Genomic DNA, 56,324 nt, shown 5'->3' with positions numbered 1-56,324 from the left:
AGGTAGGCGTGCGCCGCGGTACCGGCCGTGGCGAGGCGGGCCTTGACCGCGCCGCCGCGCCGGCCCGGCACCGGCAGGTGTCCGACGACCAGCACGAGCGCACAGGCCAGGAGCGTTTCACCGATCCGGCTGACGGAGGCCTGCGGCTCCCCGCCGACCATGACGAGAGCGAGCACCAGGACGGTGATGACCGCGGTCAGGGCGGCGAAGTGCCGGACGGCGACCGGTACGAGCGCCCCGCACACCGCGACCAGCAGGAACAGTCCCGCCGGGCGGGGCAGCAACGCGGCGAGACCGGCGAAGACCAGGGCGCCCAGTACGGTCCCGGCGGCCCGGCACAGCACGCGCGAGGCGAGCGGTCCGAGATCGGGCTTGACGAGGAAGACGGCGGTGACGGGCAGCCAGTACCAGTGCTGGTGGTGCCCGTACCAACGGGCGTGGTGCAGCATCTGGGCGATGGCGGCGCTGCCGCCGAAGCAGAGGGCGACCCGCAGCCCGTACTCGCGGCCACCGGCGCCGAACACGGCCCGCGCCACGTCGCGGACGCTCCGGCGCCTGGCGATCAGCCGGTGGTGGGCGCCCTCGGCCCGGTCGAAGGCCTGGGCCGCACGCAGCAGGGCGTCGTCGAGGGCCCGCAGGGCGGGCGTGACGGGGGCCGCGGCCCGCAGGTGCAGCCCGGCACGGGGGACGCGGGGAGCGGGCAGCGGTCCGGCCGCCGTGTCGCCGCGGACGGCGGAGGCGAGCCGCCGGGGCCCTTCGGACGCCCTGGCCGCGACCGGCTCCCCCGCCCAGAAGAGCGCGGTCGCGGCCTCGGCGAGGGGCAGCGCCGCCGCGTACTGGGCGTGCAGCCGGCGCTCGGCTGCCGAGCTCGCGTGCCGGCGCAGCCGAGGTCCGTCGAGTGCGTCCTGCGCGTGGTCGAGGGCGGCGGTGAGCGCGGCCCGCCGGGCGGTGGCGTGGGGGCCGCCCGCGGCGTCGAGGAGCGCGGCGATCGCGTCGTACACGTCGGCGACCGCCGCCCGCTCCCCGTCGAAGCGGAAGTCGCCGGCGGGCGAGCCGGGCGAGGGCAGGGCCAGCCGCAGCAGCATCAGCCAGCCGGCCCCGGCGAGGAAGGCGAGGGCCCGTTGCCAGCCGCTCTCCGCGCCCGGCATCCCGGCTCCGAAGGCGACGGCGACGAGGAGCTGGGTGCCCGCGGCGCTGGCCACGGGTCCGACCGCGCTGACGCCGCCCGCGACCAGCCCGAGTCCGGTGAACGCCAGGGCCAGCGGTACGGCCGTCATTCCCTGCCCGGCGTACGTGCCCACGAGCAGCCCGAGGGCTCCGGCCAGGGCGGGCACTCCGAGGCGCTTGACGGAGGCGCGGCGGCTGCCGGGCCGGTCGTTGATCCCGGCGAGCATCGCGGCGACGGCGGCGAGCACCCCGAAGGACGTCCGTCCACCGAGGACACCGGCGAGCAGCAGCGGCCCGGCGGCGAGCGCGCCCCGGGTCACCGCGCTCCAGGGGACGGGACCGCGCTGGGCACGGAAGGCGTGGGCGAGCCATGGGGGTGCGGCGGGCCGGGACACGGGGCTCCTGTTCGTACGAGGGCAGGGGTGGGCCTTCGGACGACGGTGGCCGGACGGATCCCACGAGGGGCTCTCACGCGGCCGGCACCCGCTGGTGCCGGGCGTGGTGATCCCCACGGTAGGGCGCGTTCCCCGAGCGAACGGGACGATCACGTTTCAGGGAGGTGAAACCTGCCCGGAGGGGCCGGTTTCTTTATGAACGCAATTCCGCTGTACCGTCCATTTTGCCATGAACACAAAGCCGTCATGACCGCAGCGCCCCGGCGATGATCGCCTCGGCTTCGGTGACGGCGGGGACGAGCGTCCCGGGGTCGGGCCGCAGCGCGCCCAGCACCGCGTCGACCGCGCGCAGTCCGGCTCGCTCCAGGAGCCTCTTCTCGTTGGTCACCCACTCGCCGCGTGCCGCGAGTACGGCGTGGGCGGCCTGGGCCGCGGCCGTCGCGACGGCTCCCGCGGTCTCCGTGAGACGGCCGTGGGGAGCGTGGTTGGCCTTGGCGTAGGCGAGGGTGGCGCGGGCGGTGCCGCCCCAGCGCTCCGCGGCGGTGGCGCGCAGCCTGTCCGGGTAGCCCGCCGGGCGGGGCAGGGTCCCCCTGAGAACGTGGTTGACGGCGAGTTCGGCCACGATCAGGTAGGTGGGGATCCCGGCGAGGTGGAACAGCAGCGGCTGCACCCGGAACCGTCCCTGCGCCGCCTCCGCCAGTTCTCGCTCGACCACGTCCAGGTCCCGGTAGTGAACGTCGACCCGGCGTCCGTCGACGGTCAGCCAGGCCCCGCCGTTGAAGACGCCCCCTCCCCAGCCGCCGACCTCGGACACCTCGCCCTCCCACCCGACGGCCCGCAGATCGCCGGGATCGAAACGGCCGCGGTAGTACACGGCCAGATCCCAGTCACTGTCGTCCCGCCGGGTGCCCTGGGCCCGGGAACCGCCGAGGGCCACGGCTTCCACGGCCGGCAGCGAGGCCAGGCGGTCCGCGGTGGTGGAGAGGAAGACCCGGTCGGGAAGGGCGGGCATGCTCGACGGCCTCCTGTGGGGTGCGCGGGTGGGGAGCGTAGAGGGTGGGCGGGGTGCGGGGCGAGCGGATTCCGCGAGCGGATTCGGGCGGGTACCGCGCGTCCGCCGCCGGAAAAAGGGATGCGGGGGACGGTGCGCGCCGCCGATGATCGGGCGAGAGCCTCGGCCTGCCGGCCGCGATCCCTCGACTCCGGTCGCCCGCACCGAGGCCAGAAGACCGAACTCCGAGATCGGGCCGGCGCCTCGGCCCGGCCCACCTCCGGCACCCCGAGCCGGACTCCGCCCCCGACCCCAAAGGAGCCGCCGTGATCCGGCGAGTGACCGCGCCCGGACTCTTCCCGCCGCCCACCTACTCCCACGCCTCCGTCGTCGAGGCGGGCACGAAGCTCGCCTTCCTCGCCGGCGCCGTGCCCCTTGACGAGAAGGGGGAGGTGGTGGGCCCGGGTGACCCCGTCCGGCAGGCCGAGCGGGTGATCGCCAACCTCCGCGAGCAACTGCGTGCGGTCGGGAGCGACCTGGAGCACGTGGTCGTGACCGAGGTGTACGTCGTGAGCGGCGAGCCCTCGGTGCTGTCCGCGGTGTGGGAGGTCGTGGAGGCGTCGGGGCTGAGCAAGGGCCCGCACTCCTCCACGCTGCTCGGCGTCGCCTGCCTCGGGTACACCGGCCAGCTGGTCGAGATCACCGCGACGGCCGTCGTGCCCGAGCGGGAGGACGGCAGCCGGTGACGGCCGAGGCAGTGGTGCTGCGCCGCGCCACCGCGGCCGACGCCCGGGCGGCCGCCGACGTCTGGCTGCGGTCCTTCACCGCCGCGCTGCCGACGGTCGTGCGGCCGCGCACGGACGACGACGTACGGGACTACATCCGGGACGTCGTGGTGCCGCTGCGCGAGACCTGGGTGGCGGAGGCCGCCGGAACCGGGATCGTCGGCCTGATGGTGCTGGACGGGGAGACGCTGTCGCAGCTGTACCTGGACCCCGACTGGCGGGGGCGGGGCCTCGGGGACCGGTTCGTCACCCTGGCCAAGGAGCGCAGCCCCGACGGACTGGTCCTGTGGACCTTCCAGGTCAACGAACCGGCCCACCGCTTCTACGAGCGGCACGGATTCACCGCCGCCGAGTTCACCGACGGCAGCGGCAACGAGGAACGCGAGCCGGACGTGCGCTACGTCTGGCGGCCCTGAGGGGCGCGGCGGGGCCGGCCGCCCGGAGGCTGTCCTCGACCTGGCCGCGGGAGCGGTCGAGGGGGGTGACGACGCCGTGGCCCAGGTGAGCCCTGCCGTCTGTCCCTGGCCGAAGTCCTGCCGTCCGTCCCTGGCCAAGGAGGAGCCGTCACGGCAGTCGTCCCGGTAGTCCGGCCGCGTCCGCCGCCGTGCGCAGTACCTCGCGGAGCATCTCGGTGGTGAGGCGCCCGGTGAAGGTGTTGCGCTGGCTGACGTGGAAGCAGCCGAAGAGGTCAAGACCGTCGAGGGCGACCCTGGTGCCGTGGGCGAAGGACGGGCGGGGACGGGGAACGGTCCAGCCCGCCTCGGCGAACGCGGGCAGCGCGGCCTGCCAGCCGAAGGCACCGAGGACGACCGCCGCCCTCAGCGTGGGGCGCAGCAGCTTGAGCTCCTGGACCAGCCAGGGCCGGCAGGTGTCGCGTTCGCCGGGGGTCGGCTTGTTGGCGGGCGGCGCGCAGTGCACCGGCGCCGTGACCCGGACGCCGTACAGTTCCAGGCCGTCGTCGATGCTCACGGAGGTGGGCTGAGAGGCCAGGCCCACGTCGTAGAGGGCCTGGTAGAGGACGTCTCCGGAGCGGTCCCCGGTGAACATCCGGCCGGTGCGGTTTCCGCCGTGCGCGGCCGGCGCAAGCCCGATGATCACCAGCCGGGCGTCCTCGGGACCGAATCCCGGCACCGGCCGCCCCCAGTACGTCCAGTCGGCGAACGCGGCCCGTTTGGTCCGGGCCACCTCCTCGCGCCAGTCGACCAGCCGGGGGCAGGCCCCGCAGTCCGCGACACGGCGGTCGAGCCGGGCGAGGGCACTGCTGTCGTCCATACCGCCACCGTATGCCCCGGCCGGGCGACCCGACGCAGCCCCGACGGACGAGCCGATCACCCGCGCGACCCCTGGTTCGGGCGCGTGCTGCTTCGCGGGAAAACCCGTCCGGGTCCCCCGACTCCTGGAGTTAAGGTCGGGACATGGCTTCCGAGGATGCGGACGAGAACGTGAACGGTGGGTCCGGCACGCCGGACGGGACGAGCCCCGCCCAGGGTGACCAGCGCTCCGACGCCGATGCCGACGCCTCCGCCGACCAGCCGCTCGATCCGAAGACAGCCGCCGCGGTGGCCGCCGCCGAGGCCGCTGGGGCGGCCAACGGGGAAACGGTCCGGATCGACAGCTGGATCTGGGCCGTGCGGCTGATCAAGACGCGTTCCCTGGGGGCCGCCGCCTGCCGTGGCGGCCACGTGCACGTCAACGGCGAGCGGGTGAAGGCCGCCTACTCCGTGCGCATCGGTGACGAGGTGCGCCTGCGGAACGAGGGCCGGGAACGGATCGTGATCGTCAAGCGGCTGATCCGCAAGCGGGTCGGCGCACCCGTGGCCGCCCAGTGCTACGTCGACAACTCGCCTCCGCCCCCGCCGCGGGAGGCCATCGCCCCCGCCGGTCTCCGCGACCGCGGCGCGGGCCGCCCCACCAAGCGGGACCGCCGCGAGATGGAGCGCCTCCGCGGCCTCGCCGGCCCGCCCGGCCCCTCCGGTTCCCCGGACTTCGACGGCGTCACCGGACTCGGAGGGCATGGTGGACCCGGCGGCCCGGGCGGATCGGGTTCCTCCCGTAAATCCGGTGGACGAGGGAGTGGACGAGGCACGCCGCGAGGATCCGGTGGGCCGGGCGGTTCCCACGGATCGGGCGGACGCTCCCGCTGAGCCGGTCACTCACCGGCCCGCCCCGGAAGACGGCGGACGTGTGCGTACCACCGAGTGCCTGACCGACAAACTCCGACCATGACCCGAGGGACCGCCCGGGATCGCGGAGCAACGGACGCGCCGGCAACGGCACCGCCGACGCACCCGGGAGACACGGAACGCGTCACTGCCGTCGACCGGGCCCGGCCGACGGCGGTGATGCCGGTCAGTGCGGTCACCTTCGCCGCACCAGGCGCAGCACGCCGCACCCCCGTCACGCCTAAACCGTCGGCACCGCCCTCACCCACATGCCGTCGGGTGTCAGATAGGTGGCCACCTCCAGTCCCGCCTCCCCCAGTGCGGATTCGAACTGCTCCTTGGTCAGAGGCCGGGAGAGGAACGTCTGCGTCCAGACGGCGTCGGGGAACACGTACTCGGCGCGGACCGAGTGCACCCCGTCCCCGACGGGCTCCGCCGAGGCGATGCGCACGGTGAAGCCGCTCGGGTCGGCCCGTTCCCGGGGGATGTTCGTGTGGTAGTCCCCGCCCTCCCGCTGGATGAGCACGCAGCCGCCCTGTGCCACGTGTCGGGCGCAGGTGCGCAGGAGGCCTCTGCGGACCTCCTCGTCACCGGTGTGCACGAGGAACGACGCGAGCATCACCACGTCGAAGCGCTCATCGCCCAGGTCGAGGTCCTCTATGGGGCCGCATATGGTGCGCGCCCCGCGGATCCGGGCGAGCATGTCCGCGGACTCGTCCACCGCGGTGACCGTGAAGCCCCGGTCCAGCAGGGCGTGGGTCACCCGGCCCACTCCGCTGCCCAGTTCGAGAATGTGAGCCCCTGCCGGTATCGCGGCGGCGACGATGTCCGGTTCCTCGCCCACCGGCAGCCGCGCGTACAGCTCGACCGCGCAGCCGTCGGGAGTGATCGCACCGGGGCCCGTGCCCTCGTATCCCTCACGCATTTCGACTGTCATGCCTGAACAACGGGTCGTGATCGGGGGGCCGTTCCCGTCCTGGGTTGGTTCACTCGTTCGAGCTATTCGGTGTGGAGCGGGAACCATCCGTGCCCGATGTGCCAGTGGCCGCCCGTCCGCAGATGGTCGCCCACGGCACGTTCCACGGAGGTGCGGCGGGGCAGTTCGGCCACCGGCAGGTCCGGGTCCCCGAAGACGAACTGGACGGGTTCGGTGTCGGCGGGCTCGGTGTCCTCGCGAGCGGTCCGGAAGCGGGACTGGAACCGGACGATGTGGGAGTCCGCGGGCAGGTACCGCGTCAACTGCGGGTCGAGCAGCCAGGAATGGCATACGACGACCTTCGGCCGTTCCTCGGGGAAGTGGCGGGTGAAGAAGGTGCGGGCCAGGGCCAGCGAGCGGTCGCACGCGGACGGGGTCAGCGGGCCGAGGAAGTCGGGGATGTGCAGCAGCAGGCAGGCCTCGCCGGACGCCGCGTCCGTCCCGCGCGCGGCGAGCGCCTGTGCCGTGCGCCGGCCGAGTCGCGCCCGCTCGAACTGCAGCCGCCCCAGCTGGTACAGCTCGCCGCGGAAGTGACGGGCCGGCCAGCGCGGTGACTGGATCCCGGCTCTGCCGTGCCGTCGACGGTGCACCGCGATCTGGCGGCCGAGGTCGGCCAGGGTGCTCCGGGTGATCTCGGCCGGGATGCCGCGTTCACGCTGGTGGGCGAGGGTGCGGGGAAGCGCGGCGAGGAAGACGTACACGGGGAAGGAGTCGGTGAGCTCGGCCGGCGCGGAGGCGAGCAGGCCGCCGAGGTCGGGGGTGCGTCCCACGTCGTCCAGGTCCTGGAAGAGTTCCTCGACGCACGCCTCCAGCAGGCGCAGTGTGCCCGGGTCGCCACTCACTCGGCGTCCCAGCGCGACGAGTTCGTTGATGTCCTCGTGCGGTACGGCGAGGTCGAGCAGCAGGTCGGGAAGGTCGTCGGTGTCCGGCAGCACGGTGGGTCCCCCTTCGGTGAACGGTCACCTGCTCGGTGTGCGGCGAGCGCGCACGTCTGCCCTGTCCGGGGCGGGGCGGGGCGGGGGCGCCGGGTGCGGGTACCGGCGGGCGCTCTCGCCGGGCGTTGTCGCGCATCGGTGTCGAAGAGTACGTTGCAGGCAGGAGTGGTGATCCGATGCGTACGGGCAGTGAACCGGTGACCGCGCGCAGTGCCCTGCGGGCGCGGTTCTGGCTGAGCATGTGGGGACTGGTCTGGGCGATCTTCGGCACGGCGGCGTTCGCCCTCGCCGGGCGTCCCGGCTGGGCGGCCGCGTGCGGGGTGCTGTGGCTGGTGGTCACCGTCGACACGGCCATGATCCTCAGGCACCTCCGGCAGGGTCCGCACTACCAGCCGGGCCGTGACGTTCCGCCGTACCGGCCGCCGGATGCCGGACCGCCGGGGCCGTCGTCGTACCCGGGATCGCGGCCGTATCCGGGCCCGCCGAGGCACCGGCATCCGTGAGGCACCGGCGGCGGGTGACGGCGCCCGGTGACGACGGTCAGTCGTCGAAGTGGGCGGCCTTCAGGTACTGCGGGTTGGGGTCGAGCGCGGCCGCCAGCCGGAAGTGGCGTTTGGCCTGCTCGGGGCGGCCCTGGCGTTCGTAGGTGCGGGCGAGCGCGAAGTGCGCGAACGCGTTGTCCGGTTCGCGCTCCAGCACGATGGTGAATTCGAGTTCGGCGGGCCGCAGTTGCGCCGCGGCGAAGAAGGCACGCGCGCGGAGGAGTCGCGCGGCGGTGTTCTCCGGGTACGCGGCGATGACTCCGTCGAGCAGTTTCACCGCGCCCCGCGGGTCCCGTGCGTTGAGCAGATGCTCGGCGGCACGGAAGTCGATGACATGCGTCTCCGGTGTACGTCCGCTGGAACCGCTGGTCTCGGGCACGGCAGAGTCCTTCCCTCGCTCCGGCGGTTCAACGCCCGCGGACAGGGCCGTTATTCCGGACCGCCGTCCTGCGGACGCCCGTCGCCCGACCTCTCCGCGCCTTCGGGTACCCGGCGTACGAGATCGTCCCACACCTCGGCGACACGCTTGCGCAGCGCGTCGAGCGGTACGTCGTTGTCGATCACGATGTCGGCGATCTCCCGGCGCTGTTCGCGTGAGGCCTGTGCGGCCATACGCGCGCGTGCGTCGTCCTCGGTCATTCCCCTCAGCCGCACCAGCCGGTCGAGCTGGGTCTCGGGGGTCGCGTCGACGACGACCACGACGTCGTAGAGCGGCGCCAGGCCGTTCTCGGTGAGGAGCGGTACGTCGTGGATCACCACGGCGTCGTCGGCCGCGGCGGCTTCCAGTTCCTGGGAGCGGGCGCCCACCAGGGGGTGGACGATCGAGTTCAGAAGGGCGAGTTTCTCGGGGTCGGCGAAGACGATCGAGCCGAGGCGGGGCCGGTCGAGGCTGCCGTCGGCGGCCAGGACGTCCTCGCCGAAGGCCTCGGCGACGGCCGTGAGGCCGGGGGTGCCGGGTGCCACGACCTCGCGCGCGATGCGGTCCGCGTCGATCAGCACGGCGCCGTGCTCCACGAGCAGCCGCGACACCTCGCTCTTGCCGGCGCCGATGCCGCCGGTCAGGCCCACTTTCAGCATGGTCGGAAGCCTAGACGTTCCCCTCGGGGCCTGGGCCTAGGGCCCCGTGACGCGGGCATGATCCAGACGACAGGCCCTAGGGGTGGGGCCGGTGGCGGCCGGTCCCGCGCGGCGGGGCCGCATGCCACGAGGAGAGGCCGCGTCCCACGTGGAGGGTCCGCGTGCGGCTTGCCGAGGTCGCGTGCCACGTGGGCGGCGCGCCTGCGCCGGGGCGGCGCGTGCCGTCAGCCCTCGCCCTCCCGTTCCGCCAGGAACCGCTCGAACTCGCGTCCGATCTCGTCGGCCGAGGGGATGTCCGCGGGCTCGGCGAGCATGTTGCCCCTGGTCTCGGCGCCGGCGGCGGCGTCGTACTGGTGCTCGAGGCCCTGGACGAGCGCGGTCAGTTCCTCGTCGCCCTCCTGGACCTGGCGGTCGATCTCCGTCTGGGTGCGGTGCGCCTCGGTGCGCAGGGAGTGCGCGACGCCGGGCAGGACCAGTCCGGTGGCGGCGGTGATCGCCTCGAGGACGGTCAGCGCGGCGTCGGGGTAGGGGGACCTGGCGATGTAGTGCGGCACATGTGCGGCGACGCCCAGGACGTCGTGTCCGGCCTCCATCAGACGGTACTCGATCAGCGACTCGGCGCTGCCGGGCACCTGTGCCTCGTCGAAGGGGCTGCGGTGGCCGGGGACGAGGTCGGTGCGGTTGCCGTGCGGAGTGAGACCCACGGGCCGGGTGTGCGGGACGCCCATGGGGATGCCGTGGAAGTTCACGGACAGGCGGACGCCGAGCCGCTCCACGATCTGCTGCACGGCCGCCGCGAACCGCTCCCACTCCACGTCCGGCTCGGGGCCGGACAGCAGGAGGAAGGGGGCGCCCGTGGTGTCCTGGACGAGGCGTACCTCGATGGCCGGGACCTCGTAGTCCTCCCAGCGGTCCCGCTTGAAGGTCAGCAGGGGCCGGCGTGCCCGGTAGTCGACGAGCCGGTCGTGGTCGAAGCGTGCGACGACCTGGTGGGGCATCGAGTCGAGCAGCCGGTCGACGATCTGGTCGCCGGTCTCGCCCGCGTCGATGTATCCGTCGAAGTGGTAGAGCATGACAAGACCGGCCGACTCCTGGGCGAGCGCCATGTCGACGACGGCGACGCCCTTCGGCTCCCATGCGTACAAACCCTGCGGATCAAGCACTGTGACCGCTCCTCCTCGTGTCCAGTGGTGGTCAACGCGCGCCGGGGCGTGGGCATTCCCGCGTCGGCCCGCTGAGCAGGCATCTCGTGCGGGATCCCTTGACGCTCCGTCACATGGTCCGTACCTTCACGAGCAGTGGTGTTCATATGGACGTTCATCGTTCATGTATGAGATCGGCACGAGATTGGTCTCGAAAGGTCGTCGGAACGTCCGGAGTACGACGGCCACATCAGAACCCGACAGGAAGGCACCCCCATGCGCACGCGTACGCTGCTCACCTCCCTGCTCGCCGCGACCGCCGCCACCGGCGGGCTCCTCCTCTGCGCCGGCCCCGCCCCGGCCGCCTCGACCATCGAGGTCGGCACCTCCGCACAGCTCAAGGCCGCTCTGGCCGGCGCCGGACCCGGCGACACGATCCACCTGGCGGACGGCACGTACACCGGCAACTTCAAGGCGACCGCACCGGGCACCGCCACGGCCCGCGTCACCCTCACCGGCTCCCCCGGGGCCGTCCTCACCGCGAGCGGCGGCTACGGGCTGCATCTGAACGGCGCCTCCTACTGGACGGTCAGCGGGCTGACCGTGACCGGCGGCCAGAAGGGCATCATGATCGACGCGGCGAAGGGTGTGGTCGTCGACGGGGTGACGGTGCACGGCCTGGACACGGAGGGCGTGCACTTCCGCACCTCCAGCACCGACGGCCTGATCAGGAACTCGCGGATCTACGACACCGGAAACGACGGCCGCGGCATGGGCGAGGGGGTGTACGTGGGCACCGCGAACACCCTCTCCGACCGGAGCGACCGCATCCAGATCCTGGGCAACACGATCGGACCGGACGTGGGCGGCGAGAACGTCGACATCAAGGAGGGGACGACCGGGGCGCGGATCGTCGGGAACACCTTCGACGGCAGCGGGCTGACCGGCGCCAACTTCGACGACTCCTGGGTCGACGTGAAGGGCAACGACGTCCTGGTGCAGGACAACACCGGCAGGACCACCACGAACGACGGCTACCAGACCCACACCCAGCGGTCCGGCTGGGGCTGCGGCACCGTCTTCAAGGGCAACAAGTCGACATTGACGGGTGCCGGGGGCTCCACTCGGCTGGCGATCGACGTCACCAACGACGGCGCGAGCTGCCGGACGACGGTGTACGGCAGCAACACGGTGACCGGCGGCAAGGGCCTGACGAACATCCCGGTCACCCCCTGACGGGGAGCCTCCTGGCGAGGACATGGCGACCCCGGACCGCCCCACCCCGCCCCGGACGGGACGGGAACGCACCGAGGGGCCGTACCCCGAAAGGTACGGCCCCTCAGCCGACTATCGGCTAAGCCTCAGCGGCAGCGTTCAGCTCTGGCCGCCGGCCAGCTTCTCGCGCAGCGCGGCAAGCGCCTCGTCCGAGGCCAGGGCACCGGAGGTGTCCGCACCCTCGGAGGAGTACGAACCGCCACCCGACGCGGCCGGAGCGGCAGCCTCGCCACCCTCGGCGGCAGCGGCAGCGTCGGCCTCGCGGCTCTTGATGACCTGCTGCTGGTGCTGCTCGAAGCGCTGCTGCGCCTCGGCGTACTGGTGCTCCCACGCCTCGCGCTGGGTCTCGTAGCCCTCGAGCCAGTCGTTGGTCTCGGGGTCGAAGCCCTCGGGGTAGATGTAGTTGCCCTGGTCGTCGTACGACGCGGCCATGCCGTACAGGGTCGGGTCGAACTCGACCGTCGCCGGGTCGGCACCGAAGGCCTCGTTGGCCTGCTTCAGCGAGAGGCTGATGCGGCGGCGCTCGAGGTCGATGTCGATGACCTTGACGAAGATCTCGTCGTTGACCTGGACGACCTGCTCCGGGATCTCCACGTGGCGCTCGGCCAGCTCGGAGATGTGGACCAGACCCTCGATGCCCTCGTCCACACGGACGAACGCACCGAACGGAACCAGCTTCGTGACCTTACCGGGCACGACCTGGCCGATCTGGTGGGTGCGGGCGAACTGCTGCCACGGGTCTTCCTGGGTCGCCTTCAGCGACAGGGAGACGCGCTCGCGGTCCATGTCCACGTCGAGAACCTCGACGGTGACCTCCTGGCCGACCTCGACGACCTCGGACGGGTGGTCGATGTGCTTCCAGGACAGCTCGGAGACGTGGACCAGACCGTCGACGCCACCCAGGTCCACGAAGGCACCGAAGTTGACGATCGAGGAGACCACACCGGAGCGGACCTGACCCTTCTGGAGGGTCGTGAGGAACGTCTGGCGGACCTCGGACTGGGTCTGCTCCAGCCAGGCACGGCGGGACAGGACCACGTTGTTGCGGTTCTTGTCCAGCTCGATGATCTTGGCCTCGAGCTCCTTGCCCACGTAGGGCTGGAGGTCGCGGACACGGCGCATCTCGACGAGGGAGGCCGGCAGGAAGCCACGGAGGCCGATGTCGAGGATGAGACCACCCTTGACGACCTCGATGACGGTACCGGTGACGATGCCGTCCTCTTCCTTGATCTTCTCGATGGTGCCCCAGGCACGCTCGTACTGGGCGCGCTTCTTCGAGAGGATCAGGCGGCCTTCCTTGTCCTCCTTCTGGAGAACAAGGGCTTCGATCTCGTCACCGACGGCGACGACCTCGTTGGGGTCGACGTCGTGCTTGATCGAGAGCTCGCGGCTCGGGATGACACCTTCGGTCTTGTAACCGATGTCGAGCAGGACCTCGTCCCGGTCGACCTTCACGATGACGCCGTCGACGATGTCGCCGTCGTTGAAGTACTTGATCGTCTCGTCGATCGCGGCGAGGAAGGCTTCCTCGTTACCGATGTCGTTGACCGCAACCTGCGGGGTGGTGGCGGTGGTCTCGGTGCTGCTCGTCATGTGGGAAAGGGCTCCGGTACGGACATTGAAGTCGTAGGTACTGCTACGCCGGGAGCCCGTATCGCTCTGAAGAAGCCGGACAGCCAAGGAAGCGCCCCACCAGGAACTGGTGATGGCGCCTCGACAACCGAGGGGACATACAACAGATGCGAGCGCAGCCTGCTACGTCTGAGGTGCGCAGGCCCGCAGCGCAACTTGTAGCATACGGGGGCAGCGGGAAAGGGTCAATGCGCGAAGGCGCACACCCGGGGCGGTTCGCCGCATTTCCGGCAGAAGAATCGTCCCAGGAGGCCACGCGGGCCTCCGGGCCGCCTGCACGACCCCCGGCGGGTTGGACGGAAGATTACGACGAGGGAGCCGATCATCCAAGAGCCGGAAGCGCACGAATCCGGGGAATCCGAGGGGTTCGAACCGGAGGCCACCCGGCGTGACGCCGGGGTCGCGGAGAGCAGCCGGGCGAACCGGGGCTGGTGGGACCGCAACGCCGACGAGTACCAGGTCGAGCACGGCACGTTCCTCGGTGACGACCGCTTCGTCTGGTGCCCGGAGGGCCTGGACGAGGTGGAGGCCGAGCTGCTCGGCCCGCAGGAGGACCTCAAGGACAAGGAAGTGCTGGAGATCGGCGCGGGCGCGGCGCAGTGCTCGCGCTGGCTGGCCGCCCAGGGCGCCCGTCCGGTGGCCCTGGACCTCTCGCACCGCCAGTTGCAGCACGCCCTGCGGATCGGCGGATCGTTTCCCCTTGTCTGTGCCGACGCCGGCGCGCTGCCCTTCGCGGACGGCGCCTTCGACCTGGCGTGCTCCGCGTACGGGGCGCTGCCGTTCGTCGCCGACCCGCGGCTGGTGCTGCGGGAGGTGCGCCGGGTGCTGCGGCCGGGCGGCCGGTTCGTCTTCTCGGTGACGCACCCGGTCCGCTGGGCGTTCCCGGACGAGCCGGGGCCCGAGGGCCTGTCGGTGTCCGCCTCCTACTTCGACCGCACGCCCTATGTGGAGCAGGACGACGACGGCCGCGCGGTGTACGTCGAGCACCACAGGACGCTCGGCGACCGGGTGCGGGACGTCGTGGGCGCGGGCTTCCGGCTGGTGGACCTGGTGGAGCCGGAGTGGCCGGCCTGGAACAGCTCGGAGTGGGGCGGCTGGTCCCCGCTGCGCGGCAACCTGATCCCGGGGACGGCGATCTTCGTCTGCGAGCGGGACTGAGGCGGTTCCCGAGGGGGACCGCAGGCCCTTCGGTGAGGAAAGGCCCGCACGCGCGCGTGCGGGCCTTTCGCGTGCTCGTACGACACTGAGGGTGTGATCCGCTACGACGCCCTGGACGCGCTGCCCGTGCGCTCGGCCCTGCCCGCCCTGACCGACGCCCTGGAGGATGACGGCACCGCCGTGCTGGTGGCGCCGCCCGGCACCGGGAAGACGACGCTGGTGCCGCTCGTGCTGGCGGGGCTGGTCGGGGGCGGGCCCGCGCGGCGGGTCGTGGTGGCCGAGCCGCGGCGGATCGCGGCGCGGGCGGCGGCCCGGCGGATGGCGTGGCTGCTGGGCGAGCGGCCCGGTGAGAGCGTGGGCTTCACGGTGCGCGGCGAGCGGGCCGTGGGGCGGCACACGCGCGTGGAGGTCGTGACGACCGGCGTGCTGCTCCAGCGGTTGCAACGTGACCAGGAGCTGACGGGTGTGGACGTCGTCGTCCTCGACGAGTGCCACGAGCGGCATCTGGACGCCGACACGGCGGCCGCGTTCCTGTGGGACGTGCGGCAGGCGCTGCGGCCGGAGCTGCGGCTGCTGGCGGCGTCGGCGACCACGGACGCGGAGGGGTGGGCGCGGCTGCTGGGCGGTGCGCCGGTGGTCGAGGCGTCGGGTGTCGCGTATCCCGTGGAGCCGGTGTGGGCGCCCGCGGCGCGTCCGGTGCGGCCGCCGCACGGGATGCGGGTGGATCCGGCGCTGCTGGCGCACGTGGCGTCGGTGGTGCGGCGGGCGCTGGCGGAGCGGGAGGGGGACGTGCTGTGTTTCCTGCCCGGTGTGGGGGAGATCGCGCGGGTGGCGGGGCAGCTGGGGGATCTCGGTGACGTCGATGTGCTCCAGGTGCACGGGCGGGCGCCGGCGGCCGTGCAGGACGCGGTGCTGGCGCCGGGGCGGCGGCGCAGGGTGGTGCTGGCCACGTCGGTCGCCGAGTCGTCGCTGACCGTGCCGGGGGTGCGGGTGGTGGTGGACTCCGGGCTCGCGCGGGAGCCCCGGGTGGACCATGCGCGCGGGTTGAGCGGGCTGACGACGGTGCGGGCGTCGCGGGCGGCGGGGCGGCAGCGGGCGGGGCGGGCCGGGCGTGAGGCGCCGGGTGTGGTGTACCGGTGCTGGTCCGAGGCGGAGGACGGCCGTCTGCCGGCGTTTCCGGCTCCGGAGATCAAGGTGGCCGATCTGACGGCGTTCGCCCTTCAGGCGGCCTGCTGGGGCGATCCGGACGCGTCGGGGCTGGCGTTGCTCGATCCGCCGCCGGGCGGGGCGATGGCGGCGGCGCGCTCGGCGCTGACGGCGGTGGGGGCGGTGGACTCCGCGGGGCGGGCCACGGCGGTGGGCGGACGGCTGGCCCGGCTGGGTGTGCATCCTCGGCTGGGGCGGGCGCTGCTGGACACGGCCGGTGCGGGTGCGCCGGTGGTCGCGCTGCTCTCCGAGGAGGTGCCGCGGGAGTACGGGGACGATCTCGCCGCCGCGCTGCGGCGGGCGCGGCGCGGGGGTGACGCGTACGCGGGGCGGTGGACCGCGGAGGTACGGCGTCTGCGGGGTGTCTCCGGGGAGTCGGAGCGCCCGGCGGGGCGGCGCGGGCCGGAGGCGGCCGCCGGGGCGGGAGCGGCGACCGGCGGCACCGGCGCCGGTCCGGTCGCGGGGTCCGGCGGGGAGGACGGGCTGGCCGGGCTGGTGTCCGCGCTCGCGTTTCCCGAGCGGGTCGCGAAGGCGGACGGGGGGTCGTACCTGATGGCCTCCGGGACGCGGGCCGAGGTGTCGGACGGGTCGGGGCTGCGCGGGGCGCCGTGGATCGTCGTCGCCGTGGCCGACCGGCCCGCCGGGAAGGGGCACGCGCGCGTGCGGCTCGGCGCCGCCGTGCCGGAGGACGTGGCGCGGGCGGCCGCGCGGGCGCTTCTGGAGGAGCGCGAGGAGGTGCGCTGGGCGGACGGGGACGTCGTGGCCCGGCGGGTCGAGCGGCTGGGGGCGATCGAGCTGGCCGTGCGGCCGCTGAGGGACGCCGACCCCGCGCTCGTCCGCGCCGCCCTGCTCGAAGGTCTCCGGCAGGAGGGGCCGGAGCTGCTGCGCTGGTCGCCGGACGCGGTGGTGCTGCGGCAGCGGCTGGCGTTCCTGCGCGCGCACCTCGGGGAGCCGTGGCCGGACGTGTCGGACGCGGCGCTGTACGCGCGCGTGGACGAATGGCTTGAGCCGGAGCTGGGCCGGGCCCGGCGGCGGGCCGATCTCGGCCGGATCGACGCCGGCCAGGCGCTCGGGCGGCTGCTTCCCTGGGCGAGCGGCGAAGCGGCGCGGCTGGACGAGCTGGCGCCGGAGCGGATCACCGTGCCCAGCGGGTCCAGGATCCGGATCGACTACCGGGACGCCGAGCGGCCGGTCCTCGCCGTGAAGCTGCAGGAGATGTTCGGACTGCGGCGGACGCCGGCCGTGGCCGGGGTGCCGCTGCTGGTGCACCTGCTCTCCCCCGCGGGGCGGCCCGCCGCGGTCACGGCCGACCTCGCCTCCTTCTGGGCGGACGGCTACCGGGGTGTGCGGGCGGAGCTGCGGGGGCGCTACCCGAAGCATCCGTGGCCGGAGGACCCGGCGGCCGCCGAGCCGACCCGGCACACGAACGCGCGGCTCAGGCGCTGACCGGCTCGGGTGCGGCCGTCTCGCTCGCCTCCGGGTCGTCCGGGTCCTTCGGGCGGCGGGCGCGGGCCTCCAGGCAGAGGGAGAGGGCGAGGAGCAGCAGGCCGAGAATCAGGGATCCCCAGGGGAGGTAGGACGTGAGCATGAGGACCAGGGTGCGGTTGTGCTTCACCAGGGCGACCGTGTGCTCGATGTAGTCCTCGCGCATCTTCACGTGTCCGGCGAAGGCGGTGACCTTGGCGCGGTCGCCGAGCAGGGTGCCGCCGCGCAGTTCCTCCCGGTGGATCTCCTCACCGTAGACGGGTGCGCCGGTGACGGGTTCGACCCAGAACCGGCGGACGGTGGTGTACCAGCGGGTGGTGCCGGTCCTGGCGACGGACTCCGGGGTGATGCCCTTGACCGGCATGGTCTTGGGCATGGGCACCTTGGTCCAGGGGATGGTCTGCTCGAAGTAGTAGACGTCCAGGCCGCGGAAGCTGCGGGTGCCCTTGTAGTGGATGGGGTTGGTGGTGCGGGTCTGCGCGTCGAAGTACTCGTAGTCCCGTTTCTGGGTGAGGAAGGGCCACTTGAACTCGATGCCGTCGCGTCGAACCGGGTCGCCGTCGACGGTCTCTCCGGTGGCGTGCACCGGGTCCTGGCTGTGGGCGTCGAAGATGTAGCGCTCGGGGATGCGGGAGACCATCTTGCCGTCGGGGCCCTGGACGTAGGACAGGCTGTCCCAGACGACGACGGGCCGGTCCGCCGTCCGCTCGATCCTCTTCGCGGCTTCCACGTCGCCCTTGAGGGTCTGGACGATGGTGACCTTGGAGACCTTCTTCGCCCGCATGGTGCCGTAGTCGAGGAGGGTGGCGTCCTTGGCCTCCAGGACCATGTCCTGGTACTGGCCGGCGGGGATCCTGGCCAGACGCGGGAAGGCGTACCAGCGCAGCAGCGGGGACAGAGCCGCGCAGAACACGGCGCAGGCGAGCAGGACCAGGCCGGCCTTGCGGCGCATTCCGGCCTCCCTCCCGGACGGGCGCGGCTACGGGTGCGCGGGCACCGTCGTCAGCAGCGGTTTGGGGGACGTGCCGCCCGTCGGTGCGCCCGTCGCGCTGATCGTGAGGACCAGGGCGAGCGCGAGGACGAGACCGGTCGCGGCGGCTGCGAGGGCGCGCATGCGGGGCCTCCCGGTGGACGGTCGGTGACCTGACCGGTTCCTGATGGATCGTCAGGTGCGGTCAGGTTCGGCACCGTAGCAACGGCCGGGCGAGATGAGAACAGCGGTGCACGCACGAACGAGGGCGCCCTCCCCGCCGGAGCGGGGAGGGCGCCCTGTCGTCGCGTGCGGCCTCAGCCGGAGGCGGACGGGCTCGGGGTGGTGCTCGGGCTGGTGTCCGGGGTCGTGCCCGGGTCGCCGGTGGAGTCAGCGGCCGGCTCGACCTTCAGCTCCACGGTGAGCGTCGCACCGCCGGTGGTGGTGACGCGGAGCAGGAAGGTGCCGGTGGTGTCGTCCGCGTACAGCTTCGGCAGGGTGAGCAGGCCCTTGCCGTCCGTCCGGAGGTCGGTGAGGGTGCGTACCGGCTTGCCGTCGGCGTCCTTGAAGTACGGGCCCTTGTCGTTCTCGGTGGCGTCGGTGTCGGACTTGATCAGGGTGGCGGTGGCCGCGACCTTGTCCGCGACGGCACCCTTGTACGTCGCCTTCAGCTGGACCTGGTCGGCGAACTCGCCGCCCGGGGTGCAGGTGAGCGGGGTGTCGCCGGTGCGGGCGAGGGTGTCGGCGGTGCGCTCGGTGACGGTCGCGGTGTAGTCGACGCCCTTGACCGAGCGGCCCACGACGGTCGCGGTGACCTTGAAGGCGCCGGTCTTCTCGCCGGCCTGGAGCGCCGGGGCGTGCGCGGTGCCCTTGGCGTCCGTGGCGACGGTGGCGACCCGCTCGCCGCCCGTGAAGGTGGCGTCGGTGTCCCCGGTGATGGTGAACCGGACCCTGACCTTGCCGACGGTCTTGCCGGCCTTGGTCTCGGCGCGGGTGCCGATGCGCTCGGCGAAGGCGTCTCCGGCCCTCGCGGTGAGCTTGGCCGTGCCCGCGTCCTCCAGGTGGTCCACCGTGTCGGTGGGGGTCTGCGGAGGCGTCGGCGGCACGGGCGGCTTCGGCGGGGCGGGCGGCTTCGGGCTCTCGCCGCCGCCGGGCTTCTGCGGCTTCTCGTCGGGCTTTTGGTGCGGCGGCTTGCCGGACGGCGGGTCCGAGGGCTTCTTCGGGGACGTGCCGTGGTGCGGGGTGCTGTCGTCGCTGCGGTGCTCCGGCACCGGGCCGGTCCCGTCGGGCACGGTGTGGGTGCCCTTGCGGTAGTACTCCACCCAGTTCAGGACGAGGTTCAGGTAGTCCTGCGAGTTGTTGTAACTGAGGATCGCGCTGTGCAGGCCGGCCGTGGCCGACATGTCCCAGTCGTTGCGGCACAGGTAGTGCCCGGCGGCGAGGGCGGCGTCGTAGATGTTGTTGGGGTCCGCCTTGCCGTCGTCGTTGCCGTCGCGGCCGGCCCAGGCCCAGGTGGACGGGATGAACTGCATGGGGCCGACGGCCTGGTCGTACCGGCTGTTGCCGTCGTACGCGCCGTGGTCGGTGTCCGGGATGAGGGCGAAGCCGTTGCCGTCGAGCTGGGGGCCGAGGATCCGGCCCAGCGTGGTGCCGTTCGCGTCGACCCGGCCGCCGCGGGCCTGACCCGACTCGACCTTGCCGATCGCGGCGAGCAGCTGCCAGGGCAGGTTGCAGCCGGGCTTGGAGGCGCGCAGTTCGGCCTCGGCCCGCTTGTAGGCGTCGAGGACGGTCGCCGGGATGCCGTCCTCGGAGCCGCCCCTGGTGACCGGGGTGCCGATGCTCGACGAGGGGCTGGGCTCGGGGCTGTTCAGCGGCGGCAGGTCCGTGTAGTAGGGCGAGCTGCCGGTGGCGTCACCGCTGGAGTCGGTGGTCAGGTCGGGTGCGGCGGTGGCGGCGCCGGCCGCGGTCTGTCTGCCGTGGTCCTCGCCGGTCGCTCCCGGAGCCTGGGACGCGGACAGAGCCGCGACCGCCGCCGCGGCCACGGCGGTGGTCGCCGCCCCCTTGCGCAGCCGACTGCCGAAATGCGCCGCCATAGAGTGAACCCCTCCCGTGGACGCCGCTGCGTCCGTCTCCGTCTGTCTGCCTCGCTCTGGTGTGACGGTTGACCCGGTGCTGTGGTTGCCCCTGTGCCGCCTTTGCCTTCGTGCGATGTGTGTTCGACCGTGCGCGTGGCACGGCGGACCCAGGTGACCCTACGACAACTTGCTTGGAGGGGGCAGCGGTTCGCGCCCGATTTTCACCGGTTGGCCAACTGCCGTTGTCGTGACGGCGCCCCGGAGGGGGTCACGCATACTGGACGACACGTGATCACCGGTCGCGGTGCCACGGCCGACGACCGTTCGAGGGGGCCCCGTTGCCGTTCACGCTCAGCCACGCGGCGGCCGTGCTGCCCGCACTGCGCCGGGACGGCAGCGGGCGGGCCGGACTGGTGCCGGCGGTGCTCGTCGCGGGTTCCTTCGCGCCGGACCTGACCTACTACACGGCGGGCGTCCTGCCGGGAGCCATGGAATTCGGCGCGGTCACGCACGGGTTCGCCGGGGTCGTCACGGTCGATGTGCTCATCGCGTGGGCCCTGGTGGGGTTGTGGCTGCTCGTCCGGGAGCCGCTGGTCGCGTTGCTGCCCCGGGCACGGCAGGGCCGGCCGGCCGCCGTACTGCGCTGCGGGGCGCCCCGCGCGCGGGTGCGGGCCGCCACTGCGGGCAGGTGGTACGGCTCGGCGGTGCTGGGGGCGCTGACCCATGTGGTGTGGGACGCGTTCACGCATCACGACCGGTGGGGGACACGGCTGATTCCGGCCATCGGACGGGACCGTCCGGCGGGCCTGCCGCTGTTCTCGTGGCTGCAGTACGGCTCGTCCGTGGCCGGGGCCGTGGTGATCGCGGCCGTACTGGTACGGGCGCTGCGGCGGGCGCCGCGTTCCGGGCCCGCCGGGGTGCCGGTGCTGTCCGTGCGCGACCGGTGGTGGGCGCTGGCGGTGCTCGGCGGCTGCGCGCTGGCCGGGGCGGTGCAGCGGGTCGCGCGGTTCGAGGAGCTGCGGGGTGAGCCGGCGCGGGCGTGGGACCTGCTGCCCACCCTCTGTTTCGGGGTGGGCGCCGGATCGCTGCTCGGTGTGCTGCTGTACGCGGTCGGGGTCAGGGTGTGGCGTCCGTGCCGGGTTCCGGACGCCCCTGTGGAGGCCGGGAGCCCCGCTGGGACGGTCGGGTCCGGCCGGGGGCGGCCGGTCTCTCGGTGAGGGACGCGACGAAGACGGTGAGGGTGGGCCGGGGACGTGATCTCGGGAGCGCGGTGAGCGCGAGCGCGAGATAGCCGCGGGTCAGGTCGGCCCACTGGCGCCAGTCCGGGGCGTGGCCCGGGCGGGCGGTCAGGCCGGCGAGTCCGCGTCTGACGCGGTTCGCGGCCCTGCGTACGGTCGTGCCCGGGTCGGCCGGGATGCGGGCGGTGCTTGCGTCGGCCGCGAGGGCCGGGACCGGCGAGGCGGGCATGGCCTGCGCCGAGGCGGTGACCGCCCAGGCCCGGGTGACTGCCTCGGGCGTCCGGCGGTGAAGCATGCGTATACCCATGCCCGCAGTTTTGCGTCTGCGGAGGCCGGGGGGCGTTTTGGCGGGGGCCACGTGAGTGACGCCCCCTCCGGGGGTTCGGCCGACGGGTGGTATCGGCGCCGGGTCGTATGAGCGCTGGTGAGGGGTGGGTCCGACCGGTGCGCCCGGGCGAGGGCCCCGCGTACAGCACCCCTGGCGAGGGCGCCGCCGGCCAGGCCTTTGCGCGGCGGGGGGACCTGGGCGGGCGTTGCGGCGGGCTCGGTTCCGCTGCCGCCGGGAGCGCTCTACGAGCGCCGATGCCCGTGTCCGCGCCGCGGGCTCTACACCCGCTCGGCCCTTACGCGACCTCACGCGACCCGGCGAGGGGCCCCTCCAGTGCGCCGGTGAGGCATGCCTGTCGGTCAGGGGCGCCGGGCGTGGCGCCCCTGACCGACGGGCATCGCGAGGTGCCCGCCCGCTGGGCGCCTGCAGCGGGGCGCCCCGCGCGGCAGGGCTTCCGCAGAGGCGCCGCAGGCACACGCGCCGCAGGCTAGTGCGCTGCCGACTCCCAGTCCGGGCCCACGCCGACCGAGACGTCCAGAGGCGCGCGGAGCTGGACGGCGGCGGCCATCTCGCGGCGGACGATCTCCTCCGCGGCCGTACGCTCGCCCGGGGCGATCTCCAGGACGATTTCGTCGTGGACCTGGAGGAGCATGCGGGACTTGAGCTCCGCCGCCCGCAGCGCGCTGTCCACCTTGAGCATGGCGATCTTGACGATGTCCGCCGCCGTGCCCTGGATGGGCGCGTTGAGGGCCATCCGCTCGGCCGCCTCACGGCGCTGACGGTTGTCGCTGTTGAGGTCCGGCAGGTAGCGGCGGCGACCGAAGATCGTCGCCGTGTAGCCCGTCGCCCGGGCCTCGTCGACCGCCCGGCGCAGGTAGTCCCGGACCCCGCCGAAACGCTCGAAGTAGGCGTCCATCAGGGCGCGCGCCTCGGCCGCCTCGATGTTCAGCTGCTGGGACAGGCCGAACGCGGACAGGCCGTAGGCGAGCCCGTACGACATCGCCTTGATCTTCCGCCGCATCTCGGCGTCGACCGCGGCGGGCTCGACGCCGAACACCTGGGAGGCGGCCGTGGTGTGCAGGTCCTCACCGGAGGTGAACGCCCGGATCAGGCCCTCGTCCTCGGAGAGGTGGGCCATCACCCGCAGCTCGATCTGGCTGTAGTCGGCGGTCATCAGGGACTCGAAGCCCTCGCCGACGACGAAGCCACGGCGGATCGCCCGGCCCTCGTCCGTGCGGACCGGGATGTTCTGCAGGTTCGGGTCCGTGGAGGAGAGACGGCCGGTCGCGGCGACCGTCTGGTTGAAGGTGGTGTGGATACGGCCGTCGCCCGCGATGGTCTTGATCAGGCCCTCGACGGTGACGCGCAGCTTCGCCTGCTCCCGGTGCCGCAGCATGATCACCGGAAGCTCGTTGTCGGTCTGGGTGGCGAGCCAGGCCAGGGCGTCGGCGTCGGTGGTGTAGCCGGTCTTGGTCTTCTTCGTCTTCGGCAGGGCCAGCTCGCCGAAGAGGACCTCCTGGAGCTGCTTGGGCGAGCCCAGGTTGAACTCGTGGCCGGCGGCGGCGTGCGCCTCCTTCACGGCCTGCTGCACCGCGCCGGCGAACATCTGCTCCATCGCCTCGAGGTGCGTGCGGTCGGCCGCGATGCCGTGCCGTTCCATGCGGGCGAGCAGGGCGGAGGTGGGCAGCTCCATGTCCCGGAGCAGGTCGGCGGCGCCGACCTCCGGCAGCCGGGCCTCGAAGGCCTCGCCCAGGTCCAGGACCGCGCGGGCCTGGATCATCAGGGCCTCGGCCTCGGCGCCCTCGTCCGCCCCGAAGGCCAGCTGGCCGTCGGCCGCGGCGGCCGGGACCAGCTCGCGGTGCAGGTACTCCAGGGACAGCGCGTCCAGGTCGAAGGAGCGCCGGCCCGGCTTGACCAGGTAGGCGGCGAGCGCCGTGTCCATGCGGACGCCGTCGATGCTCCAGCCGTGCTCGGCGAAGACGCGCATGGCGCCCTTGGCGTCGTGGAACACCTTGGGGCGGCCGGCGTCGGCCAGCCAGGCCGTGAACGCGTTCTCGTCGGCCTCGTCCAGCTCGGCGGGGTCGAACCAGGCGGCCGCTCCCCCGGCCGCCGCGAGGGCGACCTCGGCGACCGAGCCGGTGCCCAGCGCCCAGGTGCCGACGGTGGCGACGCCCAGGGTCTCCCCGCCGTGCTCGGCCAGCCAGGGGGCCAGCTCGCCGGTGCGCAGGATCGTGCCGTCGAGTTCGACGCCCTCCGTGGTGACCGGGGTGGTCTCGGCCTCCTCGGCGCCGGGGTCGACGGCGAAGAGCCGCTCACGCAGGGACGGATTGCGGATCTCCAGGGTGTCCAGGATCATCGCGACGGCCTTGCGGTCGTACGGGGTCCGCTCCAGGTCCGGGACCGTCCTCGGCAGCTCGACCCGGCGCTCCAGCTCGGTGAGCAGGCGGTTGAGCTTGACGGCCTCCAGGTGGTCGCGGAGGTTCTGCCCGGCCTTGCCCTTGACCTCCTCGACCCGCTCGACGAGATCGGCGAAGGACCCGAACTGGTTGATCCACTTGGCGGCGGTCTTCTCGCCGACGCCGGGGATGCCGGGGAGGTTGTCGGACGGGTCGCCGCGCAGCGCCGCGAAGTCCGGGTACTGGGCGGGCGTCAAGCCGTACTTCTCGAGAACCTTCTCCGGGGTGAACCGCGTCAGCTCCGAGACGCCCTTCGTCGGGTAGAGCACGGTGGTGTGCTCGGTGACCAGCTGGAAGGAGTCGCGGTCGCCGGTGACGATCAGCACCTCGAAGCCCTCGGCCTCGGCCTGGGTGGCGAGGGTGGCGATGACGTCGTCCGCCTCGAAGCCGTCGACCGCGAAGCGCGGCGCGTGCATCGCGTCGAGCAGCTCGCCGATCAGCTCGACCTGGCCCTTGAACTCGTCCGGGGTCTTGGAGCGGTTCGCCTTGTACTCCGTGAACCGCTCGGAGCGCCACGTCTTGCGCGAGACGTCGAAGGCCACCGCGAAGTGCGTGGGCGCCTCGTCACGCAGGGTGTTGGCCAGCATCGACGCGAAGCCGTAGATGGCGTTCGTCGGCTGGCCGGTCGCGGTCGTGAAGTTCTCCGCAGGCAGCGCGAAGAACGCGCGGTAGGCCAGCGAGTGCCCGTCCATGAGCATCAGCCGCGGACGGGTGCCGCCGGGGGTCTTGTCGGTCTTCTTCGATGCTGTCTCTGCCACGTCCCCGATCCTGCCACGCCGCACTGACACTCCGGGCGGGGCGGTTCCGCGGGCCGCCGTCGGTCGCCGGGCCGGCACCGGCGGTGGTTCGGCGTCCGCACAGGGGGCGGACGCCTGGTCAGCGGCGCGTGGGAGGATCGTCGCCGTACTTCTCACACGCTGTCGAAGGGGGAGCGGGCGATGGCGACGAAGCCGCCCAAGGGTGATCCGGTCCAGGACGCGCCGCAGGTCGCGGAGCCGAAGCACGCCGCCGCGGGACTGCCCGCCATCGGGCACACGCTGCGCATCGCCCAGCAGCAGATGGGTGTGCGGCGCACCGCGCTGACGCTGCTGCGCGTGAACCAGAAGGACGGCTTCGACTGCCCGGGATGCGCCTGGCCCGAGCCGGACCACCGGCACAAGGCGGAGTTCTGCGAGAACGGCGCGAAGGCGGTCGCCGAGGAGGCCACGCTGCGCCGGGTCACCCCGGAGTTCTTCGCCGCCCACCCGGTGGCCGACCTGGCCGGCCGCAGCGGCTACTGGCTGGGGCAGCAGGGGCGGCTCACCCACCCGATGTACCTTCCCGAGGGCGGGGAGCACTACGAGCCGGTCGGCTGGGAGCGTGCCTTCGCCATCATCGCCGAGGAGATCGCGGCGCTGGACTCCCCCGACGAGGCCGTCTTCTACACCTCGGGCCGCACCAGCAACGAGGCGGCGTTCCTGTACCAGCTCTTCGCGCGCGAGCTGGGCACGAACAATCTGCCGGACTGCTCGAACATGTGCCACGAGTCGTCGGGTTCGGCGCTGTCCGAGACCATCGGCATCGGCAAGGGCAGCGTCCTGCTGGAGGACCTGCACCGGGCCGACCTGATCATCGTCGCCGGGCAGAACCCGGGCACGAACCACCCGCGCATGCTGTCCGCGCTGGAACGGGCCAAGGCCGGCGGCGCGCGGATCATCAGCGTGAACCCGCTGCCCGAGGCGGGTCTGGAGCGGTTCAAGAACCCGCAGACCCCCAGGGGCATGCTCAAGGGCGCCGCCCTGACCGACCTGTTCCTGCAGATCCGCATCGGCGGCGACCAGGCCCTCTTCCGCCTGCTCAACAAGCTGGTCCTGGAGACGGACGGCGCGGTCGACGAGGCGTTCGTACGCGAGCACACCCACGGGTTCGAGGAGTTCGCCGCGGCCGCCCGTGCCGCCGACTGGGAGGAGACGCTCGCGGCGACGGGTCTGTCCTGGGCGGAGATCGAGGAAGCCCTGCGCATGGTGCTCGCCTCGGAGCGGACCATCGTCTGCTGGGCGATGGGCCTCACCCAGCACAAGCACTCCGTGCCGACCATCCGCGAGGTCGTCAACTTCCTGCTGCTGCGGGGCAACATCGGCCGTCCGGGCGCGGGAGTGTGCCCGGTGCGCGGGCACAGCAACGTGCAGGGCGACCGGACGATGGGCATCTTCGAGCGGCCCGCGCCGGCCTTCCTGGACGCGCTGGAGAAGGAGTTCGGGTTCGCGCCGCCGCGCGAGCACGGCTTCGACGTCGTCCGGGCCATCCGCGCGCTGCGCGACGGGGAGGCGAAGGTGTTCTTCGCCATGGGCGGCAACTTCGTCTCCGCCTCCCCCGACACCGAGGTGACCGAGGCGGCGATGCGGCGCGCGCGGCTGACGGTGCACGTGTCGACCAAGCTGAACCGCTCGCACGTCGTCACGGGCGCGCGGGCGCTGATCCTGCCGACGCTGGGCCGTACGGAGCGCGATCTCCAGGGCAGCGGTGAGCAGTTCGTGACGGTCGAGGACTCCATGGGCATGGTGCACGCCTCGCGCGGGCGGCTCGCGCCGGCGGGTCCGGAGCTGCTGTCGGAGCCGGCGATCGTGTGCCGGATGGCGCGCCGGGTGCTCGGTGAGGGCAGCGTCGTGCCGTGGGAGGAGTTCGAGAAGGACTACGCGGCGATCCGTGACCGCATCGCGCGCGTGGTCCCCGGGTTCCAGGACTTCAACGCGCGCGTGGCCCGGCCGGGCGGCTTCACCCTGCCGCACGCCCCGCGCGACGAGCGCCGTTTCCCGACCGCCACGGGCAAGGCGAACTTCACGGCGGCGCCGGTGGAGTTCCCCGAACTGCCCGAGGGCCGGCTGCTGCTGCAGACCCTGCGGTCGCACGACCAGTACAACACCACGATCTACGGGCTCGACGACCGCTACCGGGGCATCACGGGCGGCCGCCGGGTGGTGCTGGTGAACCCCGAGGACGCGCGGCGGCTGGGGGTCGCCGAGGGGGCGTACGTGGATCTGGTGGGCGAGTGGCGGGACGGCGTGGAGCGGCGGGCGCCCGGGTTCCGCGTCGTCCTGTATCCGACGGCCCGGGGCTGTGCGGCGGCCTACTACCCCGAGACCAACGTGCTGGTGCCGCTGGACGCCACGGCCGACACCAGCAACACCCCGGCCAGCAAGTCCGTCGTCGTACGGCTGGAGCACCGGACACCGGACCTCGGGGACCGCGCGGAGAGCCGTCTGGAACAATCGGCGACCGACTGAGCGTTTGCTCAGCCAGAGACAGGTGTACGACGAACGGAGCCGGGCCGATGGGCGAGCAGCAGCGAGTCAAGTTCCCGCAGGAGATCATCGACGAGTACGCGGCGCTCGGCGTGGACCTGCCCGCCCTGTTCTCGGCCGGTCACCTCGGCACGCGGATGGGTGTGCAGATCCTGGAGGCCGGCCCGGAGAAGGTCGTCGGGACGATGCCGGTGGAGGGCAACACCCAGCCGTACGGACTGCTGCACGGTGGCGCCTCGGCGGTGCTGGCGGAGACCCTGGGCTCGGTCGGCTCGATGCTGCACGGCGGCAGCTCGAAGATCGCGGTGGGCGTGGACCTGAACTGCACCCACCACCGCGGTGTCCGTTCGGGCCTGGTGACCGGCGTGGCCACGCCCGTGCACCGGGGGCGTTCGACGGCGACGTACGAGATCGTGATCAGCGACGAGGAGGGCCGCCGGGTCTGCACGGCCCGCCTGACCTGCCTCCTGCGGGACGTGCGGCAGGGCGACGCGCCCAGCCCCCGCCCCACCACCGACTGACCGCCCTCGCCCGAGTCGCCCCCCTGCCCCACAGCCGCCCCGACAACCTCGCGGCCGTGGGGCCAGCCCCCCTCCGCCTCCCGATCCCGGGCACCGGCACCGGCACCGGCACCGGCACCGGCACCGGCCAAGTGACCGGCCCCCTGGGCCTCTCCCCCCTTCCGTGGCCCCCCGTCTCGGCAGGGCCGTTGCCCCTCGCCGCCCCTCGCCCTTAGCTTCGGCACATGGGACGGCGAGGAGGCCTCCGTACGGGGGCGAGGTTCCTGGTGCTCGGGCCGGCGCTCTCGGCGCTGCTCGTGGTGACCGGCTGCGACCGGTCCGGCGGGGCGCCGCGCACCGCGCCCGCCCCCGCACCCGCCCCGGCGACACCCGGCTCGGCACCGGGCTCGGCGTCGGCGGCCTCCGACGCGGAGCTGTGCACCCGGCTCGTCGCGCACTGGTCGCGCCAGGTGCTCGACAGCGGCACCTACGGCGATTACCAGTCGATGGGCCTGTCCAACGGGCAGTACGAGCTTCTCCGGGACGTCGTGGACGCGGCGCGGGTCGCGAAGCGGCACCAAGCCACCGCGCTTGTCGACAAGTTGATTGACCGTCAGGCGCGCCGGGCGTGCACCGAGCGCTACCGCGACGGGACCCCGAGCGGAGGCCCCTGGCAGTGAGCGGCATCGGCCCCCTGGAACCCGGCGAAGGCACCACCGCCCAGGACAACTCACCTACCGCGCAGGCGCGTGCGGCCGGCCGGTCGCGTGCCGCGCTCGCCGGCCGGTACGCCCGCCACCGGCGGCTGACCCTCTGCCTCGCCGCGCTGGCCGTCCTCCTGGCGGGCGGCGGATACCTCTACGGCAACCGGCCGCGGCAGGCGCCGCCGGCCCCAACTCCCCAGCCGTCGGGGGCGCCTTACCCCGCACAGGTGGTGGACGTGACGTACCTGGAGGACCTGCCGACCGCGACCGGCGCCCCGCCGCACAGCTTCCGCTTCGGGGTGCTGGTGGGCGTGGACTCCGGGCCGCCGGTCACCGTGACCCGGGTGACCCAGCCGTACGCGGGGCTGACGCTGACGACGGACCCCGCGGCACCCTTCCGGACAAGAGCGGGTTCGGCCCGCATGATCACCATAACGATGCACGTGACCGAATGCGGAAAAGTTCCCATGGACGCCGGGATGCCTTTCCTGGACGTAACTCTGCGTAATACGCGTGCAATACAAAACCACAGTTTCATCCTCGGTCCGCGCTACGCGCAGCACCTCTCCCAGGCCCTGAAAGTCGCCTGCAGCAACAGTGTTGGGTAATCACCAAAACCCCCGAGACACCTGAACGGATCTCGATCGGTCCTGCGGGTTCTCACAATGCGGACGGGGCGAAACGGCCGGAATTCCGCCGTTCCCCCCACCGGGTACCGCTCTGCATTACCTCGTGTCATAACAAGAGCGTCACAGCCTTGGTCAGACTCTCCTCCACGTTGTCCACACACGCTTAGAGTCACGGCCAGTCACCGCGCCGCCGGATTCTCCACTCCGGCCCGTCACTCTTCGGCCAGGCGCGCGGCTCGACCGCCTCCACGGGGATGCGGTCGTTCAGCGGAAAGGACTGATCGTGCGTCAACGTTCGCTCATCGCCATCACCGCCGCCCTGGCGGCGGGAGCACTCACCCTCACCGCCTGCGGCTCGCGCGACAGCGGCGACAAGGGCTCGGACTCCAACGGCGGCGGCACCACCGTCGTCATCGGCGTCGACGCCCCGCTGACCGGCGACCTGTCCGCTCTCGGCCTGGGCATCAGGAACTCGGTGGACCTCGCGGCCAAGCAGGCCAACAAGAAGAACTACGTCAAGGGCGTCACCTTCAAGATCGAGGCCGCGGACGACCAGGCGCAGCCCTCTTCCGGCCAGTCGAACGCCACCAAGTTCGTCGGCGAGAAGGACGTCCTCGGTGTCGTCGGCCCGCTGAACTCCTCCGTCGCCCAGTCGATGCAGAAGGTCTTCGACGACGCGAAGCTGGTCGAGGTCTCCCCGGCCAACACCAACCCGGCGCTGACCCAGGGTGACGACTGGCAGAAGTCGAAGACCCGGGCGTACAAGTCGTACTTCCGCACCGCGACCACGGACGCCATCCAGGGACCGTTCGCCGCGCAGTACGTCTACAACAAGGCCAAGAAGAAGAAGGCCTTCATCATCGACGACAAGAAGACGTACGGCGCCGGCCTCGCCGCTACGTTCAGCGACGAGTTCAAGAAGCTCGGCGGCAAGATCGTCGGCACCGAGCACATCAACCCCGACACCAAGGACTTCTCCGCGGTCGCCACCAAGGTGAAGAACTCCGGTGCCCAGGTGGTCTACTACGGCGGCGAGTACCCGCAGGCCGGCCCGCTCAGCAAGCAGATCAAGGCCGCCGGTGCCAAGATCCCGCTGGTCGGCGGCGACGGCATCTACGCCGACGACTTCATCAAGCTGGCCGGTGCCTCCGGCACCGGTGACCTCGCCACCTCGGTCGGCGCGCCGGTCGAGACCCTGCCGTCCGCCAAGGAGTTCGTCGCCAACTACAAGGCGGGTGGCTACAAGGAGGCCTACGCGGCCTACGGCGGTTACTCCTACGACTCCGCCTGGTCGATCATCGAGGCCGTCAAGAAGGTCGTCGACGACAACGGCGGCAAGCTGCCGGACGACGCCCGCGCGAAGGTCACCGAGGCCATGCAGAACGTCTCCTTCGACGGTGTGACCGGCAAGGTCTCCTTCGACGAGTACGGTGACGCGACCAACAAGCAGCTCACCGTCTACTCCGTCACGGGTGGCGCCTGGAAGGCCGTGGAGTCCGGCACCTACAACGGCAGCTGACCCACAACCCGCATCACCTGAGCCGCGCGGGGCGCTGTTCCACTGGCGCCCCGCGCGGACTCGCATCCGGCCTCATCCGTCGAACTTTCCGAACGTCTCGGAGGACTTGCGGTGAACGAACTGCCGCAGCAGCTGGTCAACGGCCTGCTACTAGGATCCATGTACGGGCTCGTCGCCATCGGCTACACAATGGTCTACGGCATCGTCCAGCTCATCAACTTCGCCCACGGCGAGATATTCATGACCGGCGCGTTCGGCGCGCTCACGGTCTACGCGTACATCCTGCCCGACGGCACCTCGATGTGGGTGGCCCTGCCACTGATGCTCATCGGAGCCATCCTGGTGGCAGTCACCGTCGCCGTCGGAGCGGAACGATTCGCCTACCGCCCCCTGCGCACCGCCCCGCGTCTCGCGCCCCTCATCACCGCCATCGGCCTCTCCCTGGCCCTCCAGCAGGCGGTGTGGGCCTGGTACCCGGGCGCCAAGAGCGCCCGCACCTTCCCGAGCATCCCGGGCGGTCCCTTCGAGATCGGTAATGTCACCATCCAGACGGGTGATGTCTTCCTGGTCGCCGCCGCCCCCCTCAGCATGGCCTTCCTCGCCTACTTCGTGATGCGCACCCGCACCGGACGCGGCATGCAGGCCACCGCCCAGGACCCGGACACCGCGAAGCTGATGGGCGTCAACACCGACCGCATCATCGTGATCGCGTTCGCCCTCGGCGCCGCCTTCGCCGCCGTCGGATCGGTCGCCTACGGCCTGAAGTACGGTCAGATCGACTTCCGTATGGGCTTCATCCTCGGCCTGAAGGCCTTCACCGCGGCCGTCCTCGGCGGCATCGGCAACATCTACGGCGCCATGCTCGGCGGCCTCGTCCTCGGTGTCGCCGAGGCTCTGTCCACCGCCTACATCGCGGACATCCCCGGCATGGACAAGTTCGGCAGCCAGTCCTGGGCAGACGTCTGGGCGTTCGTACTCCTCATCCTCGTGCTCCTGTTCAGGCCACAGGGCCTGCTCGGTGAGCGCGTCGCGGACAGGGCGTGACACCGATGACCACACAGACCACCGCAGCAGAGACGCCCAGCACCCCCACGGCCGCCCAGGCCGGCCTGATCGGTCTGCCCGCCCCGCTCGGCCGTGCCCTCGCCACCGGCGGCGGCGTCCTGACGATCGTCTCCACCTTCCTCGCCTGGACCTGGACCGCCGCCTTCCCCGGCGACCTCACGGTCTACGGCTACCCGGGCGGCCTGCAGGTCCTCGTCCTGATCGGCGGCATCCTCACCACCCTCTTCGGCGTCGCCTCCTACGGCGTCAGGGGACTGGGCTGGCTCACCCCCGGCAGCGCCGACAGCGCACTGAAGACGGCCGCGCTCGGCACGTTCGCCACCGCCTGGTACACCGTCCTCGCCATCAGCGCCAAGCTGGGCGGCCTGGTGAACCTGGAGCCCGGCGGCTACGTCGTCGCCGTCGCCACGCTCGCCGCCCTGCTCGGCGCGCTGGCCCTGCCGTTCGAGCGCCCGGAGCCCGAGCCCTTCGACCCGGACGACACCGGCCGCGAGCGGTTCCGCCACCAGAGCCGCCAGAAGTGGAACAACGTCAAGGCGGCCTTCGCCTCCGAGGCCCCGGCCCCGGCCCGCAAGCTGCCGGCCTACGCCGAGATCCTCGTCATCGTGGCCGCCATGGCCCTCGGTCTGATCGTCTTCACCTACGGCATCGGCACCGAGTACGACCAGCTGTTCATCGGCTTCCTCCTCACCGCCGGCTTCGGCTTCGGCGCGCTCGCCAAGGCCGGGCTCGTGGCCCGGGTCTCGGCGATCACCGCCCGCCACCGCAACATCACCATGGCCGGCGCCTTCGCCGCCGCGGCCGCCTTCCCGCTCACCCAGTCCGACGACCAGTACGCGACGATCGGCGTCTACATCCTGATCTTCGCCACCGTCGCCCTCGGCCTGAACATCGTCGTCGGCCTCGCCGGCCTCCTCGACCTCGGTTACGTCGCCTTCCTCGGTGTCGGCGCCTACACCGCGGCCCTGGTCTCCGGCTCCCCCTCCTCGCCCCTGCACGTGCAGTGGCCCTTCTGGGCCTCCGCCCTGCTCGGCGCGGCCGTCGCCATGGTCTTCGGTGTCCTCATCGGCGCCCCGACCCTGCGACTGCGCGGCGACTACCTCGCCATCGTGACCCTCGGCTTCGGTGAGATCTTCCGCATCACCGTCCTCAACATGGACGGCACCTCCGGCCCGGACGTCACCAACGGCTCCAACGGCATCTCCTCGATCCCGAACCTGGACATCCTGGGCTTCGACTTCGGCCAGGAGCACCAGTTCCTGGGCGCCACCGTCGGCCGGTTCGCGAACTACTTCCTGCTGATGCTGCTCATCACGTTCATCGTGGTCGTGGTCTTCCGGCGCAGCAGCGACTCCCGCATCGGCCGCGCCTGGATCGCCATCCGCGAGGACGAGACCGCCGCGCTCGCCATGGGCATCAACGGCTTCCGGGTCAAGCTCATCGCCTTCGCCCTGGGTGCCGCCCTCGCCGGTCTCGCCGGCTCCGTCCAGGCCCACGTCACCTACACCGTGACCCCGGAGCAGTACCAGTTCGCGCACGTCGTGCCGCCCAACTCGGCCTTCCTGCTGGCCGCGGTGGTCCTCGGCGGCATGGGCACCATCGCCGGTCCGCTGGTCGGCGCCGCGCTGCTGTACCTGATCCCCGCCAAGCTCCAGTTCCTGGGCGACTACCAGCTCTTCGCCTTCGGCGTCGCGCTCGTACTGCTGATGCGCTTCCGTCCGGAGGGCCTCATCCCCAACCGGCGCCGGCAGCTCGAGTTCCACGAGGACACCGAAGCGCCCGCCGTCCTCAGCAAGGCAGGGGCCTGACCACGATGACTACCGACACCACCACCAAGGACGCCGCCCCCGGCGCCTCCACCCCCGGCGAGGTCGTCCTCGACGCACGCGGCGTCACCATGCGGTTCGGCGGCCTGACGGCCGTACGGAACGTCGACCTCACCGTCAACAGCGGCGAGATCGTCGGTCTGATCGGCCCCAACGGCGCCGGCAAGACGACCTTCTTCAACTGCCTGACCGGCCTGTACATCCCCACCGAGGGCGAGGTCCGCTACAAGGGCGGGGTGCTGCCGCCGAAGTCCTTCAAGGTCACCGCGGCCGGCATCGCCCGCACGTTCCAGAACATCCGTCTGTTCGCCAACATGACGGTCCTGGAGAACGTACTCGTCGGCCGGCACACCCGCACCAAGGAGGGCCTGTGGTCCGCGCTCCTGCGCGGACCGGGCTTCCACCGCGCGGAGAAGGCCTCCCGCGACCGGGCCATGGAGCTGCTGGCGTTCGTGGGCCTGGACAAGAAGGCCGAGCACCTGGCCCGCAACCTCCCCTACGGAGAGCAGCGCAAGCTGGAGATCGCCCGCGCCCTCGCCAGCGAGCCCGGTCTGCTGCTCCTCGACGAGCCGACGGCCGGCATGAACCCGCAGGAGACCCGGGCCACCGAGGAACTGGTCTTCGCCATCCGGGACATGGGCATCGCCGTCCTCGTCATCGAGCACGACATGCGCTTCATCATGAACCTGTGCGACCGGGTGGCCGTGCTCGTGCAGGGCGAGAAGCTGATCGAGGGCGACAGCGCGACCGTCCAGGGCGACGAGCGGGTGATCGCCGCCTACCTGGGCGAGCCCTTCGAGAACGCGCCCGGCGACGACGAGGTCGCCGAGGTCGAGGCTGCCGAGGCGCAGGCCGAGACCACGACGGACGCCGCGCCCGGCAAGGAGAACGACCGATGACCGCACTGCTCGAAGTCGAGGACCTGCGGGTCGCCTACGGCAAGATCGAAGCCGTCAAGGGCATTTCGTTCAAGGTCGAGGCCGGCCAGGTGGTCACCCTGATCGGCACCAACGGCGCCGGCAAGACCACCACCCTGCGCACGCTGTCCGGTCTGCTCAAGCCGGTCGGCGGCCAGATCAAGTTCAACGGCAAGTCGCTGAAGAAGGTCCCCGCCCACCAGGTGGTCTCGCTGGGCCTCGCCCACTCCCCCGAGGGGCGGCACATCTTCCCGCGCATGACCATCGAGGACAACCTGCGCCTCGGGGCGTTCCTGCGCAACGACAAGCCGGGCATCGAGAAGGACATCCAGCGCGCCTACGACCTGTTCCCCATCCTCGGGGAGCGCAGGAAGCAGGCGGCCGGCACCCTCTCGGGCGGTGAGCAGCAGATGCTGGCGATGGGCAGGGCGCTGATGTCCCAGCCGAAGCTGCTGATGCTGGACGAGCCGTCCATGGGTCTGTCGCCGATCATGATGCAGAAGATCATGGCGACGATCGCCGAGCTGAAGTCCCAGGGCACCACGATCCTGCTGGTCGAGCAGAACGCCCAGGCGGCGCTCTCGCTCGCCGACCGGGGTCACGTCATGGAGGTCGGCAGCATCGTCCTGTCCGGCACGGGCCGGGACCTGCTCCACGACGAGTCGGTGCGCAAGGCCTACCTCGGCGAGGACTAGGCGCTCGGCCGGCCCGTCGTGACCGGTAACGCGCAATTGCCCGCGCCCCTTCCTCGGGGGCGCGGGCAATGTCGTGTGCGCGGGGGCGGGCGTCAGCCGTTCTTCGCGGCCTTCTTCTCCTCGTTGTCCGCGATGACGGCCTCGGCGACCTGCTGCATCGACATCCGGCGGTCCATGGACGTCTTCTGGATCCAGCGGAAGGCGGCCGGCTCGGTCAGGCCGTACTCGCTCTGCAGGACGGACTTCGCCCGGTCGACCAGCTTGCGGGTCTCCAGCCGCAGCGTGAGGTCGGCGACCTCCTGCTCCAGCTGCTTCAGCTCGGTGAAGCGGGAGACGGCCATCTCGATGGCCGGCACGACATCGCTCTTGCTGAACGGCTTGACCAGGTACGCCATCGCGCCGGCGTCGCGGGCGCGCTCGACGAGGTCGCGCTGCGAGAAGGCGGTGAGCATCAGGACCGGCGCGATGGACTCCTCGGCGATCTTCTCGGCCGCGGAGATGCCGTCCAGCTTGGGCATCTTCACGTCGAGGATGACCAGGTCCGGCTTGTGCTCGCGGGCCAGCTCCACGGCCTGCTCACCGTCGCCCGCCTCCCCGACGACGGTGTACCCCTCCTCCTCCAGCATCTCTTTCAGATCGAGCCGGATCAGGGCCTCGTCCTCGGCGATGACGACTCGGGTCGTCAGCGGAGGCACGTGCGACTTGTCGTCGTCGGGCGCGTCCACGGGCTGGGGCGACTCGGGGGTCACGGGGGCTCCTCGTTCAGGGCAGGGGCACTGCTGACAAGAGCCTACCTAGCTGCGGTAAGGTGGGGGCACGGCGGGGTTACCGTCGGCCTTTGTTTTACAGGAAGCCCCGGTAGCCCAGCGGTAGAGGCACGGTGCTCAAACCACCGACAGCGTGGGTTCGAATCCCACCCGGGGCACTTTTCCTAAGATTCCAAGGTCGCGCCACAATGCGGATGTACACGTTCTCGTGAACATCCGCTTTTTGCTGCACCCGGCGAAATTCTGTGCCGCGGATTGATCACCGCCCTGCGTGCGATGCCAAGACACACCGGGTGTCCCGGAAGACCGCCCGGCCTACGCCTACCTGCTGGGCCTCTGTCTTGGCGACGGCCATGTCGTCTCCAAGCCCAGGCAGCACTACCTCGCGCTGACCTGCACCGCCTCGTGGCCCGGTCTGGTCGATGCCGCCGAGGACGAGGACGCCATGCGCCGGGTCCTGCCCGGGCCGAGTGTCAGCCGCACCGGGCGTGCGGGCTGCCTCGTGGTCAAGTCCTTCACCAAGCACTGGTGCTGTCTACTGCCCCAGCACCGCCCCGGTAAGAAGCACGAGCGAGCGATCGTGCTCGGGCCTTGGCAGCGGGTCGTCGTCGACGCCCACCCGTGGGAGTTCGTCCGCAAGGCCTCCGTGGCGCTCATGGACGCCCACGTCGGCCCCAAGTACTGAGAAGGGCGCTACTTCGGGCTGTCGTCCTCGCCGATGTGGTGGACTCGGACCATGTTGGTCGCGCCGGGGACGCCGGGCGGGGAGCCGGCCGTGATGACCACGATGTCGCCCTTCCGGCAGCGGCCGTACCTGAGGAGCAGGTCGTCCACCTGGTCGACCATCGCGTCCGTGGAGTCCGCGTGCGGGCCGAGGAAGGTCTCGGCGCCCCAGGTGAGGCTGAGCTGGGAGCGGGTGGCCGGCTCGGGGGTGAAGGCGAGCAGCGGGATCGGCGAGCGGTACCGGGAGAGCCGGCGGGCCGTGTCGCCCGACTGGGTGAACGCCACCAGGAACTTCGCGCCGAGGAAGTCGCCCATCTCGGCGGCGGCCCGGGCGACCGCACCGCCCTGGGTGCGCGGCTTGTTCCGTTCGGTCAGCGGCGGCAGGCCCTTGGCCAGCATGTCCTCCTCGGCCGCGGCGACGATCTTCGCCATGGTGCGCACGGTCTCGACGGGGTACTTTCCGACGCTGGTCTCGCCGGAGAGCATCACCGCGTCGGTGCCGTCGAGGACCGCGTTGGCCACGTCGGACGCCTCGGCGCGGGTCGGCCGGGAGTTGTCGATCATCGAGTCGAGCATCTGGGTGGCGACGATGACCGGCTTGGCGTTGCGCTTGGCGAGTTTGACGGCGCGCTTCTGGACGATCGGCACCTGTTCCAGGGGCATCTCCACGCCGAGGTCGCCGCGCGCGACCATGAGGCCGTCGAAGGCGGCGACGATGCCGTCGAGGTTGTCGACGGCCTGGGGCTTCTCGATCTTGGCGATCACCGGGAGGCGCCGGCCCTGCTCGGCCATGATGCGGTGCACGGCCCTGACGTCGTCGCCGCTGCGGACGAAGGAGAGGGCGACGACGTCGAAGCCGGTGCGCAGCGCCCAGCGCAGGTCGTCCTCGTCCTTCTCGGAGAGGGCGGGGACGGAGACGGCGACGCCGGGGAGGTTGAGGCCCTTGTGGTCGGAGATCACTCCGCCCTCGATCACGCGGGTGTGCACGCGGGGGCCGTCGACCGAGGTGACCTCCAGGCAGACCTTGCCGTCGTCCACGAGGACGCGTTCGCCGGGGGTGACGTCGGCGGCGAGGCCGGCGTAGGTGGTGCCGCACCGGTGGCGGTCGCCCTGGACGCCGTCCTCCACGGTGATGGTGAAGGTGTCGCCGCGTTCAAGGAGTACGGGGCCTTCGGCGAAGCGGCCGAGCCGGATCTTCGGGCCTTGAAGGTCGGCGAGAAGTCCGACGCTGCGGCCGGTCTCGTCGGCCGCCTTGCGCACCCGCTGGTAGCGCTCCTCGTGGTCGGCGTGCGTGCCGTGGCTGAGGTTGAAGCGGGCGACGTCCATTCCGGCCTCGACCAGTGCCTTGATCTGGTCGTACGAGTCGGTGGCGGGCCCCAGAGTACAGACGATCTTTGCTCGGCGCATGGTTCGAGCCTAGGCCTTACCCGCGGGTAGAGAATCTGGGCCGCATGACGACTCAACCACCTTTGCGTGAAGCCTTCTTGACAAGTGTTGAATTGTGCGACGGCCCGCTCCTATGAGCGAATTCCCTGGGTGCCGGCCAGGAGTTCGGGGAAGAGGTCACCAGATCGCAACCTCCCGGACCTGTTGCCGCACGTCATGCCCAGGTCAGAATCTACGCGCGTTGTCGACCGTTCGCCGAGGAGCCGAGAGATGCCGTTGAACCGCCGGAAGTTCCTGAAGAAGTCCGCCGCCACCGGAGCGGGAGTGGCGATCGCCGGTGCGGCGGCGGCTCCTGCGGCCGAGGCGACCGAGCGGACGAAGCCCGGTCACCCGGCGAAGCGGTACTCCCTGACCGTGATGGGCACGACCGACCTGCACGGCCACGTCTTCAACTGGGACTACTTCAAGAACGCGGAGTACTCCGACAAGGCCGGCAACGCCACGGGCCTGTCCCGGATCTCCACCCTGGTCGACCAGGTGCGCGCCGAGAAGGGCCACTGCAACACGCTGCTGCTGGACGCCGGTGACACCATCCAGGGCACCCCGCTGACGTACTACTACGCCAAGGTCGACCCGATCACCGCCAAGGGCGGCCCCGTGCACCCGATGGCGCAGGCCATGAACGCGATCGGGTACGACGCCGCCGCGCTCGGCAACCACGAGTTCAACTACGGCATCGAGACCCTGCGCCGGTTCGAGGAGCAGCTCGACTTCCCGCTGCTCGGCGCCAACGCGGTCGACGCCAAGACGCTCAAGCCGGCCTTCCCGCCGTACTTCGTCAAGACGTTCCACGTGCCGGGCGCCAAGCCGGTCAAGGTCGCCGTCCTCGGCCTGACCAACCCGGGCATCGCCATCTGGGACAAGGCCTACGTCCAGGGCAAGCTGAAGTTCGAGGGCCTGGAGGAGCAGGCCGCGAAGTGGGTGCCGAAGCTGAAGGCGCTCGGCGCGGACGTGGTCGTGGTCTCCGCGCACTCGGGCACCTCGGGCACGTCGTCGTACGGCGACCAGGTGCCGTACGTGGAGAACGCGGCCGCCAACGTGGCCAAGCAGGTGCCGGGCATCGACGCGATCCTGGTCGGCCACGCGCACCTGGAGATCCCCGAGCTGAAGGTCGTCAACGAGAAGACCGGCCGGACCGTCGTGCTGTCCGAGCCGCTGTGCTACGCCGAGCGGCTCACCCTCTTCGACATCGAGCTGGTGTTCAGCAAGGGCCGGTGGGAGGTCGAGTCGGTCTCCGCGTCGCTGCGCAACTCCAACTCGGTCGCCGACGACCCGAAGATCACCAAGCTGCTCACCGACGAGCACGCCAAGGTCGTCGCGTACGTGAACCAGGTCGTGGGCCGGGCGACCGAGACGCTGACCACGGTCGACGCCCGCTACAAGGACGCCCCGATCATCGACCTGATCACCAAGGTCCAGGAGGATGTGGTCAAGGCCGCGCTCAAGGGCACCGAGTACGCCTCGCTGCCGGTGATCGCCCAGGCCTCGCCGTTCTCCCGTACCTCGGAGATCCCCGCGGGCGACGTGACCATCCGGGACCTGTCGAGCCTGTACGTGTACGACAACACGCTGGTGGCGAAGCTGATGACGGGCGCCCAGGTGCGCGCGTACCTGGAGTACTCCGCGGAGTACTACGTCCAGACCGCCGCCGACGCCGCCGTCGACGTGGAGAAGCTGACCAACGCCGGGGGCCGTCCGGACTACAACTACGACTACGTCTCGGGACTGGCGTACGACATCGACGTCGCCCGGCCGGCCGGTTCGCGGATCAAGAACCTGACCTTCGGCGGGGCGGCGCTGGACGACGCCCAGCAGTTCGTGCTCGCGGTGAACAACTACCGGGCCAACGGCGGCGGCGCCTTCCCGCATGTCGCCACGGCCAAGGAGCTGTGGTCGGAGTCGACGGAGATCCGTACCCGGATCGCGGAGTGGGTCACCGCCAAGGGTGTGCTGGACCCGAAGGACTTCGCCTCGGTGGACTGGAAGCTGACGCGCGACGGCACGCCGATGTTCTAGCGTCTCCTCGCTGACGGGCCGACGGCGTCGGCGCTCGCCTGCGCGAGCGCCGGCGCCGTTTGCGTGCCGCGCACCGCCCGCACGGGCGGTCAGCCGTCGACGAGCGGGGTCAGCTGCCGTACCGGGCGGGCCTTCGGCACGCGGGCGCGGGCGTCGTCGAGGCCGAAGCTGGTGAAGGCCGTCCGGGTGGGCAGCGGGTACGTCTCCTTGCCGGTGAGCGTGTTGAGGATGGTGGCACTGCGCCAGGCGGCGAGGCCGAGGTCGGGGGCGCCGACGCCGTGGGTGTGCAGCTCGGCGTTCTGCACGTGGATCGATCCGGTCACCGAGGGGTCGAGGACGAGCCGGAACTCCTCGTCGATGCGCGGGCGTTCGCTGCCGTCCCGGCGCATGTAGGGGTCGAGTCCGGCGAGGATGCGGTCGAGGGAGCGCTCGCGGTAGCCGGTGGCGAGGACGACCGCGTCGGTGGTGAGCCGGGAGCGGCTGCCCTGCTGGAGGTGCTCCAGGTGGAGTTCGACCTTCGTGGTCGCGATCCGGCCAGCCGTGCGGACCTGGACGCCGGGGGTGAGGACGGTGTCGGGCCAGCCCCCGTCGAGGGTGCGCCGGTACAGCTCGTCGTGGATGGCGGCGAGGGTGCCCGCGTCGATGCCCTTGTGCAGCTGCCACTGGGCGGCCACCAGACGGTCGCGGACCGGCTCGGCGAGGGCGTGGAAGTAGCGGGTGTAGTCGGGTGTGAAGTGCTCCAGGCCGAGTTTGGAGTACTCCATCGGCGCGAACGCCTCGCTGCGGCCGATCCAGTGCAGTTTCTCGCGGCCGGGCGCGCGGTGCCGCAGCAGGTCGAGGAAGATCTCGGCGCCGGACTGTCCGGAGCCGACGACGGTGACGTGGCCGGCGGCGAGGACGGTGTCGCGGTGGGCGAGGTAGTCGGCCGCGTGGACGACGGGCACGCCGGGCGCGTCCACCAGGGGCTTGAGCGGGTCGGGCACGTGCGGGACGGTGCCGACGCCGAGGACGATGTTGCGGGTGTGGGTGCGGCCGAGGGCCTCGGCCTCGCCGTCGGCGTCGAGCTGGGTGAAGTCGACCTCGAACACGTCCCGTTCGGGGTTCCAGCGGACGGCGTCGACCTGGTGGCCGAAGCGCAGCCCGGGGAGGCTCTGTGCGACCCAGCGACAGTAGGCGTCGTACTCGGCGCGCTGGATGTGGAAGTGCTCGGCGAAGTAGAAGGGGAAGAGCCGCTCGCGGTTCCTGAGGTAGTTCAGGAAGCTCCAGGGGCTGGTGGGGTCGGCGAGCGTCACCAGGTCGGCGAGGAAGGGCACCTGGATGGTGGCGCCGTCGATGAGCAGGCCGGGGTGCCAGTCGAAGCCGGGGCGCTGTTCGTAGAAGACGGCGTCGAGTTCGGCGAGCGGGTGGGCGAGGGCGGCGAGGGAGAGGTTGCACGGGCCGATGCCGATGCCGACCAGGTCGCGGGGGGATGTGGGTTCGTGGCGCGCGGGGGTGGTCATCCGGTGGTCGTTCTTTCTGCGAGTTCGAGGAGCTGGGCCAGTTCGTCCGGCCCGGTGTGGGGGTTGAGGAGGGTGGCCTTGAGCCAGAGGCGGCCGCCGAGGCGGGCACGGCCGAGGACCGCCCGGCCCTCCTCCAGCAGCCCGCGGCGTACGGCGGCCACGGTGTCGTCGTCGGCGCCGGCGGGCCGGAACAGGACGGTGCTGATCACGGGCCGGCCGTACAGCTCGAAGCCGGGGTGCGTGTGGACGAGGGCCGCGAACTCGCGGGCGCGGGCGCACACCTGGTCGACCAGGGCGCCCAGTCCGCTGCGGCCCAGGGTCTTCAGGGTGACGGCGATCTTGAGGATGTCGGGGCGGCGGGTGGTGCGCAGTGAGCGGTCGAGCAGGTCGGGGTATCCGGCCTCGGTGTCGTCGTCGGCGTTGAGGTAGTCGGCGCGCTGGTGGAGGGCGGCGAGTTCGCGGGGGCGGGCGACGGCGAGGAGGCCGGCGGCGACCGGCTGCCAGCCGAGTTTGTGCAGGTCGAGGGTGACGGTGTGGGCGGCTTCGAGTCCGGCGAGCTTGTCACGGTGCCGGTCGCTGAAGAGGAGGCCTCCGCCGTAGGCGGCGTCGACGTGCAGGCGGGCACCGTGGGCGGTGCACAGCCCGGCGATCTCGGGGAGCGGGTCGATGAGGCCGGCGTCGGTGGTGCCGGCGGTGGCGGCGACCAGGAGGGGCCCGGTGAGCCCGGTGAGGACGTGGTGCAGCGCGGCCGGGTCGAGGATGCCGTCCGGCGCCGGGACGACGACCGGGTCGGGCAGGCCGAGCAGCCAGGCGGCGCGCGGCAGCGAGTGGTGGGCGCCCGCTCCGCAGACCAGTCGCAGGCCGCTGCCGTGCGCCTCGCGGGCGAGGAGCAGGGCGAGCTGGTTGGACTCGGTGCCGCCGGTGGTGACGAGGGCGTCGGCGAGGCCGGCGGTGTGGGCGAGGGCGCGGGTGACCGCGGCTTCCAGGGCGGAGGCGGCCGGGGCCTGGTCCCAGGAGTCCAGGGAGGGGTTCAGGGCGCTCACGGCGAGGTCTGCGGCGGTGGCCACGGCCAGCGGCGGGCAGTGCAGATGGGCGGCGCACAGCGGGTCGGCGGGGTCGGCGGCGCCCGCGGCGAGCGCGTGCACGAGGGCGCGCAGGGCGTCGGGGTCGCCGTCGTCCGGGAGGACGTCCCCGAGGGTGTCGGCGAGGCGGGCGGCGACGGCCTCCGGTCCGCCGGCGGGCAGTGGTCCGCCGCGCGCCCGGCCGCCGGCCGCGAGCGCGTCGAGGACGGTGTCGAGGAGCGGCCGCAGGGCGTCGGGGCCGTCGGGTCCCGAGGCGAGGGGCGGCGCCGTGCTCATGGGTTTCCTCCGGGGCGCGGGAACGGGGTGCGGAGGCTTCGGCACGGACGTTTCCGTACGCGGTTTCCAGCTTGTACGGGAAGGGTGCCCCGCGTCCCGAAAGCCCGGGGATCAGTACCCGAAAGTGGGTACTGCCGTGCGAGGAAAACGTGTGGGGGAGGTGGCACCGCGCGCTAACGTCGGTCGGATGGTTGACGCGTGGATGATCGACGTGCCCGGTGAGCGGGTGCTGGTGCGCGAACTCGGCCCGGCGGACGAGGGGCCGCTGCTCACCCTGTTCGAGGAGTGCGAGGACTGGTTCGTGGCGGCGACGGGGCTGCCGTCGGGGCCGGGTGACGTGCAGAGCCTGTTCTACGCGCTGCCGGAGGGCGCGGACCCCGAGGACAAGGTGCTGCTGGTGCTGGAGCGGGACGGGGTGGTCGCGGGCGTGGTGGACGCCGTGCGGAACCATCCGGAGCCGGGTGCCGTGGCGGTGGGCCTGTTCCTGCTGGCGCCGTGGGCGCGGGGGCGCGGCCTCGGCCGGGCGCTGGCCGCTTCCCTGCTGGCCCTGGCGGGGGGCGGCACGGTGGTGACGGCCACGGTGCCGCCCGGCTGGGCCCCCGGTGAACGCTTCCTGCGGCGGCTCGGGTTCACCCTGGACGCCGTTCCGGCGGCACGGCCGGATCCGGCCGGCCGGCGCCCGGGCCCGCGCGGGGCGGGCGTACGGCGGGCGGTTCTGCGGCCCGCCGGGGCCGAGGCCGCGGGCGGGCCGGGTGAGGGGGCGCGGCTGTGAGCCGCGGGCGGGCCGGGAGCGGCCGCGCCCGCCGCCTCGCCGTTACGCCTCCTGGTCCGTCTTCCCCTCGCCCTTCCCCTTCTTGGCCTTCTCGCTCTTGTCGCTCTTGTCGCTCTTCTTGGCCTTGTCGCGCTTCTCGGGGGTGCCGGCCGTCGCCGGGGTCTCGGCCCCCTCGTCGCCCGGGCCCCGTCCGTCGCGCACCCGGAGGGCGCGGGACAGGTCGTCGAGGCGGTCGGCGAGGGTGCGGCGCAGGGCCGGGGTGAGGCCGGCGTCGAGCAGGCAGGCCTCACCCAGGCGGACATGGTCGGCGTCGACGGCGTGGGCCGGGAAGGCGAAGCGGCCGGCGGCGACGGCGATGGCGGGGCCGCGGCGGGCGGCGACGGGGACCGCGGCCTCGTAGAAGCGCGGCACGTACTCCCGTACCAGCTCGGCCTGTTCGGGCTTCCAGAAGCCCTGGGCGGTGGCCGTGAACAGGTAGTTGGACAGGTCGTCGCCGGTGAACATCGCCTCCCAGGCGGCGCGCTTGGCCTCCGGGTCGGGCAGGGCGGCGCGGCAGCGGGCGGCGCCCTCCTGGCCGGTGGCGCTCGGGTCGCGGTCCAGCTCGGCGGCGATGGCCGCCTCGTCGGTGGCGCCGAGCACGGCGAGCCGGGCGAGGACGCGCCAGCGCAGGTCGGGGTCGAGTTCCGGTCCGCCGGGCACCGTGCCGTCGGCGAGCCAGGCGGCGATGGTGTCGGGGTGGGCGGCCACGTCGATCAGGTGCCGTACGGCGATCAGGCGCAGACCGGGGTTGTCGCCGTCCTCGGTGCGCCGCAGCAGGTCGCGGCAGAGGGAGGTGAGCGTGGCCAGCGCGGCCGGGCGGTCCTCGGGTGCCAGGTACTGGTCGGCGATCTGCCCGGAGGCGAAGCCGAGGACGCCCTGGACGAGGGCCAGGTCGGTCTCGTGCGGGAGATGGGCGCGGGCCGTCTCCAGGTAGGCGGCGGGCGGGAGTTCGCCGTCGCGTACGGCGTCGCGCAGGGCGTTCCAGGCGATCGCGCGGGTGAGCGGGTCGGGCAGGCCGGACAGCCCGGTGCGCAGCGCGTCGAAGGAATGGTCGTCGAAGCGGACCTTGGCGTAGGTGAGGTCGCCGTCGTTGAGCAGGAGCAGCGCGGGACGCTTACCGATGGGCTGCGGGGCGGCCTGGGGGACGTCGAGGTCCAGGCGTTCGCGGAGCACGAGGCGGCCCTCGTCGGCGAGGTCGTGGTCGTAGAGGCCGGCGGTGAGGCGGTGCGGGCGGCTGCCGGCGCGGTCGACGGCCAGCGTGCAGGTGCCGTCGGCGGCGGCGATGACGGGCGTGAGCGTGTCGACGCCGGTGGTGCGCAGCCAGCTGTCGGCCCAGGCGTGGACGTCGCGGTCGGTGGCCGAGGCGAGGGAGTCGATGAAGTCGGCGAGGGTGGCGTTGCCGAACTTGTGCCGGGCGAAGTGGGTGTTGATGCCGGCGAGGAAGTCCTTCTCGCCGAGCCAGGCGGCGAGCTGGCGCAGCGCGGAGGCGCCCTTGGCGTAGGAGATGCCGTCGAAGTTGAGGAGCGCGGAGGCGGTGTCGTCGACGGCCTCGGGGGCCACCGGGTGGGTGGTGGGCCGCTGGTCGGCGTCGTAGCCCCAGGGCTTGCGGGTGACGCCGAACTCGGTCCAGGGGCCGGTGAACCGGGTGGCCTCGGCGGTGGTCTGGTAGCCCATGTACTCGGCGAAGGACTCGTTCAGCCAGATGTCGTCCCACCACTTGAGGGTGACGAGGTCGCCGAACCACATGTGGGCCATCTCGTGGGCGATGACCATGGCGCGGGTCTGCCGCTCGGTGTCGGTGACGGCCGAGCGGTAGACGAAGTCGTCGCGGAAGGTGACCAGTCCCGGGTTCTCCATGGCGCCGGCGTTGAACTCGGGGACGAACGCCTGGTCGTAGGAGTCGAAGGGGTAGGGCTCCTCGAACTTCTCGTGGTAGCGGTCGAAGCACGCGCGCGTGACGTCGAGGATTTCGTCGGCGTCGGCGTCGAGGTGCGGTGCGAGGGAGCGGCGGCAGTGGAGGCCGAAGGGCAGTCCGCGGTGCTCGGAGTGGACCGAGTGCCAGGGGCCGGCGGCGACGGCGACGAGGTAGGTGGAGATCGTCGGGGTGGGCGCGGCCTGCCAGACGCCGTCGGCGCGCTGCTCGGTGACGCCGTTGGCGAGCACGGTCCAGCCCTCGGGTGCCTGCACGGCGACCTCGAAGACGGCCTTCAGGTCGGGCTGGTCGAAGGCGGCGAAGACCCGCTGGACGTCGTCCATGAACATCTGTGTGTAGACGTACGTCTCACCGTCGCTGGGGTCGGTGAAGCGGTGCATGCCCTCGCCGGTGCGGGAGTAGCGCATGACCGCGTCGACGCGCAGTTCGTGCGCGCCCGCGGTGAGGCCGGTCAGCGGAAGCCGTCCGTCGTGCAGCGAGTCCGGGTCGAGGGGCTGCCCGTCCAGCGTGACGTCGCGCAGCTCGGCGGGCTTGAGCTCGACGAACGTGTCCCCGTCGGACCGCGTGGTGAAGCGGATCACGGTGCGGGAGCCGAAGGTGTCCTCACCGGTGGTGAGATCCAGTTCGACGGTGTAGCGGTGGACGTCGAGGAACTGTGCTCGGAGCTGCGCCTCATCGCGCGTGAGTACGGACATGCAGGCCATGCTGCCTGATGGGACCGGCAACGCACAGGGGCGGGCCGGTACACGGCTTTTGTCCGACCCGTGCCCCTCGCGGATCAGCGGCCGTGGGTGTCCTCGGCGATGCGCTCGTGGTGCCGGATCACCTCGGCGATGATGAAGTTCAGGAACTTCTCGGCGAACGCGGGGTCGAGTTTGGCGTTCTCGGCGAGGCGGCGCAGCCGCTCGATCTGCCGGGCCTCGCGCGCCGGGTCGGCGGGCGGCAGCTGGTGCACGGCCTTGAGCCTGCCGACCTGCTGGGTGGCCTTGAAACGCTCGGCGAGCATGTGGACGACGGCCGCGTCGATGTTGTCGATGCTGTCGCGCAGCCGTGCCAGTTCCTGGCGGACCTCGGGGTCCACGTCACCGGTGCCGGTGTTGCTGGTGGTCATGGGCGTCCACCCTATGCGTTCGCCGGATCATCCCCGGGGAGTGTCCGGAGAGTGGATCATCGGGGGATCGCCGGGGTCGGGGACGCGGTCGCTCCAGCCGCCGGGGACGCTGCGGCCCTGCTGGGCGCGGAAGCGGACGGGGGCGAGGCCGACGCGGCGGGTGAACAGCCGGGAGAAGTAGGCGGGGTCGTCGTAGCCCACGCGGCGGGCGACGGCGGCGACGGAGAGTTCGGTGGCGGCGAGGAGTTCCTTGGCGCGTCCGAGGCGGATGCCGAGGAGGTAGTCCTTGGGGCTGCATCCGGCGGCCCGGCGGACCGCGCCGCGCAGTTCGGCGGTGGTCATGCCGTGCCGGGCGGCGTGGCCGGCGACGGTGAGGGGCATGCAGGCGTCGCGGGCCAGCGCCTCCAGTACCTGGTCGCCGTCGGGGGCGAGGTCCGCGCGGGCGCGGCGCAGGGCGACGAGCAGCTCGTGCACGGCCGCGCCGGTCTCCACCTCCAGCAGGGGGTTGCCGCGCCGGGCGGCGCGGGCGATGCGGGCGACGACCCGGCGGGGTCCGGAGGCGTCGGAGAGCGGGACGACGGGCCGCTCGGGCTCGATGTAGCCCAGTTCGGTGTACGTGGGGGTGGCGGGTCCGGCGAAGTCGACGAAGCCCTCGTCCCAGCCGGTGTCCGGATCGGGGGCGTAGTGGTGGGGCACGCCCGGGGTGAGCCAGAGCAGGGCGGGCGCGGTGACGGTGGTGCGGCGGCCGTCGGCGCCCCGGTACCAGCCGCCGCCGGAGCTGATCACGACGGCCACGTGGTGGTCGAGGGTGCGCGGGCCGACGGTGGGCAGCGGGCCGTGCTGGAGGCCGACGCCGAGGCAGACCAGTCCGAGCCGGTGGTGGGCGGGGCCGGGGCTGAAGAACCGCATCCAGGTCTGGTACATCGATGCTCCTCCCGGCGTCGGCGGCGGTGGATCTCCGTCCCGGCGGATTTTTGTCCAAGCAGCGCCGATCTTCGTCCATGGCGCCGAGCGCCGCCAGGGCCGAGGCTGGGGCGCGTGGGCGAGGTGGGGGCGGGAGCGGACGCATGAGCGCATTCACGGTGGGGGAATCGGACTTCCTGCTGGACGGGCGGCCGGTGCGGCTGCTGTCGGGGGCGCTGCACTACTTCCGGGTGCACGAGGGGCAGTGGCGGCACCGGCTGGCGATGCTGCGGGCGATGGGCCTGAACTGCGTGGAGACGTACGTGCCGTGGAACCTGCACGAGCCAGCTCCGGGGCGTCACCGGGACGTGGGGGCGGTCGGCCGGTTCCTGGACGCGGTGCGGGAGGCGGGCCTGTGGGCGATCGTGCGGCCGGGGCCGTACATCTGCGCCGAGTGGGAGAACGGCGGGCTGCCGGCGTGGGTGACGGGTGAGCTCGGCGCACGCGCGCGTACCCGTGACGAACGTTTCCTCCGGCACGTCCGGAGCTGGTTCCAGCGGCTGCTGCCCGAGATCGTCCCCCGGCAGGTGGACCGTGGCGGCCCGGTGCTGATGGTGCAGGTGGAGAACGAGTACGGCAGCTACGGCAGCGACGCCGGCTACCTGGCGGAGCTGGCCGCGCTGCTGCGCGCCGAGGGTGTCACGGCCCCGCTGTTCACCTCGGACGGCCCGGAGGACCACATGCTGACCGGCGGCTCGCTGCCCGGTGTGCTCGCCACGGTGAACTTCGGCTCCCACGCGCGCGAGGCCTTCGCGACGCTGCGCCGTCACCGGCCGGCGGGCCCGCTGATGTGCATGGAGTTCTGGTGCGGCTGGTTCGACCACTGGGCCGGCGAGCAGGTGGTGCGGGACCCCGGGGAGGCCGCGGGGGCCCTGCGGGAGATCCTGGAGTGCGGGGCGTCGGTGAACCTCTACATGGCGCACGGCGGGACGAGCTTCGGCGGCTGGGCGGGGGCCAACCGCGGCGGGGACCTGCACGAGGGCCCGCTGGAGCCGGACGTGACGTCGTACGACTACGACGCCCCCGTGGACGAGTACGGCCGGCCCACGGAGAAGTTCCGGCGCTTCAGGGAGGTGCTGGCCGCGTACGCCGACGCCCCGCTGCCCGGACCTCCGCCGCGGCCGGCTCCCCTGGGCGCACCGGCCGAGGCCGCGCTCACCGGCTGGGCGGGTCTGGACGGCGTACTGGAGGCGCTGGGCGGCGCGGAGACCGTGACGCCGGTGCCGCCCTCCTTCGAGGATCTCGGGATCACCCGGGGGCTCGTCCGGTACGCGGTGGACGTGCCGGGGCCGCGGCAGCCGTACCCGCTGACCGTGCGGGGCCTGCGGGACCTCGCCACGGTGTACGTCGACGGCGAGTGGGCCGGGGTGCTCACGGAGGAGGAGCCGCGGCTTCAGGAGCCGGTGGCGGGCCCCGCGCGCGTGGAGCTGTGGGTGGAGTCCCTGGGCCGGGTGAACTACGGGCCGCGCTCGGGTGAGCCCAAGGGCATCACCGGGGGTGTCCTGCACGAGCGGCAGTACCTGCACGGGACACGCGCGCGCGGGCTGGATCTCGACGCCTTCGCCGACGGGGTCGGACGGGTGGCCTTCGGTCCCGTGCCCGAGGCGGGTGCCGGCGCGGCGGGGCTGTACCGGGGCACGGTCACCGTCCGCGGGGCGGGGGACGCCCGGCTCGAACTGCCGGGCTGGACGCGCGGCTTCGCCTGGATCAACGGCTTCGGCCTGGGCCGCTACTGGTCGGTCGGTCCGCAGCGGTCCCTGTACGTCCCCGGGCCGGTGCTGCGCGAGGGCGAGAACGAGGTGTGGCTGCTGGAGCTCCAGCGGACCGGCCAGGAACGGCCGGCGCCCCACCTGCTGCCCGTGTGACCGGCCGGGCGCCGCCCTTACAGTGGAGTCCGGGCGTCTTTGGGGGTGCGGACGTGGCGAACGGCGGACCGGTCCAGCACGGCTACCCGCACCTGGAGACGGTGCGGGCCGCGATCACGGCGCTCTACCGGCGGCTGTCCCGGGACAGCGTCCAGACGTTCTCGACCAGCGTGGCCCCCGCCGACGTGGCCTTCTGCGACACCGACGACCTGCACCTGGGGGCGCAGCGCGTCGCCCACGAGATGGTGCGGCACTTCCGGCTGCCGGACGCCCGGCTGGTCGTCTGCTTCCGGGAGATGACCCATGCGGCGAACGTCGAACTGACGGCGGGGCCCGAGTACTTCGTCGAGCTGAACGACCGCTTCCGCACCCATCGCAGGGACATCGGCGCGGCGCTCGCCCACGAGGTGGCCCACGTCTACCTGCACCGCCTGGACCTGTCGTTCCCCACCACGGCCGAGAACGAGATCCTCACGGACACGGTGACGGCCTACCTCGGCGCGGGCTGGCTGCTGCTGGACGCCTTCCGGGAGGACGGGGTCTCCTCGCAGAAGCTGGGCTACCTCACCCCGGAGGAGTTCGGTTACGTCCTGGCCAAGCGGGCGCTGCTCTTCGACGAGGACCCCTCGGTGTGGTTCACCAGCCCGCAGGCCTACACCGCCTACGGCGAGGGCATGGCCCTGGCCCGCCGGGACGAGCAGCAGCCGCCGCTGACCGCGGCGGGCTGGGCGGGCCGACGCCGCTACGCCCACGACCGCCGGCACACCTCGGGGGTCCGGCCGACGGCGCCCTACGCCTTCGCCCCCGACCCCGCCGGACAGCTCCGTGTGTCGTTCCCGTGCCCGACCTGCCACCAGCGGATCAGGGTGCCGGTACGGGGGCGGGTCCGCGCGCGGTGCGGGCTGTGCCGGACGGTGCTGGAGTGCGACACGTAGGCCGGCCGGTCCTCGTTAGCCTGGGCTCATGACGAAGCGGGACGGGGCGGAGCGCGCGGAGGTTCTGCGGCGGCTCGTGGAGGTGGGGCGGGCCCACGGCGCGGTGACGGTGATGTTGCACTCGGCCCTCGCCGCGCGGCGGGGACTGAACGCGACGGAGGTGCGGACCCTCGACCACCTGCGGCGCGAGGGCCCGCTGACCGCCAAGGACCTGGCCGGGCTGACCGGTCTCGCCCCCGCCTCCGTCACCGGTCTGCTCGACCGCCTGGAGGCCAAGGGCTTCGTCCGGCGGGTCAAGCACCCGACGGACAGGCGCCGGGTGGTCGTCGAGCTGAACGAGGAGGAGCCCGCCGGGCCGGCCAGTTTCCTCGACGACTGGGCGCGGGAGGTCGCCGAGGCCTGCGCGGAGTTCGACACCGGCGAACTGGAGACCGTGATCCGGTTCCTGTCGGTCATGGACGAACGCCAGCGCGCGGCGGCGGCCCGGCTGACCGCGCCGCCTTCGTGACGGACCACTCCTGACCGGCCACCCCTGACCGGCCGATCGCGCCACCCGCACGGCCGACCGCGCCCTTCATGGGCCGCCGGCTTTGCCGCTAGGCCCCGTAGACCGCCCCGGGCGGTTTTGCGGCCGACAGCAGTTCGCGTGCCAGCTCCCCCGCCCCGGCCGGTGTCCACCGCGCCCCCTTGTCGGCGGTGGGGCCGGGCCGCCAGCCCTCCATGACGGTGATCCGGCCGCCCTCCGCCTCGAACACCCGGCCGGTGACACCGGCGCTCGCGGCCGAGCCGAGCCAGACCACGAGCGGGGAGACGTTCTCCGGCGCCATGGCGTCGAAACCGTCGGCCGGCGCCGCCATGGCCGCGGCGAAGGTGCGTTCCGTCATCCGGGTGCGGGCGGCCGGGGCGACGGCGTTGACCTGCACGCCGTAGCGGGCCAGTTCGGCCGCCGCGACGAGGGTGAGGCCCACGATCCCGGCCTTGGCCGCGCTGTAGTTCGCCTGGCCGACCGAGCCCAGCAGGCCGGCCCCGCTGCTGGTGTGCACCACCCGGGCCGCCGGAGTGCGCCCCGCCCTGGCCTCGGCCCGCCAGTGGACGGCGGCGTGCTTCAGGGACAGGAAGTGGCCCTTGAGATGGACGCGGATCACCGCGTCCCAGTCGTCCTCGTCGAGGTTGACCAGCATCCGGTCGCGCAGGAATCCGGCGTTGCCGACGAGGGTGTCGAGCCGGCCGTACGTCTCCACGGCGGTCCGGATCAGGGACTCGGCACCCGCGCCGGTGGCGATGTCGCCGCCGTGCGCGACCGCCTCACCGCCCGCGGCCCGGATCTCCTCGACCACCCGGGCCGCGGGGCCGTCCGGTCCGGGGCGGCCGTCGAGACCGACACCGAGATCGTTGACGACGACCCGCGCCCCCTCGGCCGCGAAGGCCAGCGCATGGGCGCGGCCGAGCCCGCGGCCCGCTCCGGTGACCACGACGACCCGCCCGTCGCAGATCCCGCCCGTCCCGGCCGATTCGTCATCGTCCATCTCAGCCCTCCAGGGGTGTGGTCGAGGCATCCGTCGCGGGGTGTCCGGCGGCCTCGCCGGCCGCTTCCCGGCCGTCCGGCCGCTCGGTCGTACCGACGGCCGCCGCGTCCAGGAACGCGGGCCGTTCGCCGCCTCCGTGGACCTGAAGGCTCGCCCCGCTGATGTACGCGGCCGCGTCGGAGGCGAGGAAGACCGCGGCGGCGCCCACGTCGGCGGGGGCGGCCAGCCGGCCCAGCGGAACGGTGCGGGAGACGGCGGCGAGACCGTCGGGGCCGCCGTAGTGGAGATGGGCCAGTTCGGTGCGGACCATCCCGACCACGAGCGTGTTGACGCGGACCTCCGGCGCCCACTCCACGGCCATCGAGGCGGCCAGCCCGGCGAGGCCCGCCTTGGCCGCGCCGTAGGCGGCCGTACCCGGCGAGGGGCGCGCTCCGCTGACGCTGCCGACCATCACGACCGAGCCGCGGCTGCGGCGCAGGTGCTCGTAGGCGGCGAGGGACGCGGTCAGCGGGGTGATCAGGTTCAGCTCGACGATGCGCGCGTGCCGTTCGGCGAGCGCGACGGCGTCGGCACCGGGCTCGATCAGCGGCCGGTACGGCGTTCCGCCGGCGTTGTTGACGAGCACGTCGAGGCGGGGCAGCGCGGCGAAGAAGGCGCGGACGGCGGGCGGATCGCGCAGGTCCAGCGCGGTGAACCCGACACCTTCCAGGGGCTCTTCGGGGGGTCTGCGGGCACAGGCCAGGACCCTGGCCCCGGCTTCGGCGAAGGCCCGCGCGATCCCGGCGCCGACGCCCCGGGTGCCGCCGGTGACGACGACGGTACGGCCGTGCAGCGAGCTGTCCACAGGGTGCGCCGCCGAGTTGTCCACAGGCTCTCCCGCTCGTCTTCGCCGACTGCTAGCTTCGAAGCCTCACACCTAACAAATGTTTGGTGGAAAGGCGTTGAGTGCGAAGGTAGCTGATGCGTCCATGGGTGTCTCCACCTCGTCCCCGGAAAAGGGGATTTCGCTCGTCACGGTCGACTTCCCGCCGGTGAACGCGCTGCCGGTGGCCGGCTGGTTCGCGCTGGCCGAGGCCGTCCGCGCGGCGGGCCGCGATCCGGGGGTCCGGTGCGTCGTGCTGGCCGCCGAGGGGCGCGGCTTCAACGCGGGCGTGGACATCAAGGAGATACAGACGGCCGGCCGCCGGGCGCTGATCGGCGCCAACCAGGGGTGCGCCGAGGCCTTCGCCGCGGTCTACGAGTGCGAGACACCGGTGATCGCGGCGGTGCAGGGCTTCTGCCTGGGCGGCGGGATAGGCCTGGTGGGCAACGCGGACGCGATCGTGGCGAGCGAGGACGCCACCTTCGGCCTGCCGGAGCTGGACCGGGGCGCGCTGGGCGCCGCGACCCATCTGGCCCGGCTGGTCCCGCAGCACCTGATGCGGGCGCTGTACTTCACCGGGCGCAGAGCGACCGCCGCCGAGCTGCACGGGCACGGTTCCGTCTGGCGTGTGGTGCCGCGCGCGGACCTGCCGTCGGCGGCACTGGAGCTGGCCGGGGAGATCGCCGCCAAGGACGGGCGGTTGCTGCGCATGGCCAAGTCGGCCATCAACGGCATCGATCCGGTCGACGTGCGCCGCAGCTACCGCTTCGAACAGGGCTTCACCTTCGAGGCCAATCTCAGCGGGCTGGCCGACCACATCCGCGACACGTTCGGGAAGGAGGGCGCGTAGATGGGCGACAAGACGATGACCGCGGACGAGGTGGTCGCACGACTGGAGAGCGGCATGACGCTCGGCATCGGCGGCTGGGGGTCGCGCCGCAAGCCGATGGCCCTCGTCCGTGCGCTGCTGCGGTCCGGGATCAGGGACCTGACGGTCGTCTCGTACGGCGGCCCGGACGTCGGCATGCTGGCCGCGGCCGGCCGGATCGGCCACCTGGTCACGGCCTTCGTCACGCTGGACACGATCCCGCTGGAGCCGCACTACCGGGCGGCACGCGAGGGCGACGGCCTCCGGCTCACGGAGGTGGACGAGGGGATGTTCCTGTCGGGCCTCCGAGCGGCGGCACAGCGGCTGCCCTTCCTGCCGGTGCGGGCCGGGGTCGGCTCGGACGTGATGCGGGTCAACCCGCGGCTGCGGACGGTCACCTCGCCTTACGAGGACGGGGAGACGTTCGTGGCCATGCCCGCCCTGCGGCTGGACGCGGCCCTGGTGCACGTCGACCGCGCCGACCGGCTGGGCAACGGCCAGTGCCTCGGCCCGGACCCGTACTTCGACGACCTGTTCTGCGAGGCGGCGGACGCGGCCTACGTCTCCTGCGAACGGATCGTGGACACCGCCGAGCTGACCAAGGAGGCGGCTCCGCACTCGCTGCTCCTCAAGCGGCTCGCGGTGACCGGCGTGGTGGAGGCACCCGACGGCGCGCACTTCACCTCCTGCGCGCCGGAGTACGGGCGGGACGAGGAGTTCCAGCGGTACTACGCGTCCACGCCGTGGCCGGAGTTCGCCGGGCGGTTCCTCGGCCGGGACGAGGACGCGTACCGGACCGCGGTGCACGAGTGGCGCGAGGAGCAGGGGCGATGAGCGTCACCCGGGCCGAGTACTGCGTGATCGCCTGCGCCGAGGCGTGGCGGGGCGCCGGCGAGATCCTGGCGAGCCCGATGGGCCTGATCCCCTCGCTGGGGGCCCGGCTGGCGCGGCTCACCTTCGCACCCGATCTGCTGCTGACCGACGGCGAGGCGCTGCTGGTCCGCCCGGACGGCACACCCGAGGGCTGGCTGCCCTACCAGCAGCACCTGACCCTGGTGGCGGGCGGGCGCCGGCACGTGATGATGGGCGCGAGCCAGATCGACCGGTACGGCAACCAGAACATCTCCTGCGTCGGCGACTTCGAGCACCCCCGCCGGCAGCTCCTCGGGGTGCGCGGGGCGTCGCTCAACACGCTCAACAACCCGACGAGTTACTGGGTCCCCCGGCATTCGCGCCGGGTGTTCGTGGAGCGCGTGGACATGGTGTGCGGGGTGGGGTACGACCGGGCGGCGGAGCTCGGCGCCACGGCCCGCTTCCACCGTGTCGTCCGGGTCGTCTCCGATCTCGGGGTCTTCGACTTCTCGACACCGGACCGCTCGATGCGGCTCGCCTCGCTGCATCCCGGGGTGAGCCCGGAGCAGGTGCGGGAGGCCACGGGCTTCCCGCTCGCGGTGCCGGAGCGCGTGCCGTTCACCCGGGAGCCCGGGGCCGAGGAGCTGCGGCTGATCCGTGAGGTGCTGGATCCGGCCGGGGACCGGGCACGCGAGGTGCCGGAGGGGGCGAGGGACTGATGGAGACCGCGCTCACCCGGCTGGTCGGGGTCCGCCATCCGATCGTGCAGACCGGGATGGGGTGGGTGGCCGGGCCCAGGCTGGTCTCGGCGGCGGCGAACGCGGGTGCCCTGGGCATCCTGGCCTCCGCGACGATGACGCTCGACCAGCTGCGCGAGGCCGTACGGGAGGTGAGGTCGCGGACCGGGGCGCCGTTCGGGGTGAACCTCCGGGCCGACGCGGGCGACGCGGCCGACCGGGTGCGGATCATGCTGGAGGAGGGCGTCCGGGTGGCCTCCTTCGCCCTCGCCCCCTCACGTGAGCTGATCACCGCGCTCAAGGAGGCCGGGGTGGTGGTCGTCCCGTCCGTCGGGGCGCGGCGGCACGCCGAGAAGGTGGCCGCGTGGGGCGCGGACGCGGTGATCGTGCAGGGCGGCGAGGGCGGCGGGCACACCGGTGAGGTGGCGACGAGCGTGCTGCTGCCGCAGGTGGTGGACGCGGTGCGGATACCGGTCGTGGCGGCGGGCGGTTTCTTCGACGGGCGGGGGCTGGTGGCGGCGCTGGCGTACGGGGCGGCCGGGGTCGCGATGGGCACGCGGTTCCTGCTCACCTCCGACTCGACGGTGCCGGACGCGGTGAAGGCGAGGTATCTGGCGGCGACGGTGCGGGACGTCACGGTGACGCGCGCGGTGGACGGGCTGCCGCACCGGATGCTGCGCACGGAGCTGGTGGACGCGCTGGAGCGGTCGGGCCGGGCGCGTGCCTTCGCCCGGGCGCTTAGGGAGGCGGCGGGTTACCGGCGGCTGTCGGGGCTGAGCTGGCGGCAGCTGGTCCGTGACGGGCTCGCGCTGAGACACGGCAAGGAGTTGTCCTGGGGCCAGGTGCTGCTGGCCGCGAACACGCCGATGCTGCTCAGGTCGGCGATGGTCGAGGGGCGTACGGACCTCGGAGTGATGGCGG

Annotated in this window: 49 protein-coding genes and 1 tRNA gene (2 of these 50 cut by a window edge); 28 read left to right on the top strand and 22 right to left on the bottom strand. The window is 72.5% G+C overall.

What is annotated here, in order from left to right; genetic code table 11:
* Together ACF08B_RS16465 and ACF08B_RS16460 are read right to left on the bottom strand one after the other, a co-directional pair.
* A protein-coding gene (locus tag ACF08B_RS16465) for an FUSC family protein (RefSeq protein WP_392317961.1) crosses the window boundary here: on the bottom strand, nucleotides 1–1,562 show its 5' portion. Its footprint begins 451 nt before the window's first position; only the first 1,562 of its 2,013 coding nucleotides appear in the window; it begins with the start codon at nucleotides 1,560–1,562; the stop codon falls past the left edge of the window.
* Nucleotides 1,563–1,806: 244 nt separating this feature from the next.
* The gene (locus tag ACF08B_RS16460) at nucleotides 1,807–2,574 is read right to left on the bottom strand and encodes a nucleotidyltransferase domain-containing protein (RefSeq protein WP_392317960.1); all 768 of its coding nucleotides are present in this window, start codon (nucleotides 2,572–2,574) and stop codon (nucleotides 1,807–1,809) included.
* 305 nt (nucleotides 2,575–2,879) lie between these two features.
* Between ACF08B_RS16460 and ACF08B_RS16455 the strand changes: the two genes are divergently transcribed.
* A complete protein-coding gene (locus ACF08B_RS16455; RefSeq protein ID WP_093696021.1) occupies nucleotides 2,880–3,299 on the top strand; it encodes a RidA family protein in 420 nt (139 codons plus the stop codon).
* Complete coding sequence (locus tag ACF08B_RS16450; RefSeq protein ID WP_392317959.1) at nucleotides 3,296–3,754, top strand: GNAT family N-acetyltransferase; 459 nt, start codon at nucleotides 3,296–3,298, stop codon at nucleotides 3,752–3,754. Before ACF08B_RS16455 ends, ACF08B_RS16450 begins: the two co-directional genes overlap by 4 nt.
* Nucleotides 3,755–3,902: 148 nt before the next feature.
* Here the strand turns inward: ACF08B_RS16450 and ACF08B_RS16445 are convergent, their stop codons facing one another.
* Nucleotides 3,903–4,610, bottom strand: a complete 708-nt coding sequence (locus ACF08B_RS16445) for a uracil-DNA glycosylase (protein ID WP_392317958.1) — start codon at nucleotides 4,608–4,610, stop codon at nucleotides 3,903–3,905.
* 143 nt (nucleotides 4,611–4,753) lie between these two features.
* Here ACF08B_RS16445 and ACF08B_RS16440 point away from each other — a divergent pair, with 143 nt between their 5' ends.
* On the top strand, nucleotides 4,754–5,482 hold the full coding sequence (locus tag ACF08B_RS16440) for an RNA-binding S4 domain-containing protein (protein ID WP_392317957.1): 729 nt from the start codon (nucleotides 4,754–4,756) through the stop codon (nucleotides 5,480–5,482).
* A 259-nt stretch (nucleotides 5,483–5,741) separates the two neighbouring features.
* Here the strand turns inward: ACF08B_RS16440 and ACF08B_RS16435 are convergent, their stop codons facing one another.
* On the bottom strand, nucleotides 5,742–6,425 hold the full coding sequence (locus ACF08B_RS16435; RefSeq protein WP_392317956.1) for a class I SAM-dependent methyltransferase: 684 nt from the start codon (nucleotides 6,423–6,425) through the stop codon (nucleotides 5,742–5,744).
* A 74-nt stretch (nucleotides 6,426–6,499) separates the two neighbouring features.
* Entirely contained in the window at nucleotides 6,500–7,411 is a 912-nt protein-coding gene (locus ACF08B_RS16430; RefSeq protein WP_392317955.1) for an acyltransferase domain-containing protein, read from the bottom strand.
* Nucleotides 7,412–7,587: 176 nt separating this feature from the next.
* On the opposite strand from ACF08B_RS16430, the gene ACF08B_RS16425 reads away from it, so the two are divergent.
* Nucleotides 7,588–7,914 carry a DUF6343 family protein gene (locus ACF08B_RS16425; RefSeq protein ID WP_392317954.1) on the top strand — a complete coding sequence of 109 codons (327 nt, stop codon included), beginning with the start codon at nucleotides 7,588–7,590 and terminating at the stop codon, nucleotides 7,912–7,914.
* Between the two features lie 37 nt (nucleotides 7,915–7,951).
* On the opposite strand, the gene ACF08B_RS16420 is transcribed toward ACF08B_RS16425, so the two are convergent.
* The 3 genes from ACF08B_RS16420 to ACF08B_RS16410 all read right to left on the bottom strand — a co-directional run bounded on the left by ACF08B_RS16420 (nucleotide 7,952) and on the right by ACF08B_RS16410 (nucleotide 10,193).
* Complete coding sequence (locus tag ACF08B_RS16420; protein WP_093478510.1) at nucleotides 7,952–8,332, bottom strand: M48 family metallopeptidase; 381 nt, start codon at nucleotides 8,330–8,332, stop codon at nucleotides 7,952–7,954.
* A gap of 50 nt (nucleotides 8,333–8,382) precedes the next feature.
* Nucleotides 8,383–9,030 (bottom strand): dephospho-CoA kinase, encoded by a 648-nt coding sequence (gene coaE / locus ACF08B_RS16415; RefSeq protein ID WP_392317953.1) that lies wholly within the window; start codon nucleotides 9,028–9,030, stop codon nucleotides 8,383–8,385.
* Nucleotides 9,031–9,254: 224 nt separating this feature from the next.
* Entirely contained in the window at nucleotides 9,255–10,193 is a 939-nt protein-coding gene (locus ACF08B_RS16410) for a PAC2 family protein (RefSeq protein WP_093478507.1), read from the bottom strand.
* 255 nt (nucleotides 10,194–10,448) lie between these two features.
* Between ACF08B_RS16410 and ACF08B_RS16405 the strand changes: the two genes are divergently transcribed.
* Nucleotides 10,449–11,408, top strand: a complete 960-nt coding sequence (locus ACF08B_RS16405; protein WP_392317952.1) for a nitrous oxide reductase family maturation protein NosD — start codon at nucleotides 10,449–10,451, stop codon at nucleotides 11,406–11,408.
* A gap of 138 nt (nucleotides 11,409–11,546) precedes the next feature.
* Here ACF08B_RS16405 and rpsA read toward each other — a convergent pair whose 3' ends face one another.
* A complete protein-coding gene (rpsA, locus tag ACF08B_RS16400; RefSeq protein WP_073892711.1) occupies nucleotides 11,547–13,040 on the bottom strand; it encodes a 30S ribosomal protein S1 in 1,494 nt (497 codons plus the stop codon).
* A 342-nt stretch (nucleotides 13,041–13,382) separates the two neighbouring features.
* Here rpsA and ACF08B_RS16395 point away from each other — a divergent pair, with 342 nt between their 5' ends.
* Both ACF08B_RS16395 and hrpB read left to right on the top strand, forming a co-directional pair.
* Nucleotides 13,383–14,237, top strand: coding sequence for a class I SAM-dependent methyltransferase (locus tag ACF08B_RS16395; RefSeq protein ID WP_392318142.1), 855 nt, complete (start codon nucleotides 13,383–13,385; stop codon nucleotides 14,235–14,237).
* A 93-nt stretch (nucleotides 14,238–14,330) separates the two neighbouring features.
* Complete coding sequence (gene hrpB / locus ACF08B_RS16390; protein ID WP_392317951.1) at nucleotides 14,331–16,889, top strand: ATP-dependent helicase HrpB; 2,559 nt, start codon at nucleotides 14,331–14,333, stop codon at nucleotides 16,887–16,889.
* On the opposite strand, the gene ACF08B_RS16385 is transcribed toward hrpB, so the two are convergent.
* From ACF08B_RS16385 to ACF08B_RS16375, 3 genes are all read right to left on the bottom strand, one after another.
* The gene (locus tag ACF08B_RS16385) at nucleotides 16,879–17,880 is read right to left on the bottom strand and encodes a DUF3068 domain-containing protein (protein WP_392317950.1); all 1,002 of its coding nucleotides are present in this window, start codon (nucleotides 17,878–17,880) and stop codon (nucleotides 16,879–16,881) included. The two genes, hrpB and ACF08B_RS16385, sit on opposite strands and share 11 nt — an antisense overlap.
* Nucleotides 17,881–17,907: 27 nt before the next feature.
* Nucleotides 17,908–18,042 (bottom strand): SPW_0924 family protein, encoded by a 135-nt coding sequence (locus tag ACF08B_RS16380; protein ID WP_107423677.1) that lies wholly within the window; start codon nucleotides 18,040–18,042, stop codon nucleotides 17,908–17,910.
* A gap of 173 nt (nucleotides 18,043–18,215) precedes the next feature.
* On the bottom strand, nucleotides 18,216–19,991 hold the full coding sequence (locus tag ACF08B_RS16375; protein ID WP_392317949.1) for a lytic murein transglycosylase: 1,776 nt from the start codon (nucleotides 19,989–19,991) through the stop codon (nucleotides 18,216–18,218).
* Between the two features lie 320 nt (nucleotides 19,992–20,311).
* Between ACF08B_RS16375 and ACF08B_RS16370 the strand changes: the two genes are divergently transcribed.
* On the top strand, nucleotides 20,312–21,190 hold the full coding sequence (locus ACF08B_RS16370) for a DUF4184 family protein (RefSeq protein ID WP_392317948.1): 879 nt from the start codon (nucleotides 20,312–20,314) through the stop codon (nucleotides 21,188–21,190).
* Between the two features lie 836 nt (nucleotides 21,191–22,026).
* On the opposite strand, the gene polA is transcribed toward ACF08B_RS16370, so the two are convergent.
* The gene (gene polA / locus ACF08B_RS16365) at nucleotides 22,027–24,753 is read right to left on the bottom strand and encodes a DNA polymerase I (RefSeq protein ID WP_392317947.1); all 2,727 of its coding nucleotides are present in this window, start codon (nucleotides 24,751–24,753) and stop codon (nucleotides 22,027–22,029) included.
* 180 nt (nucleotides 24,754–24,933) lie between these two features.
* On the opposite strand from polA, the gene ACF08B_RS16360 reads away from it, so the two are divergent.
* From ACF08B_RS16360 to ACF08B_RS16320, 9 genes are all read left to right on the top strand, one after another.
* Nucleotides 24,934–27,258, top strand: a complete 2,325-nt coding sequence (locus ACF08B_RS16360) for an FdhF/YdeP family oxidoreductase (RefSeq protein WP_392317946.1) — start codon at nucleotides 24,934–24,936, stop codon at nucleotides 27,256–27,258.
* Nucleotides 27,259–27,305: 47 nt separating this feature from the next.
* A complete protein-coding gene (locus ACF08B_RS16355; RefSeq protein WP_392317945.1) occupies nucleotides 27,306–27,797 on the top strand; it encodes a hotdog fold thioesterase in 492 nt (163 codons plus the stop codon).
* A gap of 224 nt (nucleotides 27,798–28,021) precedes the next feature.
* Nucleotides 28,022–28,456: a hypothetical protein gene (locus tag ACF08B_RS16350; RefSeq protein WP_392317944.1), complete on the top strand. Its 435-nt coding sequence runs from the start codon at nucleotides 28,022–28,024 to the stop codon at nucleotides 28,454–28,456.
* Nucleotides 28,453–29,088 (top strand): Tat pathway signal sequence domain protein, encoded by a 636-nt coding sequence (locus ACF08B_RS16345; protein ID WP_392317943.1) that lies wholly within the window; start codon nucleotides 28,453–28,455, stop codon nucleotides 29,086–29,088. The genes ACF08B_RS16350 and ACF08B_RS16345 overlap by 4 nt, the downstream gene beginning before the upstream one ends.
* A 304-nt stretch (nucleotides 29,089–29,392) precedes the next feature.
* The gene (locus tag ACF08B_RS16340) at nucleotides 29,393–30,628 is read left to right on the top strand and encodes a branched-chain amino acid ABC transporter substrate-binding protein (RefSeq protein ID WP_073892733.1); all 1,236 of its coding nucleotides are present in this window, start codon (nucleotides 29,393–29,395) and stop codon (nucleotides 30,626–30,628) included.
* A 111-nt stretch (nucleotides 30,629–30,739) separates the two neighbouring features.
* Nucleotides 30,740–31,672 (top strand): branched-chain amino acid ABC transporter permease, encoded by a 933-nt coding sequence (locus ACF08B_RS16335; RefSeq protein ID WP_073892735.1) that lies wholly within the window; start codon nucleotides 30,740–30,742, stop codon nucleotides 31,670–31,672.
* Between the two features lie 5 nt (nucleotides 31,673–31,677).
* A complete protein-coding gene (locus tag ACF08B_RS16330; protein WP_392317942.1) occupies nucleotides 31,678–33,501 on the top strand; it encodes a branched-chain amino acid ABC transporter permease in 1,824 nt (607 codons plus the stop codon).
* Nucleotides 33,502–33,506: 5 nt separating this feature from the next.
* Nucleotides 33,507–34,418, top strand: coding sequence for an ABC transporter ATP-binding protein (locus ACF08B_RS16325; RefSeq protein WP_392317941.1), 912 nt, complete (start codon nucleotides 33,507–33,509; stop codon nucleotides 34,416–34,418).
* On the top strand, nucleotides 34,415–35,131 hold the full coding sequence (locus ACF08B_RS16320; protein ID WP_093478486.1) for an ABC transporter ATP-binding protein: 717 nt from the start codon (nucleotides 34,415–34,417) through the stop codon (nucleotides 35,129–35,131). Before ACF08B_RS16325 ends, ACF08B_RS16320 begins: the two co-directional genes overlap by 4 nt.
* A gap of 92 nt (nucleotides 35,132–35,223) precedes the next feature.
* Here ACF08B_RS16320 and ACF08B_RS16315 read toward each other — a convergent pair whose 3' ends face one another.
* Nucleotides 35,224–35,880: an ANTAR domain-containing response regulator gene (locus tag ACF08B_RS16315; RefSeq protein ID WP_073892743.1), complete on the bottom strand. Its 657-nt coding sequence runs from the start codon at nucleotides 35,878–35,880 to the stop codon at nucleotides 35,224–35,226.
* Nucleotides 35,881–35,983: 103 nt separating this feature from the next.
* Here ACF08B_RS16315 and ACF08B_RS16310 point away from each other — a divergent pair.
* Nucleotides 35,984–36,056, top strand: a tRNA-Leu gene (locus ACF08B_RS16310).
* 113 nt (nucleotides 36,057–36,169) lie between these two features.
* On the top strand, nucleotides 36,170–36,583 hold the full coding sequence (locus ACF08B_RS16305) for a hypothetical protein (RefSeq protein WP_392317940.1): 414 nt from the start codon (nucleotides 36,170–36,172) through the stop codon (nucleotides 36,581–36,583).
* 8 nt (nucleotides 36,584–36,591) lie between these two features.
* On the opposite strand, the gene pyk is transcribed toward ACF08B_RS16305, so the two are convergent.
* Nucleotides 36,592–38,028, bottom strand: a complete 1,437-nt coding sequence (gene pyk / locus ACF08B_RS16300) for a pyruvate kinase (RefSeq protein ID WP_392317939.1) — start codon at nucleotides 38,026–38,028, stop codon at nucleotides 36,592–36,594.
* 249 nt (nucleotides 38,029–38,277) lie between these two features.
* Here pyk and ACF08B_RS16295 point away from each other — a divergent pair, with 249 nt between their 5' ends.
* Nucleotides 38,278–40,083, top strand: a complete 1,806-nt coding sequence (locus ACF08B_RS16295) for a bifunctional metallophosphatase/5'-nucleotidase (RefSeq protein ID WP_392317938.1) — start codon at nucleotides 38,278–38,280, stop codon at nucleotides 40,081–40,083.
* Between the two features lie 89 nt (nucleotides 40,084–40,172).
* Here ACF08B_RS16295 and ACF08B_RS16290 read toward each other — a convergent pair whose 3' ends face one another.
* Together ACF08B_RS16290 and ACF08B_RS16285 are read right to left on the bottom strand one after the other, a co-directional pair.
* A complete protein-coding gene (locus ACF08B_RS16290) occupies nucleotides 40,173–41,582 on the bottom strand; it encodes a lysine N(6)-hydroxylase/L-ornithine N(5)-oxygenase family protein (RefSeq protein ID WP_392317937.1) in 1,410 nt (469 codons plus the stop codon).
* Nucleotides 41,579–42,940 (bottom strand): pyridoxal phosphate-dependent decarboxylase family protein, encoded by a 1,362-nt coding sequence (locus tag ACF08B_RS16285; RefSeq protein WP_392317936.1) that lies wholly within the window; start codon nucleotides 42,938–42,940, stop codon nucleotides 41,579–41,581. Before ACF08B_RS16285 ends, ACF08B_RS16290 begins: the two co-directional genes overlap by 4 nt.
* A 187-nt stretch (nucleotides 42,941–43,127) precedes the next feature.
* On the opposite strand from ACF08B_RS16285, the gene ACF08B_RS16280 reads away from it, so the two are divergent.
* Nucleotides 43,128–43,712, top strand: a complete 585-nt coding sequence (locus ACF08B_RS16280) for a GNAT family N-acetyltransferase (protein ID WP_392317935.1) — start codon at nucleotides 43,128–43,130, stop codon at nucleotides 43,710–43,712.
* Between the two features lie 42 nt (nucleotides 43,713–43,754).
* Here the strand turns inward: ACF08B_RS16280 and pepN are convergent, their stop codons facing one another.
* The 3 genes from pepN to ACF08B_RS16265 form a co-directional block, all read right to left on the bottom strand.
* Nucleotides 43,755–46,379, bottom strand: coding sequence for an aminopeptidase N (pepN, locus tag ACF08B_RS16275; RefSeq protein ID WP_392317934.1), 2,625 nt, complete (start codon nucleotides 46,377–46,379; stop codon nucleotides 43,755–43,757).
* An 83-nt stretch (nucleotides 46,380–46,462) separates the two neighbouring features.
* Complete coding sequence (locus tag ACF08B_RS16270) at nucleotides 46,463–46,795, bottom strand: chorismate mutase (protein ID WP_079192473.1); 333 nt, start codon at nucleotides 46,793–46,795, stop codon at nucleotides 46,463–46,465.
* A 27-nt stretch (nucleotides 46,796–46,822) separates the two neighbouring features.
* Nucleotides 46,823–47,719 (bottom strand): helix-turn-helix domain-containing protein, encoded by an 897-nt coding sequence (locus ACF08B_RS16265; protein WP_392317933.1) that lies wholly within the window; start codon nucleotides 47,717–47,719, stop codon nucleotides 46,823–46,825.
* Nucleotides 47,720–47,862: 143 nt separating this feature from the next.
* Here ACF08B_RS16265 and ACF08B_RS16260 point away from each other — a divergent pair, with 143 nt between their 5' ends.
* The 3 genes from ACF08B_RS16260 to ACF08B_RS16250 are packed head-to-tail and all read left to right on the top strand — an operon-like array spanning nucleotide 47,863 to nucleotide 51,066.
* On the top strand, nucleotides 47,863–49,623 hold the full coding sequence (locus ACF08B_RS16260; RefSeq protein ID WP_392317932.1) for a beta-galactosidase family protein: 1,761 nt from the start codon (nucleotides 47,863–47,865) through the stop codon (nucleotides 49,621–49,623).
* Nucleotides 49,624–49,676: 53 nt separating this feature from the next.
* On the top strand, nucleotides 49,677–50,558 hold the full coding sequence (locus tag ACF08B_RS16255) for a hypothetical protein (RefSeq protein ID WP_392317931.1): 882 nt from the start codon (nucleotides 49,677–49,679) through the stop codon (nucleotides 50,556–50,558).
* A gap of 28 nt (nucleotides 50,559–50,586) precedes the next feature.
* On the top strand, nucleotides 50,587–51,066 hold the full coding sequence (locus ACF08B_RS16250) for a MarR family winged helix-turn-helix transcriptional regulator (RefSeq protein WP_392317930.1): 480 nt from the start codon (nucleotides 50,587–50,589) through the stop codon (nucleotides 51,064–51,066).
* An 88-nt stretch (nucleotides 51,067–51,154) separates the two neighbouring features.
* Here the strand turns inward: ACF08B_RS16250 and ACF08B_RS16245 are convergent, their stop codons facing one another.
* Nucleotides 51,155–52,084: an SDR family oxidoreductase gene (locus ACF08B_RS16245; protein ID WP_392317929.1), complete on the bottom strand. Its 930-nt coding sequence runs from the start codon at nucleotides 52,082–52,084 to the stop codon at nucleotides 51,155–51,157.
* Nucleotide 52,085: 1 nt separating this feature from the next.
* Nucleotides 52,086–52,952 (bottom strand): SDR family oxidoreductase, encoded by an 867-nt coding sequence (locus tag ACF08B_RS16240; protein ID WP_392317928.1) that lies wholly within the window; start codon nucleotides 52,950–52,952, stop codon nucleotides 52,086–52,088.
* Nucleotides 52,953–53,052: 100 nt separating this feature from the next.
* Here ACF08B_RS16240 and ACF08B_RS16235 point away from each other — a divergent pair, with 100 nt between their 5' ends.
* The 4 genes in view from ACF08B_RS16235 to ACF08B_RS16220 are tightly spaced (each overlapping or abutting the next) and all read left to right on the top strand, a layout consistent with a single transcriptional unit that may run on beyond the window.
* Nucleotides 53,053–53,796 (top strand): enoyl-CoA hydratase family protein, encoded by a 744-nt coding sequence (locus tag ACF08B_RS16235; RefSeq protein WP_392317927.1) that lies wholly within the window; start codon nucleotides 53,053–53,055, stop codon nucleotides 53,794–53,796.
* Nucleotides 53,797–54,648, top strand: a complete 852-nt coding sequence (locus tag ACF08B_RS16230) for a CoA transferase subunit A (RefSeq protein WP_392317926.1) — start codon at nucleotides 53,797–53,799, stop codon at nucleotides 54,646–54,648. It begins immediately after the preceding gene.
* A complete protein-coding gene (locus ACF08B_RS16225) occupies nucleotides 54,645–55,385 on the top strand; it encodes a CoA-transferase subunit beta (protein ID WP_392317925.1) in 741 nt (246 codons plus the stop codon). Before ACF08B_RS16230 ends, ACF08B_RS16225 begins: the two co-directional genes overlap by 4 nt.
* Nucleotides 55,385–56,324, top strand: partial view of an NAD(P)H-dependent flavin oxidoreductase gene (locus tag ACF08B_RS16220; protein WP_392317924.1) — the 5' portion only. It continues 125 nt past the right edge of the window; 940 of the gene's 1,065 nt are visible here — the first part of the coding sequence; the start codon lies at nucleotides 55,385–55,387; its stop codon lies off the right edge, out of view. Before ACF08B_RS16225 ends, ACF08B_RS16220 begins: the two co-directional genes overlap by 1 nt.

The sequence above is a fragment of the Streptomyces sp. NPDC015139 genome (assembly GCF_043079785.1).
GTDB classification, from domain to species: Bacteria; Actinomycetota; Actinomycetes; order Streptomycetales; family Streptomycetaceae; genus Streptomyces; species Streptomyces albidocamelliae.
This window is presented reverse-complemented; position numbering and strand designations above follow the sequence as displayed.

Coding starts and splice junctions, on each gene's coding strand:
- ACF08B_RS16355 (WP_392317945.1), top strand. CDS start 27,306: ATGGGCGAGCAGCAGCGAGTCAAGTTCCCGCAGGAGATCATCGACGAG.
- ACF08B_RS16285 (WP_392317936.1), bottom strand. CDS start 42,940: ATGAGCACGGCGCCGCCCCTCGCCTCGGGACCCGACGGCCCCGACGCC.
- ACF08B_RS16360 (WP_392317946.1), top strand. CDS start 24,934: ATGGCGACGAAGCCGCCCAAGGGTGATCCGGTCCAGGACGCGCCGCAG.
- pyk (WP_392317939.1), bottom strand. CDS start 38,028: ATGCGCCGAGCAAAGATCGTCTGTACTCTGGGGCCCGCCACCGACTCG.
- ACF08B_RS16225 (WP_392317925.1), top strand. CDS start 54,645: ATGAGCGTCACCCGGGCCGAGTACTGCGTGATCGCCTGCGCCGAGGCG.
- ACF08B_RS16325 (WP_392317941.1), top strand. CDS start 33,507: ATGACTACCGACACCACCACCAAGGACGCCGCCCCCGGCGCCTCCACC.
- ACF08B_RS16290 (WP_392317937.1), bottom strand. CDS start 41,582: ATGACCACCCCCGCGCGCCACGAACCCACATCCCCCCGCGACCTGGTC.
- ACF08B_RS16445 (WP_392317958.1), bottom strand. CDS start 4,610: ATGGACGACAGCAGTGCCCTCGCCCGGCTCGACCGCCGTGTCGCGGAC.
- ACF08B_RS16320 (WP_093478486.1), top strand. CDS start 34,415: ATGACCGCACTGCTCGAAGTCGAGGACCTGCGGGTCGCCTACGGCAAG.
- ACF08B_RS16270 (WP_079192473.1), bottom strand. CDS start 46,795: ATGACCACCAGCAACACCGGCACCGGTGACGTGGACCCCGAGGTCCGC.
- ACF08B_RS16250 (WP_392317930.1), top strand. CDS start 50,587: ATGACGAAGCGGGACGGGGCGGAGCGCGCGGAGGTTCTGCGGCGGCTC.
- ACF08B_RS16425 (WP_392317954.1), top strand. CDS start 7,588: ATGCGTACGGGCAGTGAACCGGTGACCGCGCGCAGTGCCCTGCGGGCG.
- ACF08B_RS16405 (WP_392317952.1), top strand. CDS start 10,449: ATGCGCACGCGTACGCTGCTCACCTCCCTGCTCGCCGCGACCGCCGCC.
- ACF08B_RS16265 (WP_392317933.1), bottom strand. CDS start 47,719: ATGTACCAGACCTGGATGCGGTTCTTCAGCCCCGGCCCCGCCCACCAC.
- ACF08B_RS16440 (WP_392317957.1), top strand. CDS start 4,754: ATGGCTTCCGAGGATGCGGACGAGAACGTGAACGGTGGGTCCGGCACG.
- ACF08B_RS16230 (WP_392317926.1), top strand. CDS start 53,797: ATGGGCGACAAGACGATGACCGCGGACGAGGTGGTCGCACGACTGGAG.
- ACF08B_RS16280 (WP_392317935.1), top strand. CDS start 43,128: ATGGTTGACGCGTGGATGATCGACGTGCCCGGTGAGCGGGTGCTGGTG.
- ACF08B_RS16245 (WP_392317929.1), bottom strand. CDS start 52,084: ATGGACGATGACGAATCGGCCGGGACGGGCGGGATCTGCGACGGGCGG.
- ACF08B_RS16435 (WP_392317956.1), bottom strand. CDS start 6,425: ATGCGTGAGGGATACGAGGGCACGGGCCCCGGTGCGATCACTCCCGAC.
- coaE (WP_392317953.1), bottom strand. CDS start 9,030: ATGCTGAAAGTGGGCCTGACCGGCGGCATCGGCGCCGGCAAGAGCGAG.
- ACF08B_RS16260 (WP_392317932.1), top strand. CDS start 47,863: ATGAGCGCATTCACGGTGGGGGAATCGGACTTCCTGCTGGACGGGCGG.
- ACF08B_RS16295 (WP_392317938.1), top strand. CDS start 38,278: ATGCCGTTGAACCGCCGGAAGTTCCTGAAGAAGTCCGCCGCCACCGGA.
- ACF08B_RS16380 (WP_107423677.1), bottom strand. CDS start 18,042: ATGCGCGCCCTCGCAGCCGCCGCGACCGGTCTCGTCCTCGCGCTCGCC.
- rpsA (WP_073892711.1), bottom strand. CDS start 13,040: ATGACGAGCAGCACCGAGACCACCGCCACCACCCCGCAGGTTGCGGTC.
- ACF08B_RS16350 (WP_392317944.1), top strand. CDS start 28,022: ATGGGACGGCGAGGAGGCCTCCGTACGGGGGCGAGGTTCCTGGTGCTC.
- ACF08B_RS16460 (WP_392317960.1), bottom strand. CDS start 2,574: ATGCCCGCCCTTCCCGACCGGGTCTTCCTCTCCACCACCGCGGACCGC.
- ACF08B_RS16330 (WP_392317942.1), top strand. CDS start 31,678: ATGACCACACAGACCACCGCAGCAGAGACGCCCAGCACCCCCACGGCC.
- ACF08B_RS16385 (WP_392317950.1), bottom strand. CDS start 17,880: ATGCGCCGCAAGGCCGGCCTGGTCCTGCTCGCCTGCGCCGTGTTCTGC.
- ACF08B_RS16375 (WP_392317949.1), bottom strand. CDS start 19,991: ATGGCGGCGCATTTCGGCAGTCGGCTGCGCAAGGGGGCGGCGACCACC.
- ACF08B_RS16235 (WP_392317927.1), top strand. CDS start 53,053: ATGGGTGTCTCCACCTCGTCCCCGGAAAAGGGGATTTCGCTCGTCACG.
- pepN (WP_392317934.1), bottom strand. CDS start 46,379: ATGTCCGTACTCACGCGCGATGAGGCGCAGCTCCGAGCACAGTTCCTC.